The sequence below is a fragment of the Ancylobacter sp. 3268 genome (genome assembly GCF_031456575.1).
Lineage (GTDB): Bacteria > Pseudomonadota > Alphaproteobacteria > Rhizobiales > Xanthobacteraceae > Ancylobacter.
Genome location: NZ_JAVDUX010000004.1, coordinates 281,387 through 336,332, shown reverse-complemented (window position 1 = coordinate 336,332; position 54,946 = coordinate 281,387). Strand labels below are relative to the sequence as shown.

Sequence of the window (54,946 nt, the reverse complement as noted above, 5' to 3'; positions counted from 1 at the left end):
GCCGGCGGCGCGGCCGGCGAGCGTCGACGCAACCGGTTCCGCGGCGCCGGCCGGCTGGAGCCTCAGCGGCACGGTGAACGCCACGCCGGCGGCGCTGGAGGCGACGAATCTGACGCTGGCGCTCGGCTCGGCCGAGCGGCCGGTGGAACTCGCCGGCAGTGGCCGGTTGTCGACCACCCCGGCCAGCCAGGGCAGCCCCGGCACATCGCGGCTGGAACTGAACCTCGCGGCGCGGCAGATCGATCTCAACGCCGCCACCGGCGGGGCGCCGCCGCTGGCGGCGCTGAACGAGGTGGCCCGTGCGGTCGCCCCGCTCGCCGAGGTGACCGGCGCCGGCACGCTGGATCTCGCCGCCGATACGGTGCTGCTCGCCGGGGCGGCGATGCGGGAGGTGAAGGCCGGACTCGACTGGTCCGGCGGCAGCTGGGCGGTGCGCACGCTGGAGGCGCGGCTGCCCGGCGGCGCGCGGGCGCAACTGGCCGGCAAGGTGGCGACTCCCGCGGCCGGCGCGGCCCCGGTGGCGAACGGGGTGGGCGACGCGGCGCTGTTCGCCGGAACGGTGGCGGCGAGCGCCGAGGACCTGCCGGCCTTCCTCGCCTGGGCGATGCCGCAGGCGGGCGGCTTTGCCGCCGGGCTTCCCGCCGGCGCCGCCAGGCTCGATGCCGGCATCGCGCTCGGCGCCGACAAGGTCGAGCTGTCGGCGATGACGCTGGCCGCCGGCGGGCTGACGCTCACCGGCTCGGGTTCCTATGCCTTCGCCGATGGCGACCGGCGCGGCCGGATCGATGCGGCGCTTGCCGGGCGCGGGGTCGATCTCGACCCGCTGATCGCGCCGGCGCGGCGGCTGATGGCGGCGGGCGGGGAAGCGCTCGATATCGGCCTCACCTTCTCCGGCCGGACGGTGCGGCTCGCCGGGGTGGATGCCGCCGGCATCGACCTGGCACTCACCGCCGGGACGCAGGGCATCGACATCGAGCGGCTGGCGCTCGGCAATTTCGGCGGCATCGACCTTCGGGGCGCGGGACGGGTGGCGGCCGCCGGCGAGCCGGATGGCGGGCTGCACGCGACCCTCACCGGCGCACGGGCGGACGGGCTGATGGCGCTGGCACGGCTTGCCGGCTTCGAGCAGGCGCGTGACATGCTGGCAAAGCTCGGCGCCGATCTCGCGCCGGTGAATGCCGAGGTGACGCTCGCCTCGGCCGGCGGGCGCATGGACCTCACCGTCACCGGGCGGCTTGGCGCCTATTCCGGCAAGGGCGCGCTGGGCCTTAGCGGCGGGCGGCCGGCGACCGGTTCGCTCGCCCTCAATATCGCCGATGGCAGCGCCTTCCTGACCCGGCTCGGGGTGCCGGGGCTGCGGCCCAAGCTCGGGCCGGCGCGGCTGGACCTGACGGCCGAGCCCGGCCTCGCCGCCAGCTTTGCGCTCGCCGGTGCCCGGCTTGCCGCCAAGGGCACGCTGGCGCGGGCGGACGATGGGACTCTGACGCCGGATCTGGCGCTGACGCTCGATGAGGCCGACCTCGCCCGGCTGCTGCCGGACCTCGCCATGGGCGGCGTGCGGACGCTGCCGGCCCAACTGGCCGCACGCCTGACGCGCGAGGGCGACGGCTACCGCCTCGCCGGACTGACCGGCAGCCTGGCCGGCACCCCGCTGGCGGGCAGCCTGGTTTACCGCCCGGGCACGCCGGAGCCGGTGGAGGCGGATCTTTCGCTGCCGGAATGGCGGCTGACCACTGCGCTGGCGCTGATCGCCGGCCGGAGCAGCGGCGAGGGGCGCTGGCCCACCACCGGCTTTTCGCCGCCGCCGCTGGCCAAGGCGGCCGGGCGGGTGCGGCTCGACATCGGCCGGCTGGATTTGCCGGGCGGGCTGACGCTCGACCGGACGACGCTGCGCGCCCGGCTTGGCGGTGGCCGGGTGATCGTCGAGGAATTCGCCGGCGGGCTGGCCGGCGGCGCGCTTGCCGGCCGGCTCGACCTCTCGCGCAACGGCGCCGCGGTGCGGGCGGATGGCAGCCTGACGCTGAAGGCAATGCCCTCGGCACCGCTGCTCGCCGCCGGCGGCGTGACGCGGCCGATGGCGCAGGGCGTCGTCGACCTCTCGCTCGATTTCACCGGCGCGGGCACTTCGCCGCGGGCGCTGGTCGGCAGCCTTGCCGGGCAGGGCAGCCTGGCGCTCGATGGCATCGAGATCGCCGCGACCTCACCGGCGGCGCTGCAATATGTGATGCTGGCCACCGAACGCGGTCTGCCGCCGGAGCCGCGCCGGGTCGCCGAACTGTTCGAGGAAGGGCTTGCCCGCGGGCCGCTGAAGCTTCCCCGTGCCGAGACCACGCTCAGCCTGGTCGCCGGCGTGGCGCGCAGCGGGGTGGCGCGGCTTGCCATCGGCGACCAGCGCTTCGCGCTGTCCGGCGGCCTCGACCTTGCCAGCCTCGGCATCGAGGCGCTGGTCGAGATCGAGGATGTCGGCAAGGTCGGCGGCGCGTCGGGTACCGCGGCGATGCCGGCCGCCGCCCTACGCTGGAGCGGGCCGCTGGCGGCGCCGGAACGGCGTACCGACGTCACCGCCCTGGTCGCCGCCGTCAACCTGCGGGCGCTGGAACGCGAGACCAAGCGGCTGGAGGCGGAATATGGCCGCACGCCGCTGACCAATGCCGGCCATGCCACCGACACGCCGCTCCAGCCGGCGCCGTCGCCACCGCCACCGCCGATCGCGTCGCCCCCGGCGCTGGTGCCGCAGTCCAGCCCGGGGCCGGCGCCCCGGCTGGTGCCGCAGGCGCCGCCGCTGCGGCAGGTTCAGCGCGATGTTCCGCCGAGTCAGTCGCCGCAACGTGAGGCGCCGCGGCGCGAGGAGATGCCGGCGGCACCGGTGTCGCCGCCGCCCTTCCAGATGGAGCCCGGCTCCCCGGCGCCGCCGCTCGCGCCGCCGGTCGACATTCCGCCGGATGCCTTGCTCAACCCGATCATGCAGCCGCCGCTGGCGCCCTAGAGCAATTCCGGTGAAATCAGGTTCACCGGAATTGCTCCAACTCTTTGATTTTTCGCAATTCTTCCGCAAAATCGCAGCGCGGTCTTGCGGGGAATTGCCCTAGGCACGGCTTCCTGTCTCGCGGGCCGGATGGCGCTTCGCCTGAAGGCGCCTCGGCGTTCCGGCGGCGCGGCTCAGCCGGTGACGAACGCGTCGCGCGCATAGCCCTGGAGATAGAGCAGCGCGGTGAGATCGGCATGGTCGATGCGGATCTGCGCCGCCGCCGCCACCGCCGGCTTGGCGTGATAGGCGATGCCGAGCCCGGCCGCCTCCAGCATGGCGAGATCGTTGGCGCCGTCGCCGACCGCCATCGTCTCGTGCGCGGCAAGGCCGAGCGACTCGCGGGTCTCGATCAGGGCCGCGAGCTTGGCCTCGCGGCCGAGGATTGGCTCGGCGACGGTGCCGGCGAAGCTTTCCGCCTCGACGATCAGCTCATTGGCGCGGTCGGCGTCGAAACCGATCGTCGCGGCGATGCGCCGGGTGAACAGGGTGAAGCCGCCGGACACCAGCAGCGTGCGGGCGCCGTGGGCGCGCATGGTGCGCACCAGCTCGATGCCGCCGGGGGTCAGCCGGATGCGCTCGGCGATCACCTCGTCGACGACGGCGACCGGCAGACCCTTCAGCAGCGCCACGCGCTCGCGCAGCGCCGGCTCGAAGGCGATCTCGCCGCGCATCGCCCGCTCGGTGATGGCGGCGACATGCGCCTTCATGCCGGCATAGTCGGCGAGCTCGTCGATGCATTCCTGGCCGATCATGGTGGAATCCATGTCGGCGAGGAACAGCTTCTTGCGCCGCCCCTCGGCGGCCACCAGGGCGATATCGACCGGGGCTGGCGCCAGCGCCGTGCGCAATGCCTCGATATCGGCCGTGCCGGAAAAGCCGATCTCGACGGCGATGCCCTCGGCCAGCACGCGGGGCGGGTGCGCGCCCGGCAGCAGCGCCGCGGCGCGGGCGGTCAGCGCGGCATCGACGGCGGGTGCGGCGGGGTTGGCGACGAGGACGGCGTAATGGCTCGGCGAATGGCTCGACATGTTCGGCTCGATTATGGGGTTGCCGACGGGCCGGCGCCGGGCAACAAGGCGTTGCGCGGGTAGTGCGCGCGGGAGGGATGAAGCATGGAGACCGGCGGGCAAGAGCCCATCCGGCCGCGCGCGGTGCTTATCGCAGGGCCGACGGCGAGCGGCAAGTCGGCGCTGGGGCTCGCTCTCGCCGCGCGTCTCGACGGCGTGGTGATCAATGCCGATTCCATGCAGGTCTATGCCGATCTGCGCGTGCTTTCCGCGCGCCCGACCGCTGAGGAGGAGGCGCGGGCGCCGCATCGGCTCTATGGCCATGTCGACGGCGACGCCGATTATTCCGTCGCCCATTGGGTGGAGGATGCCCGCCGCGTCCTGGCCGAAGTCGAGGCCGAAGGCAGGCTGCCGTTCCTGATCGGCGGCACCGGGCTGTATTTCAAGGCGCTGACGCAGGGGCTGTCGCCCATGCCCACGGTGCCGGACGAGGTGAAGGCGCGGGTGCGGGGGCGCGGTGAGGCGGCCGAAGCGCTGCATGCGCGGCTTGCGCGTCTCGATCCGCGCACCGCCGCCCGGCTGCGGCCCAGCGATACCCAGCGGCTCACCCGCGCCATCGAGGTGTTCGAAGCCACCGGCCGGTCATTGGCGGACTGGCAGGAGGAAGCGACGAGCCCGGCGGTGCTGCGGCCGCAGGAGACGCTCGGCGTGTTCCTCGCCACCGACCGCACGGCGCTGCGGTTGCGCATCGCCGACCGCTTCCGCCAGATGATGGCGGACGGGGCGCTGGAGGAAGTGCGCCGGCTGGTCGGGCGGGGGCTGCCGGCCGACCGCACCCTCCTCAAGGCGCATGGCGTGCCGCATCTGGCGCGGCATCTGGCGGGAGAGCTGTCGCTCGAGGAGGCGATCGAGGCGGGGATCGCCGATACCCGCCGCTACGCCAAGCGACAGGACACCTGGTTCCGCCACCAGCTCGACGGCTTCGCCTGGATGACCCCGCCCGAGGCGGCGCGGGCGGTGGCCGCGGCTTTTGGCGCGGGCGCGTGAGCCGGCGGGCCGGAGCCGGCCGCCGTCCGCGCCTTTGCCGTGCCGGGATGCGGTTCAGAGATCGAGGTCGGACAGGCCGGGGTGATCGGCCGGGCGCGGGCCGGAGCGATCCCAGTGGAACTTGCGGTCGGCCTCGCGGATCGGCAGGTCGTTGATGCAGGCATAGCGCCGCACCATCAGTCCGTTCTCGTTGAACTCCCAATTCTCGTTGCCGTAGGAACGGAACCAGTTGCCGGAATCGTCGTGCCATTCATAGGCGAAGCGCACGGCGATGCGGTTATCGGTGAAGGCCCACAACTCCTTGATGAGCCGGTAGTCGAGTTCCTTCGCCCATTTGCGGGTGAGGAAGCCGACGATCTCCTCACGGCCGCTGACGAATTCGGCGCGGTTGCGCCATTTGCTGTCCGGCGAATAGACCAGCGAAACCCGGTGCGGGTCGCAGGAATTCCAGCCATCCTCGGCGCCGCGCACCTTCTGGATGGCGGTTTCGCGGGTGAAGGGCGGCAATGGCGGGCGCGTTTCGGTCATGGCGTGTTGCTCCTGTCGTCAGGCCTGCGGGCGGTCGTGCGGCCGCGATGCGGCGGCCGCGCCGCATCCATGCATGGGATCGGCACCGGCGTGTACCCGGTTCGCCCGACGCCGGCCGGAAGGCTTCAGGAGGTCGCGCCGGAGGCCCGCACGCGCCGTGCCGGCAGCGGGCGCAGCCTCAGCGCCACCTCGCTCGCCAGCGCCACCGCGACGCCGAGGCCGGCGACCCACCAGGCCGGGCGGATGGAATAGGCGAAGGCGAGATTGGCGGCCAGCACCCGCACCGGATCGATGCCGGTGGCGGCGAGATACCAGCCGGCCTCCACCAGCGCGGTGGCGAGGCCGGCGCCGAAGGCGAGCAGCACCAGCGGGGCGAGGCCGGTGCCGCGCCCGTAGCGCTGAAGCACCCGCCAGCCCATCAGCCACAGGAAGAATCCCGCCATCAGCGTCGGCTCGGTGACGTCGAGCTTCTGCTGCATGAAGAAGTGCAGAATGGCGAGCGCGGTGATCGGGTAGGCAAGTTGGTGCAGCCGGCTCCAGCGCTCGGCACCCAGGCGGGCGATGGCGCCATCCCAGGACGTGGCCGACAGAGTCGCGAGCCCGAGCAGCGCCACGAAGCCGATGGTGAGATAGATGCGCAGCACGATCTCGCGCGCCACCACCGACAGCGACCCCATATCGATGCAGTAGAGCCCGAAATGCACCGCCACCAGCGCCGCGGCACCGAGCCCGAGGGTGCGGCGGGCATTCAGCAGCTTCGGCCAGTTGAACAGCCGCCGCGCCGGGGTGACGGCGAGGGTGATCAGCAACAACCGCACCGCCCAATCGCCGAGGAAGCGCAGCGTCTCGACCAGCGGACGGGCGCCGAGGGCGGGGCCGCCGCCCAGCCCGCCGGCGGCACCGCCGCCGAGGCCGCCCGCCGCACCAGCACCCAAGCCGGCCCCCAACCCCGGGCCGCCCAATCCCGGTGCGCCGAGGCCGAGCGGATCGGTCGCAAGGTCGCCGCGCAGGATGCGGATGGCCAGCAGCGCAAAGGGAAGGAGCACCAGCAACAGGGCGGCGATCTTCTCGGGACTCCACCGGTAGGCGGAGCCCCTGGCAGCGGAGCGTTCGCGGAGAAAGGGCATTGGCGGCTCGTTGGCTGTCGGAGGGCGCACTCTACAGATACGCCGGCACCATCGCCTTCATTTCGGCACGGCGGCGCACGTCTTCGTGAGCGGCGCTGCTCATTCGCGGGGGGCGGGCAACGAGGCTCGCGAAGGCTCTCCGTCGCCTTGACCTGAGGGAAAAGGGTGGGCGGAGCGCTCCGGAGCCATGCAAGGGCGTTGCCCCGTGCCAAGCCGCTGCGCCGGTGGCGCTGGCGAGAGGTCAAGATACCGGCCGATGGCGGCACCCGAAGGGGCCTCCGGGCGTCAGTCCGCGAATACCCGTGTCACATGGCCCATCTTGCGGCCGGGCCGGGCTTCGGCCTTGCCGTAGAGGCTGAGCATGGCCCCCGGCTCCGCGAGCACGGCGGGCCAGGTTTCCGCCTCCTCGCCGATGAGGTTGGTCATCTCGACGCGGGCGCCGAGCCGCTCCGCCGCGCCGAGCGGCCAGCCGGCAATGGCGCGCACATGCTGCTCGAACTGGCTGGTACGGGCGCCGCCCAGCGTCCAATGGCCGGAATTGTGCACGCGCGGGGCGATCTCGTTGACCACGAGGCGCTCTTCCGCGCCCCTGCCGACCACGAACAGCTCCACCGCGAACACGCCGACATAATCGAGCGCGTCGCCGATGCGCCGGGCGATATCGGCGGCGGCGGCGACCGAGGCGGCGCCGAGCCGGGCAGGGACGGTCGACTTGTGCAGGATATGGTGGCGGTGCTCGTTCTCGGTCACCTCATAGGCAGCCACCGTGCCATCAAGCGCACGGGCGGCGACCACCGAGACCTCGCACTCGAAGGGCACGAAGCCCTCCAGCACCGCCGAGTGGCGGCCGATGGCTTTGAACGCAGCGGCGGCATCCTCGCCGGGGCGGATCATCACCTGGCCCTTGCCGTCATAGCCGAAGCGGCGGGTCTTCAGCACCGCCGGACGGCCGATGCGGGCCAGCGCCGCTTCCAGCGCGGCGTCGCCGTCGACGGCCGCGAAGGGAGCGACCTCGATGCCGAGTCCGTTGACGAAGTTCTTCTCGGCGAGGCGGTCCTGGGTGATGCCGAGCGCCTTGGCGCCGGGGTGCACCGGCACGAATCGGGCGAGGTGCCCGGCGGTGTCGACCGGCACGTTCTCGAATTCGTAGGTGACGACGTCGACGGCGCGGGCGAAGCGCTCCAGCGCCGCGGGATCGTCATAGGCGGCCTGGGTGTGGGCATCGGCCACCTGGAAGGCCGGGCTGCCGTCCTCCGGGGCGTAGATATGCGCCTTCAAGCCGAGCGGGGCGGCGGCGAGGGCGATCATGCGGGCGAGCTGGCCGCCGCCGAGGATGCCGATGGTCGAGCCGGGCTTCAGCATCAGGCGGGCTCGCCGGAGGTGGGCTCGAAGGCGACCGAGGCGGTGCGGGCGGCGCGCCAGGCGGCGAGGCGGATCGACAGCCCTTCGTCGGACAGTGCCAGCACGGCGACGGCAAGGAGGGCGGCATTCACCGCCCCGGGCTTGCCGATGGCGAGGGTGCCGACCGGGATGCCGGCCGGCATCTGCACGATGGAATACAGGCTGTCGAGGCCGGACAGCGCCTTGGATTCCACCGGCACGCCGAACACCGGCAGGGTGGTGAGCGAGGCGACCATGCCGGGCAGATGGGCGGCACCGCCGGCGCCGGCGATGATGGTCTTGTAGCCGGCCGCCTTGGCGCCCCTGGCGAAATCGAACATGCGCTCCGGGGTGCGGTGGGCGGAAACGATGCGGCAGTCATGGGCGACGCCGAGCTCGTCAAGCGTCTGGGCGGCGTGGCGCATGGTTTCCCAGTCGGACTGGCTGCCCATGATGATGGCGATCGGCCGCGCATCGGCGGTCGTGACGGCGGACATGTACGGCCCTTCCCCGGAAAAGAAGGCGCGGATTATAGGAATCCGCCCCCCTGCGGCAAGGGAAAACCGCGAGCCGGAGCCTCGTGTGCAGGAGGGAAAGGCAAAGGCGGGGACAGGCATGGCGCGAGGCGCTCATGCTTAACACCGCCTTTACCGCCCCCCGGCAGAGTATCGCCCACAGACCTGTTTCGCTCGCCCCCGGATGTTGCGTCGAAGCGACGGCTTCGGCGCATTGATCTTTTTGTCGGCTTTGTGAGTTGAACGGTTGAGGTATTGAGCGAGAACAGGGGCCGGATCTCGCCCCTGTTCGGGTTGACGGCGAGGAGCGGAGAGCATGATGTCCGGGCGTATGAATGGCGGCACCACGCTCCGTCTCGCGGCAATGGCGCGCACCTTGCTAGCGGGAACCGCGGTGTGGGCCGGGCTCTGTGTCCCCGGAGGAGTGGCGACCGGCACGGCCGGCGCGCGGGCGCAGGGCCTGTCGGAAGCCGGCATGCAGGGCGGCGCGGGTGCCGGGTTGACGGGCATCCCGACCTCGGCGGCGCGCGCCGGCAACGGCACCGCCGACAGCCTATACGCCTTCGATGCCGCCGCCGCCGGCATGCGCAGCGCCGGGCAGGGCGCGTCGCTGCTCGCCGCGCTCGGCGGCGAGCCGGCGCCGTTCGACATTAACGGCGCGCGCAGCCAGCCGCATCCGGCGGAGCCAGGGCCGGGCGCCGAACCCGCTGCCGCACCGGCAGCCCAGGAGGCCGCGCCCGCGCCGGCAATCGGTGCCGGGGCCCCGGCTCCGGGTGCCGCCACGCCGGGCGCCACGCAGCCGGCCACCGCCACCCCCGCGACGGCCATCGGCGTCTCGGCGACCGAGCCCGGCGCGGCCGCGGCGGTGGCGGCGCGCATCGGCGAGCTGATCGCCGACCAGCTGCCGCGCTTCGCCGCCCGCGCCAACGAGCAGCAGGCGCTCGCCGCCTTCTATGCCGAGCGCCAGTACCAGCCATTGTTCACCGCCGGGACCGCGTGGTCGCCGCTCGGCACGGCGGTGCAGCAGCAATTCGCCGCCTCCTGGCAGGATGGATTGCAGCCGGCCGATTATGAGGTGCCGGCGCTCGCCGCGCATCCGAGCGACGCCGAACTCGCTGCCGCCGAGCTTAAGCTGGCCTCGACGCTGATGCTCTATGCCCGCCATGTGCAGAGCGGGCGATTCGATCCCAAGCGCATCTCGGCCAATATCGATCCTTCGCCGACGGTGCCAGATCCGCGCGTCGTGCTCGCCGAGGTGGCCGGCGCAGCCGATGCGCGGGCGGTGCTCGCCGGCTACGCCCCGCAATATGACGAATACCGCCTGCTGAAGGCCCAGCTCGCCAGCCTGCAGGGCGAGCGGCGCGGGGCGCCGCCGCCGCACGTGCCGGCCGGCCCGACCCTGCGGCCCGGCGACGACGATCCTCGCGTGCCGGCGCTGCGCGCCCGGCTCGGCGTGCCCGGCGCGCCGACCGACACCTATTATTCGCCGGAACTGGTGGAGGCGGTGCGCGCCTTCCAGAGCTCCGTCGGCGAGCGTGCCGACGGCGCGGTCGGCCCGATGACGCTGGCGGCGCTGAACGATGCCGGCGAGGACCGCACCGCCGACATCATCGCCAATATGGAGCGCTGGCGCTGGCTGCCGCATGCGGTGGCGCCGACCTATGTGATCGTCAACATCCCCGAATACATGGTGCGCATCGTCGTCAACGAGCAGACGATCCATGAGACGCGGGTCATCGTCGGCAAGCCGGAGAACCAGACGCCGGTGATGACCGAGAACATGCAGTACACGGTGTTCAACCCGTCCTGGAACGTGCCGCCCGGCATCATGCGCAACGAGATGCTGCCGAAGCTGCGCTCCGACCCCTATGCGCTGGCCCGCCAGGGCATCGACGTGGTGCGCAACGGCCGCACCGTCGACCCCGGCACGGTGGACTGGAGCCGCGGCTCGCAGGGCTATTCCTTCCGCCAGCCGCCGGGCGAGCGCAACGCGCTGGGCAACATGAAGTTCATGTTCCCGAACAAGCACTCGGTCTATCTGCACGATACCCCGAACCGCTCGCTGTTCGCGCGCGACCAGCGCGCCCTCAGCCATGGCTGCGTGCGCGTGCACGAGCCGATGAAGTTTGCCGAGGTGCTGTTCTCGCTCGGCCTGCCGGGCGAGGGCTGGAACCAGCAGCGCATCTCCAAGCTGATCGGCGGCAAGGAGAAGTACCTCAACCTGAAGCAGCGCTTCCCGGTTCACCTCGTCTATTTCACCACCTATGTCGATGGCGACGGCCGGCTGGTGACCCGTCCAGACCTCTACGGCACCAATGCCGCCACCAAGACGATTCTCGGCATTGGCGGCGCGGCGCAGGTCGCCGACCGCGGCAACGCCCCGCAGCGCCGCTGATCGGCCGGGGCGACGGTAATACTGTGGTCTTGTCGACACGGCGGGCAGAAAAGTGGCCCGCCAGCGACCGATCTGACGCAATTTTGTTGATGCGGCACTCTTTCGCCACAGTCGCTTTTTAGCCAGAGTGCCAATGAGTGCGGGGGTTGGGCCGTAAACGTGCCCTTAACCAAACCTGACAAGACTATGTTCACCATGTCCGGGCTGGCGACGATGCCGGTTCGTCTCAAGGAAACGTTCGCTTATCGGGTTTGGGGTTCGTGCGCATCCATCAACGCTTCAATCACATCCGATCATCGCGTCTTCTGTCGCACCGCGTCGTCAAGGCGGCCGTTCTGGCTGCGCTGGTGACCGTCTGCGGCACCGACATGCTGCAGGACGCGGTCGCCAATGGCGATACCCGCACGCTGACGCTGCATCACGTCCATTCGGGCGAAAGCGCCACCGTCACCTTCAAGCGCAATGGCCGCTACGACCCGGCGGCGCTGAAGCAGCTCAACGTGCTGTTGCAGGATTGGCGGCGCAAGCAGCCGACCAATATGGACCCGCAACTGTTCGACATCGTGTGGGAGGTCTATCGCGAGACCGGCGCCACCCAGCCGATCGAGGTGATCGGCGGCTTCCGCTCGCCCGAGACCAACGCCATGCTCCGCGCCCGCTCGCGCGGCGTCGCCCAGACCAGCCTGCACATGCAGGGCAAGGCGATGGATTTCTACATTCCCGGCGTGCCGCTCTCCAAGATCCGCGAGGCGGGGCTGCGGCTCCAGCGCGGCGGCGTCGGCTTCTACCCGACCTCCGGCTCGCCCTTCGTGCATCTCGACACCGGCGGCGTGCGGCACTGGCCGCGCATGACCCGGCCCGAGCTCGCCCGCGTCTTCCCCAATGGCAAGACCGTGCATGTGCCCACCGATGGCAAGCCGATGTCCGGCTATGCCCTGGCGCTGGCCGAGGTCGAGGCGCGCGGCAAGGAGCCCGGCGGCGCCGGCGGCGCCTTCGCCGGCCTTGGCAGCGGCAACAATCCCAAGCCGAAGAACCTGTTCGCCGCGCTGTTCGGCAAGGGCGATTCCGAGGACGACGAGGAGAGCGCGGCGCCGGCCAGGGTTGCCGCTGCCCCGGCGCGTCCGGCCCCGGCCGCCGCGCCCGAGGCTCCGGCCCAGGCCCAGGCCCAGGCCCCGGCTGCGGCCGCCCCGGTGGCGGTGGCTGCCGCCGTTCCGCTGCCCAAGCCGGCGCCGCAGGCGCGCAATGCGCCGCTCGTGCCGGCCGAGGCGCCGGCGAACATCCCCTTCGCGGTGGCGTCCGCCACCCCGGCCGCCACCCCGGCGCCTGCCGCCTCGGCGGCGCTGGTGCCGCTGCCGACCGCTCGCCCAGGCGATGCGCCGAAAGCCGGTGCCGTCGTCGCCTCGCTGGCGCCAGTGGCGGTGCCGCTGCCGACCGCCCGGCCGTCCGAAGCGGGACGGCTGCCTGAACTCTTCGTCGCCAACGGCGCCAATGGGCAGGGCCCGGCGCTGGCCTATGCCTCGGCGACCGCCGGCGTGTTCCCCACCAACCGGCTGCAGCCGGGTCGCGCGGCGCAGCCGGCGCAGGTGCCGGGGGTGAATGCGCCGCTGGCGACGGGCCCGGCGCCGCATGCGCCGGCACGCGCCGCCGCCGGGTCGCCGAAAGCGACCGGCCCCTATACGCCGGAGATGCAGGCGGAGATTCGCGGGCTGTTCCTGAGCCCGACGGTGGCGACGCATGTGGTGATGCGGACGCCGGAACTGCGCCGCTTCGCCGCCTTCGTCGCGCCGCCGCGCCAGGTGGTGGCGGCGGGCTTCGGCAAGGATGGGTCCAACGGCCTGTCGACCAGCCGCTTCAGCGGTGCGGCGGTGGTCGCGGTGCCGGTGATCGCGGTGATCGACGGCCCGGCGCCGCTCGCCCGCAAGCTCTGACGGCCGGCTCAAGTACGGGGGCGGGCCTCCGGCCGGCGTCAATCCACGCGGCGTCTGACAGGCTCTTCAAGGAAAACGGCCCCGGCTGTGCAAGCCGGGGCCGTTTTCCATTGTTCCGGTCAGGCCCGCCGATCACAGCCGGTGCGGCGGTCGGCGGAGCGGCCCTGCCCTTGGCTCAGCTGCCGACCATGCCCAGCGCCTGCAGATAGAGGTCGACGATCGCCTCGTGCTCGGCGCGCTGGTCGGCGTCCTGCTTGCGGATCTTCAGGATCTCGCGTAGCGCCTTGACGTCGAAGCCGGTGCCCTTGGCTTCGGCGAACACGTCCTTGATGTCCTCGGAAATGGTCTTCTTCTCTTCCTCGAGGCGCTCGATGCGCTCGATGAAGGATTTCAGCTGTTCCTTGGCAAAGCCGGCGGCGGCATCGGACAGCGGCTGGTCGTTCGGAATGTCGGACATGGTTTCTCCCGCCGGAGCGATCCGGCTCGTCGGGTGATGAAAACGGGCGGCGATCAGGAGCGGAAGCGCTCGCCGGCGTCAAGTTCGCCAGGGGGAAGTGCGGGCGGCTGCGCCCGCTATCCACCGCCATGCACAGCTTCGACCGCGTCGGGCGGGCTCAGTGACCCGGACCCTTGAAGGCGGCCTGCTGCTCAGGCGTCGCCTCGGCCTGGTGCCTGGCCTTCCATTCCTCATAGGGCATGCCGTAGACGATCTCGCGGCTCTCGTCCTTGGTGAGCGGCAGGCCGCGCTCCCTGGCGGCGTCGAGATACCAGTTGGCAAGGCAGTTGCGGCAGAAGCCCGCGAGGTTCATCAGATCGATGTTCTGTACGTCGGTACGTCCGCGCAGATGCTCGACGAGGCGGCGGAAGGCGGCGGCTTCCAATTCGGTGCGGCTGGTCTCGCCGGGAGCGGTGATGTCGTCGGCCATGGAATCCTCCGGTCGGTTGCCCGCCGCGCTCAGGCGGCGGTCAGTTCGGCGATGTCGAGCGGCGCCACCGGCCCGGTGCGCGAGCCGAACAGCCGCCGCTCATGCAGTTCCGCGCCGGCCAGGATGCCGGGCAGCAGCTTTGCCAGCCGGTCGGCCCAGGCGATCTGGCCGTCGAGGTCGGCGATGAGATCCTGGCGGATCTCGATCAGCACATGGGCGAGGCCGGTGACGGTGCCGTGGCGATACAGGCAGTCATTCTTCAGCGCGCCGTCATAGGGCTCGTTGTCGCCGACGATGAGGTCGCCCTGCGCCTCCAGCCCCTCGATCAGCGGGCGGGCGAAGCGGGGGTCGAGGTCCCAGAGCAGGGCGACATGCCAGGGCCGCGGCGACCCGCGCCATACCGGGGTGAACGAGTGCACCGAGAAGATCGCCGGCACCACGCCGGTCGCCGTCATGCGGGCGATCTCGGCGGTGACGGCGCGATGATAGGGGCGGTGGAAATGATCGAGCCGGTAGGCGATCTCCGCCTCATCCACATGGCGGTTCGCGGGCACGATGGCGCCGTCGGACAGCCGCATCACCAGCGTCGGGTCGTCCTCGCCGCGATTGGGATCGATCAGCAACCGCGAGAAGTGCGACAGCACCGCCGGGCAGCCCAGCGCGCTCGCCAGCGCCCGCGTCACGCCGGCGGCGCCGATGTCGTAGCCGATGTGGCGCTCCAGTTCGGCGGGCGGCAGGCCGAGCGTGCCGTAGCGCGCCGGCAGGGCGTTCGAGGCGTGATCGCAGATGAGGAGAAGGCCGGCCGCAGCCTCGCCGTCGATGCGCTCGAACGGATGAAAGGCATCGTCGGCCGCGTCGAGCTCGGCGGGCGAGGGTTCATCGGAAAGATCGGGCCGGCGCATAATGTCCCATGCTACGAAAGTGGCGGCGGAGATAGTGACGAGCGGGCTCTGGTGCCATAGGAATACGCCCGTTTCGCGTCGCGCGGGAACCGGATTCGACCGATCCGCGCGCAAGAATGAAAGCTCGGCAGGGCAAGGTCAGGGGTTGCAATGACGGACGGATCGGCGCGCGCGTTTCTCGACAGGCTGTTCTCTGCGGCGGTGGCGGCTGCCCATCCTTCCACCTGTCTTCCCCCCGCGCTGCCCCCGCCGCCGGCTAACGGCCGGCTGATCCTGCTCGCCGCCGGCAAGGCGGCCGGCTCGATGCTGGAAGTCGCCGAATCCTATTATCTCGACCAGCACGGCTTCGATCCCGCGCGGCTCAAGGGCATCGGCGTCGCCCGCCATGGCTATGGCCGGCCAACCCGGCAGCTGGAGATGGTGGAGGCCGGCCATCCCGTGCCGGACGCCGCCGGGCTTGCCGGCGCGCAGAAGGCGCTCGACCTCGCCGCTTCGGCGACCGAGGAGGACCTGGTGCTGGTGCTGCTCTCCGGCGGCGCCTCGGCCAACTGGATCGCCCCGGCCTATGGCGTCGAGCTCGACGACAAGCGGGCGCTGACCAAGGCGCTGCTGCGTTCCGGCGCCAACATCACCGAGATCAACACGGTACGCAAGCACCTCTCACGCATCAAGGGCGGCCGGCTGGCGACGCTGGCGCAGCCGGCGCATGTGGTGACGCTGTCGATCTCCGACGTGCCGGGCGACGACCCGGCGGTGATCGGCTCCGGCCCGACCGTGCCCGATCCCTCGACGCTGGCCGAGGCGCGCGACGTGCTCGCCCGCTACCGCATCGATCCGCCGCCCTCGATCGCGGTGGCGCTGCGCGATGCGGCCAATGAATCGCCCAAGCCCGGCGATGCCGCCTTCGCCAATGCCGAGTATTATTTGGTCTCCCGGCCGTCCGACAGCTTCGTCGCCACCGATAAACTGGTGCGCGAGGCCGGCTACGAGCCGGTGCTGCTCGGCGACAATCTCGAGGGCGAGGCCCGCGAGGTGGCGGCGGCGCAGGCGGCGCAGGCGAAGGAACTCAAGGCCGCCGGCCGCAAGGCGGTGCTGATGTCCGGCGGCGAGCTCACCGTCACCATGCGCGGCAATGGCCGCGGCGGACCGAACCAGGAGTTCGCGCTGGCGCTGGCGGTGGCGCTGGACGGCGCGAGCCAGATCTATGCGGTCGCCGGCGACACCGACGGCACCGATGGCGGCGGCGGCGATGCCTCCGATCCTGCCGGCGCCTATGTCACGCCCGACACGCTGGCGCGCGCGGCGGCGGCCGGTCTCGATCCTGCCGCCTTTCTCGCCAATAACGATTCGACGGGCTTCTTCGAGGCGATCGGCGATCTGCTGACGCCGGGTCCTACCTGCACCAACGTAAATGATTTCCGTGCCGTTCTTGTCGATCCCTGACCTGCCCAAGCCGGGACAGCCGCGCCGGTGCGCGCGGCTGATGCTTGCCGCGCTCGTTGCCCTGCCGCTCCTGGCGACGCTTGCTCCCGTGCCGGCGGCGGCGGATTTCCGTCTGTGCAACCGCTCGAACAGCCGGGTCGGCATTGCCTTGGGCTACAAGGACGGCGAGGCGTGGGCGACCGAGGGCTGGTGGAACCTCGGTGCGCGCAGCTGCGAGACGCTGCTGCGCGGCGATCTGGTGGCGCGGTTCTATTACGTCTATGCGATGGATTACGACCAGGGCGGGGAATGGGCCGGCAAGGCCTTCATGTGCACCCGCGACAAGGAATTCACCATTCGCGGCATCGAGAACTGCCTGGCGCGCGGCTTCGACCGCACCGGCTTCTTCGAGGTGGATACGCAGGAACAGAAGAGCTGGACGGTGCAGCTGACCGAGGGGGGCCAGAAGCCCACCGCGCAGGCCGGGGGCGCCGCCGCGCCGCTGCCGCCGGCGAAGGCGCCGTAGACGCGCTGCACGGGCGTTTCGATGGGGCTTCTTTTGGCGGCTCCAGCATGGAGTTCGACGGCTGTCGTCGGATTGCCGGCGTCGAGGATGATCTCGCTCGTCGTGGCGAGACGCCTGGCGGAACCGCGGCGACGCATAACGCCGGGCGAATCATAACGCTGGGCCAAGCATCGATCGTTGCAGGGATGTTCCGCCGTTCGGCTGAATGCCGGGCCAGGCCGGATTTCTGCGCCTGTCCGTATGCCCTTGCTCTGGTGGAGCCCGGTTCTTGCCGGCTGGTGACGCGAGGCGCCGGAGCCGGGGGTGGCCGGCTTCGGCGAGGCGGCTGACCGGGCCGTGGACCGAAGGGCTCGGCCTTCCCCGGCAGCGGGCCGGCGGCTTCCCGGAGGACGCCGTCGGCGCGCGATAGGCCTCAATCCACCGGCAGCGCGGTGAAGCGCACCTGGCCGCCGGCGTCGCTGATCATCAGCAGCGCCGAGCGCCGGCCGTCCTTCTTCAGCGTGGCGATGCGGTTCTCCACGTCCTTCGGCGTGGCGGTCGCCTCCTGGTTCACCTCCAGGATGAGGTTGCCGGCGACGAGGCCGCGGTCGGCGGCGGGGGTGTTCGGCTGCACCGTCACGATCACCACGCCCTTGGCGTCGTCTTTCAGCTTGAACCGGCTGCGCAGCTCCGGCGTGAGCTCGGCGATCTCCAGCCCCATCAGCTTGGTGGTGGTCGCGGCGTCCGGCGCCGGCTTGTCGGGCGTCGCCGGGGCTTCGGTGTCGGCCGGCTTGTCGTTCTCGTCGAGGCGGCCGACGGCAAGCTTCAGGGTCTCTTCCTTGCCCTTGCGCACCACCACCACATCGACCTGCTTGTCGACCGGGGTATCGGCGACGATGATTGGCAGCGCGCGCATGTCCTTCACGTCCTTGCCGTCGAACTTGACGATGACGTCGCCGGCCTTGATGCCGCCCTTGGCGGCCGGGCCGTCGTCGGTCACCGAACCGACCAGGGCGCCGCGCGTCCTGCCGAGCGACAGGCTCTCGGCGATCTCGTCGGTCACCTGCTGGATGCGCACGCCGATCCAGCCGCGACGGGTCTCGCCGAACTCCTTCAGCTGGGCGATCACCGGCACCGCGGTATTGGCCGGCACCGCGAAGCCGATGCCGATCGAGCCGCCGGACGGCGAGATGATGGCGGTATTAATGCCTATGACGTTGCCATCCATGTCGAACAGCGGACCGCCGGAATTGCCGCGGTTGATGGCGGCGTCGGTCTGCAGGAAATTGTCGTAGGGGCCGGAATTGATGTCGCGGTTGCGCGCCGAGATGACGCCTACCGTCAGCGTGCCGCCGAGGCCGAACGGGTTGCCGATCGCCATCACCCAGTCGCCGACGCGCAAGACGTCGGAATCGCCGAACTTCACCGAGGTGAGCGTCTTGCCTTCCGGCGGCGTCACCTTGAGCAGCGCGAGATCGACCTTGGTATCGCGGCCGACCAGCTCGGCCTTGAGCCTGCTGCCGTCGGCGAAATTGGCATAAATCTCGTCGGCGTCGGCAATGACATGGTTGTTGGTGACGATGAAGCCGGCCGGGTCGATGACGAATCCCGAGCCGAGGGAGGAGACGCGCCGCGGCCGGCCGCCATTCTCCTCGCCCTGCTGCTGACGGCGCTTGAAGAATTCCTCGAAGAACTCCTCGAAAGGCGAGCCGGGCGGCAGTTCCGGGGTCGGCACGCTGCGCGAGGGTGCGACGGTCTGCGAGGTGGAGATGTTGACCACCGCGTCCATTACCCGCGCGGCGGTATCGGCGACGGTGTCCGGGCCCTTGGTGGCGGCGGCGAGCGCCGGGGCGGCAGCGCCGAACAGCAGGGACAGGCCGAGCATCGCGGCGAGCGACAGGTTGGAGAGAGCGGCGCCTCGATGGGGTGCGGACATGGTGCCTCCTTCGCGTCCCGACGGGATCGGCCCCTTCCGCTGCGGCGCGGAACAGGGCTTCATCGGCGAACGCTTAACCGGGGGCGGGCGCGATGCAAGCCAAAAGCGCGCGAGCCGCGCCGCGCGCCTTCGCGCGAGAGGCCGCCGGATGCGCAGGGCACCCGGCGGAAAGATCAGCCTCGAATGAGCCAGACCACCAGCAGGCCGACAAGGGCGCCGACGAGGCCGGCAATGCGCAGCGGCACGTCCGGCAGCTTCTCCATCGCCTCCATGGCGCGGCGCATCGCGCCGGGAGCGGCTGCCAGCATCAGGCCCTCGATGACCAGCACCAGACCGAGCGCGACGATGAGATCGGACATCGTCGCCCGAACTCAGTTCGCCGGCTGGGCGGGGGCTGCCGCGGCGCCGGGCGCCGGGGGGACAGCCGCCGGGTTGGGCGCGTTGAAGAAGCGGAAGAAGTCCGAGGTCGGCGAAACGACCATGCGGGTATCGGTGTTCTTCATCGCTTCCTCATAGGCCTGCATCGACCGGTAGAAGTCGAAGAAGCCCTTATCCTGCCCGTAAGCCTGCGCGAAAATCTCGTTGCGCTGGGCTTCGCCCTCGCCGCGCAGCTTGTCGCCGGCGGCGTTGGCCTCGGCGACGATGATCGTCGAGTCGCGGTCGGCGCGCGAGCGGATGGTCTGCGCCTGTTCGCCACCCTGGGCGCGGATCTCCGAGGCCTCCCGCTGACGCTCGGTCTGCATGCGCTGGAACACCGCCTGGCTGTTGGCCTCCGGCAGGTCGGCGCGCCGAATGCGCACATCGATGACGTTGATGCCGAAATTCGCGGCCTCGCGGTTCACCTGGTCGCGGATGCGGGTCATCAGCGTCTCGCGCTCGTCGCGCACCACCTGGATGAAGGTGCTTTCGCCGAGGACACGGCGCAGCGACGAGTTCAGGATGGTGGCGAGGCGGGAATTGGCGCCCTCCACGGTGCCCACCGCCTGGTAGAAGCGCAGCGGGTTGGTGATGCGGTAGCGGGCGAAGGCATCGACCACCAGACGCTTCTGGTCGGCGGCGATCACTTCCTGAGAGGGATTCTCGAGGTCGAGGATGCGCTTGTCGATGAAGATCACACTGTCGACCAGCGGGATCTTGGCATTGAGGCCGGGCGTTTCGATGACGCGGATGGGCTCGCCGAAACGCAGCACCAGCGCCTGCTGGGTCTGGTACACGGAGAACAGCGCCGAGAACAGCACGATGGCGGCAAGCGCGACGACGACGGCAAGGACGAGACCGAAGCTGTTTCTCATTTCGCGGCTCCCTGCGCGGCGGGGGTCGTCGGGCGGGGTTCGAGGGCGCCGAGCGGCAGATAGGGCACGACGCCCTGGCCGCCGGTTCCGTTGGCCTGCGTATCGAGGATCACCTTGTCCATGCCGGCGAAGATGCGTTCCATGGTTTCGAGATAGAGGCGCTGACGGGTCACGTCCGGCGCCTTCTGATATTCGGCGAGCACGCTGAGGAAGCGCGAGGCTTGGCCTCGGGCCTCGATGATGGCGCGCTCCTTGTAGCCCTGCGCGCCCTGGGTGATGCGGGCGCTCTCGCCGCGCGCCTCGGGGACGACGCGGTTGGCATAGGCCTGCGCCTCGTTCTGCAGCCGTTCGGCGTCGGCGCGGGCGGCCTGCACGTCGCGGAAGGCGTCGATGACCTGCTGCGGCGGATCGACCTTCTGCAGCTGGACCTGGGTGACCAGCACGCCGGACAGGTATTCGTCCAGCGTCCGCTGCATCAGGTCGTGCACCGCGGTTTCGATGTTCTGGCGGGCGCCGGTGAGGATCGGCTGGATGTTGGTGCGGCCGACCACCTCGCGCATGGCGCTTTCCGCCACCGCCTTGATGGTGCCTTCCGGATTCTGGACGTTGAACAGGAAGTTCGCCGCGCCGATATCCTCGGTCGAGCCGGGGGCGGCGGGCTTCACCATCCAGAACACCGCGAAGTCGACATCGACGATGTTCTCGTCGCCGGTGAGCATCAGGCTCTCTTCCGGCACGTCGCGCATGGCGGCGCCGCGGCGCGGATCGTCACCCGAGCGGATGCCGATGTCGATGCGGTTGACGCGGGTCACCTGCGGGGTCAGCACCGTCTCGATCGGGTAGGGGAGGTGGTAGTTCAGGCCGGGATTGGACGTGGAGACGAACTTGCCGAAACGCAGCACCACGCCCTGCTCATCGGGCTCGACGCGGTAGAAGCCGGAGAGCAGCCAAACCACGACGGCGATCGCCACGATGGCGAGAATGCCTTTGCCGCTGCCGAAGCCGCCGGGCACGACGGTGCGCAATTTTTCCTGGCCGCGACGGATCAGATCTTCGAGATCGGGAGAGTTCGGACCCGGCGATTGCGGGCCACTGCCCCAGGGACCACGCGGACCACCACCCCATGGTCCGCCGCTCTGGTTCTTCCACGGCATACGCGCCAACTCCCGTTTGCGTGCCCGATGGGTCCAGGCTCGCAAACGCAGAACCGTCAGACGCTATCGTGCTGAAAAGGCCACGCGCCCCTGACATGAGAAGACGCGACGACGGCGGTTATAGGTGACGCTGCACCCGGATACAACGCGCCGTCGCGTACGCTGATATGGTATGGCGGGATTGTTACGCAACGTTAGGGCGGGAAGCCGCGTTGCGCTCGGTGGCTTCCGATGTTTCGCGGCGCGCCGGCGTCGCACGATAATGGGCGAGCACATAGAGGCGGATCGCGGATGACAGGTTGCCCTGGTTGCGTCCGGAATCGATCGACGCGACGATATCCGACAACGTGCTGCGCTTCTCGGACGCAATCTCCTTCAGCGCATCCCAGAACTGATCCTCGAGGCTGACGCTCGTCTTGTGACCGGCAATGACGATCGACCGTTTAACCACGGGGCTCTTCATGTTTCGTCCTCTCGAATTCGCCTATGCCCATCCAAGGCCGCGTCGCGCTTCTGCTTCGCGGCGTCGTCGGCGTTCCTCTGCACCTTCGACACCCCGAACGCCAAACGCCGCTCTGCGGCGGTTAGTTCCGCGGCCTCGCGCGCTTTTTTCTTGCGGTAACGCCGCAGGTTGATCAGGTCGGCCACGTCGTCTCCCCCATCGGCCCTGCACGACCGCCCTGGACCGAAACGAGCGCCGATCCCGCCCTCGCTTCCAGTCTAGCGCCGCGCCGGTTCAAGCTGAGATGTAAAAACGCTTCTGTCACAGAATAAACCTAAGATAAACGTCGAAAGTTATTGCGAAAATAAAAGCGTTTTTCTTTATACCGCATGGCTGTGGCGGCATTCTGTTCATTTCCTTCCCTTCCCTCGGTAAGGCCAAGGGCGCGGCGCGCGGGCGGAGGTATCCGGCCGCTGTTCACGTCTTCGTGAAGCATCGACGTCGGTGGCGGGCAGCGGAAGCGGCCGATGGCCGGGCCTCGTCCGAGGTCGCATTTGCGGGCTGGCGCGCCCATGCTAAACCGGCGCCGCGCCGCGCTACGCCGCCCCTTCGGGCGATGTGCCGGCCAATGCCTGTAGCGCCCGATCCGAAAGGCTTCCCATGACGACGACCCGTATCGAAACCGATACTTTCGGCCCCATCGAGGTTGAGAGCGACAAGTATTGGGGCGCGCAGGCGCAGCGTTCGCTCGGCAATTTCAAGATCGGCTGGGAAAAGCAGCCGCTGCCGGTTGTCCGCGCGCTCGGCATCGTCAAGCGGGCGGCGGCGGAGACCAATCTCGAACTCGGCCGGCTCGACCCGGCGCTGGCCAAGGCGATCATCGCCGCGGCGCAGGAGGTGATCGAAGGCAAGCTCGACGCGCATTTCCCACTCGCCGTATGGCAGACGGGATCCGGCACCCAGTCCAACATGAACGCCAATGAGGTGATCTCGAACCGCGCGATCGAGATGCTGGGCGGCGTGCAGGGCTCCAAGAAGCCGGTGCACCCGAACGACCACGTCAATATGAGCCAGTCGTCGAACGACACCTATCCCACCGCGATGCACATCGCCTGCGCGGAGGAGATCGTTCACCGGCTGCTCCCCGCACTCTCGCAGCTGCGCAACGCCTTGAACGACAAGGCGCGCCAGTGGGCTGGCATCATCAAGATCGGCAGGACGCACACGCAAGATGCCACCCCCCTCACTATGGGGCAGGAGTTCTCCGGTTACACGCAGCAGGTCGAGAACGGCATCTCGCGGATCGAACAGACCCTGCCGGCGCTGATGCAGCTCGCGCAGGGCGGCACCGCGGTCGGTACCGGGCTCAACGCACCGGTGGGCTTCGCCGAGAAGGTGGCCGAGCACATCGCCGCCATCACCGGCCTGCCCTTCACCTCCGCGCCTAACAAGTTCGAGGCGCTGGCCGCCCATGACGCCATGGTGTTCTCGCACGGGGCGATCAACACGGTGGCGGCCTCGCTGTTCAAGATCGCCAACGACATCCGCCTGCTCGGCTCCGGCCCGCGCTCCGGCCTCGGCGAGCTCTCCCTGCCGGAGAACGAGCCGGGCTCCTCGATCATGCCGGGCAAGGTGAACCCGACCCAGTGCGAGGCGATGACCCAGGTCTGCGTGCAGATCTTCGGCAACAATGCGGCGCTCACCTTCGCCGGCAGTCAGGGGCATTTCGAGCTGAACGTCTACAACCCGGTGATGGCCTACAACTTCCTGCAGTCGGTGCGGCTGATGGCGGATGCGGCGGTCAGCTTCACCGAGAACTGCGTCGTCGGCATCGAGGCGCGCGAGGACAACATCAAGGCGGCGCTGGAGCGCTCGCTGATGCTGGTCACCGCGCTCGCCCCGAAGATCGGCTACGACAACGCCGCCAAGATCGCCAAGACCGCGCACAAGAACGGCACCACGCTGCGCGAGGAGGCGGTCGGCGGCGGCTATGTCAGCAACGAAGAGTTCGATGCGGTGGTACGGCCGGAGAAGATGATTTCTCCGGGCTGATCCATTCATCTGCCATTCATCTGGCTGAATGAGCTGTTCATATAAGTAAACAAATAGTCTTCGTTTCACATTACCGAAGTTTCATTTGAGGCTTCGGGCAATCCGCGCCAATATCGGCCTCATCGAAATGGAGATGAGGCCGATGAAACGCACCGTTCTCGCCGCTACTGCCGCCGTGCTGCTTGCCGGCGTCAGCTTTGGCATCGCCGCGCCCAATGGTCCGGCCGGAGGCCCGGGGCGCCCCGCTCCCGAGCAGATGCAGCAGAATGCCGCCGCCATGACCGACGCCCGCATCGCGGCGCTCAAGGCGGGGCTGAAACTCACCGCGGATCAGGAAAAGCTGTGGCTGCCGCTGGAGGCGGCGCTGCGCGACTATGGCCAGCAGCGCTTCGAATGGCGGCAGGAGATGCGCGAGCGCCGCGAGGCGATGCGTGCCGAGCGTGGCGCGCGCCCGGGCGGTCCCGGCCCGCAGGCCGATGCCGGCGCACCTCCGCCGCCTCCCGGCGCCGGGGCCCCGCCTCCGCCTCCGCCCGGCGGCCCCGCTCCGCAGGCGGGTGCCGGAGCGCCGCCCCCACCGCCTCCTGGTGCCGGACCCGAAGGTCCGCGCGGATTTGGTCCCGAGCGCGACGTCGTCGCCCGGCTGGGCGAGCGGGCGAACCGCCTCCTTGCGGAGGGCACGTCGCTGAAGGAACTCGCGGACGCGGCGGCGCCGCTCTATGCCAGCCTCGACGACGGCCAGAAGCACCGCTTCGCCGTGCTGTTCCGCGAGGCACGGGGTGACCGCCAAGCCGAATGGCGCCGCGACCGGCACCACGGGCCGCAGCGCGGTCATGGCTGGGAGCGCGCCGACCGCCGCGAGTTCGGCCGCCCGCCGCATGGCGGTCCCGGCATGCCGCCTCCGGACGGGCCGGATGCCGGCCCGCAGCGGCTGTAGCGCTGCCGCGATCCGGTCAATCTGACCGGGCTGGATTCCCCGACCGTTTCACTCGCCGCCGGCCGCGTGCCGGCGGCTTTTTCAGTTTTCCGGGGGCTCGGCCGCGCCGGCGAGTTCTCGCAGCGCGGGGCCGGAAAGGGAGTGCAGCATCCACGCCGATTTCGGCCGGGCGCCCAGCGCGCGATAGACGCGGAGCGCCGGCTCGTTCCAGTCAAGCACCGACCATTCGAAGCGGCCGAGCCCTTCCTCGACGCAGCGGCGGGCCAGACGGCGCATCAGCGCCTTGGCGATACCCCGGCCGCGAAAGGCCGGCCGCACGAACAGATCTTCGAGATAGATGCCGTGCCGGCCGGCGAAGCTGGAGAAATTGTAGAACCACAGCGCGACACCGGCCGGAGCGCCCTCCCATTCGGCGATGTCGCAGAACGCCTTCGGCGCGGCGCCGAACAGGGCCTCGGCAATGTCGGCCTCGCTCGCCTCGACCTCGTGCAGCAAATGCTCATATTCGGCCAGCTCGCGGATGAACGAATAGATCAGCGCGGCGTCTTCCGGCCGCGCCGGGCGAAGGGTGAGGCTCATTCTGGGCGGCTCCCGCGGCGAAAGCCTCAGATCGCCACCGGCGCCTTGATGGCCGGATGCGGATCATAGCCTTCCACGGCGATGTCCTCGAAGCGGAAGGCGAACAGATCGGTGACCGACGGATTCAGTTTCAGCGTCGGCAACGGGCGCGGCGCGCGCGACAATTGCTGGTGCGCCTGCTCGACATGGTTGGAATAGAGGTGGAGGTCGCCGAAGGAATGCACGAAGTCGCCCGGCTTCAGCCCGGTCACCTGCGCAACCATGTGGGTCAGCAGCGCGTAGCTGGCGATGTTGAAGGGGACGCCGAGAAAGGCGTCGGCCGATCGCTGATACAGTTGGCAGGACAGCTTGCCGTCAAGCACGTAGAACTGGAACAGGCAATGGCAGGGCGGCAGCGCCATCTGCGGCACATCGGCCGGATTCCAGGCCGAGACGATCAGCCGGCGCGAATCCGGATTGCGGCGGATGTCGGCGACCACCTGGGCGATCTGGTCGATCACCCCGCCATGGCCGTCCGGCCACGAGCGCCACTGGTGGCCGTAGACCGGCCCGAGGTCGCCGTTGGCGTCGGCCCATTCATCCCAGATCGAGACGCCGTTTGCCTTCAGATAGGCGATGTTGGTGTCGCCGGCGAGGAACCACAGCAGCTCATGGACGATCGATTTCAGGTGCAGCTTCTTGGTGGTGACGAGCGGAAAGCCCTCGGCGAGGTCGAAACGCATCTGATGGCCGAACACCGAGAGGGTGCCGGTGCCGGTACGGTCGTCCTTGCGGATTCCCTCGGCGAGGAGGCGTTCCAGAAGCTCGTGATATTGCCGCATGTCGCGCCACCATAGGCTATCGGGATAGAGTGCCTACTAGATATAGCGCATGAAAGCGGGCGGCGCATGTGCCGCCCGCGGTCGCGGTGTGGAAAGCTGTGCGTTGCGCCGGTGCGCGCGGCCTTAGCGGCAATAGGTGTAGCTGCGCAGCAGGCCGACATTATTGGTCTTTTCGACCGTGTAGCAGGGCTGGCCGTTGAAGCCGCTGCGCGTGAGGCTCGGCATCACCCGCAGCGGCTGGTTGCCGTAGCCATGCACGATTTCGGCCCCGTAGGGATCGGCCGGCTCGACGGCGACATAGCGCTGGGAGGTGGTCACGTAGCGCGGATCGGTCCGCACGATCACCCGTTCACCCGAGGTGACATAGCCGGGCTGGTAATAGGTCGGGCCCGGCAGCGGATCATAGGCAGAGCCATAATTGCGAATATAGGTCTGCGCGGCGGCAGGGCCGGCGAGAGCGGCGATGCCGATCGACGTTGCGAGGGCGCCGGCGGCGAGGTGGGTGAATTTCATCGTATCGCTCCTTTTCTGCCCCCAACCATGTCCCCAGGACTGCGAAACAAACGGGCGAGCGCGCCGGTCGTTCCCTCGGGTGGCGGTTTTCCCGTCCCGCCCGGCGTCGGCGCCATCGCCGAGATGCGGCTGCGGCGGTATTCCGGGGAACCGCGAGCCCTCGCGGCGGTTGTTGTGCAAAGCGCGCCCGCGGCGCCGGCCCATCGACGGCCGCCGCGACATGAGGGGAGAAAGCCGATGACCATCCACAGCCCGGAAGATCTGAAGATCGCGCTTTATCGGGCGCGCGTGCATCTGAGCCTGCTCGAGGCCGATCCGACGCATCCGCTCGATCTGTCGGTGGTCGGCGGCCGCTCGACGCCGATGCTGATCCTGCGCGGCGATGAGGAATTGCGTAGCGCCCATTCCGACGCAACGCTCAGCTACGATCTGATGCGCGACCTGATGATGGCCGCATTGCAGGCGCGTATCGACGAGCTGGCGGAGAAGCTCGGAGTCGGCGTGGGCGATATCCCGCTCGACAAGCTGCAATATGGCGACCAGACCGAAGCATGATCCGGGGATGACGGCGCCTTGGCGGCGGCAATGCGCGCATGACCCCTTTCAACCGGACGCGCGCCCGCCTATATTCAACGTGCCGGCGCAAGCCGGATATGGCGATAAACGGCCATCGGAATAAACCCTTCGGACCCGGGGGCAGTACCCGGCGCCTCCACCCGAGCCCAGATGCGCGCATCGCCTGCGCGGCGCTGGGCTCCGGCGGGGGCGAAACAGGATCGACGAGGGCGTAAAGGGTGGGCTTTCGCTCGGCATGGTACCGCCGTCATCGGACCGAACATATAGTTGCCAACGACAACTATGCTCCGGTTGCTCAGGCCGCGTGAGCGGTTTGATCTCTGGGAAATAAGTCCTTGCGGGTAGCACTGTAAGGCGGGGTTCGGAGGCACCTGGCAACAGAAGCCTCCACTTAACCTCTCGTCCATCAAATTTATCGCCTCCATGGCGGCACAGGCTGGCAACGACGGCCGGAATCGGGTTCATTGCCCTCATGAGCGTCGACCTTATCCGCTACGATCTCCTGGTTCAGGAAGCCCTGCGCGCCGTGGTGCGCCGCGTGCTGACCGATGTCGCGCGCGACGGGCTGCCGGGCGATCATCATCTCTACGTTTCCTTCGATACCTGCGCTCCCGGCGTGCGGCTCTCCGCGCGCCTGAAGGAGAAGTATCCGGAGGAGATGACCATCGTCCTCCAGCACCAGTTCTGGGACCTGGTTGTTACCGAGCTCTTCTTCGAGGTCGGCCTGTCCTTCAACGGCATTCCCGAGCGCCTGCACGTCCCCTTCGACGCGCTCAAGGGCTTCTTCGATCCGTCGGTGAAGTTCGGGCTGCAATTCGAGCCGCCGCCGTCCGCGGAGGACGATGCCGAGGCCGGGACGCCCGCCGCCACCATGGGGGGCGCCGAGGTGGCGAGCCTGGCCGATGCGCGTCCGGCGGCGCGGGAGCCGTCAAAGGCCCCGGCGGCACCGCAGCCGCGGCCGGCCGCGGCGGGCGCGGCGGCCAAGGCCGAGACGGCGAAGGACAAGCCGGCTGCCGTGCCGGCTCCCAAAGCGGTGACCGGCTCCGGCGTTCCCAAGGCCGGGGCTGCCAGGCCCGATCCGGCCAAATCGGGCGACGGCAAGAGCGGTGATGCGAAAGCCGGCACCACGCCGGAGCCCGGCAAGTCGGATTCTGGCAAGCCGGGCGACAGCAAGCCTGACGACGTCAAGGAAGGCGGCGCGCAGGTGGTCCGGCTCGACGCATTCCGCAAAAAGTGACGGACGGCGGCCTGCCGGCGGCGCTTCCGCCGCGTTTCACCCGGCCGGGAGCGGCGGTTTCATGAGCGAACAGTACGACGTCGTGGTGGTCGGCGCCGGTGCCGCCGGCCTGGCGGCCGGTGCACGGCTGCACCGGGCCGGGATCAAGGTGCGGGTGATCGAGGCGGCGGGCCGCACCGGGGGACGCGCCTTCACCGATACCGCCAGCTTCGGCTTCGCCTGGGATCGTGGCTGCCACTGGCTGCATTCGGCCTCCGTCAATCCGCTGCGCGCGGCTGCCGACGAACTCGGTTTCGGCTATCTGGCGCGCGGCACGCGGCAGGCGCGGGTAACCCATCTCGGCGACCGCTGGGCCGACGAGGCCGAGCGTCACGCCATCTGGGCTGCGATCGATGGCACCTTCTCTGCCGTGCACGCGGCCGGCGAGGCGGGGCGCGACATCGCCGCCAGCGAGTGCCTCGATCTCTCAAGCCCCTGGCTGCGGCTATCCCGCCATTGGCTGACCTTGATGACCGCGGCCGAGGCCGAACAGGTCTCCACGCTCGATTACGCCGCCTATTCCGATACGGCGGAGAATTACCCGGTCGAGCGCGGCTATGGCGCGCTGGTGCAGGCGGTGGCGGCGCGGTCCGCCCCCGCGCTCGATATCGTCACCTCCTGCCCGGTGGAGGCGGTGGACTGGTCCGGATCCGGGGTGGCGCTGGCGACGCCGCGCGGCACGCTGAAGGCCCGCTACGCCATTGTCGCGGTGCCGACCAGCGTGATGGCGAAGGGAGCGATCCGCTTCAATCCCGGCCTGCCGGTAGTGCTGGAGGAGGCGTTCGCGGCGCTGCCGCTCGGCGCGGCGGAGAAGGTGGCACTGCTGTTCGACCGCGACGTGTTCGGCCAGCCGCCCACCACCTATGTCGATACGCTCGATCTGCGCGCTCCGACCCGCAAGCCGATCAATTTCACGCTGAATCCGTTCGGCGCGCCGATGGCGATCGGCCAGCTTGGCGGCGCCAACGCTGCCGGGCTCGTCGCCGCCGGTGCCGAGGCGATGGTGGATTTCGCCCTGGCGGCGCTGGTCGATGCCTTCGGCGCCGATATACGTGCGCGGGTGAAAGGCACGGCGACCACCGGCTGGGTCGCCGACCCGCTGATCGGCGGTGCCTATAGCTGCGCGCTGCCGGGTCTTGCGCCGCTGCGGGCGCGGCTGTCGCCGGCTTCCGTGGCGCAGGCCATGGGTGGGCGGGTGCTGTTCGCCGGCGAGGCGGTCTCCGCCCATGCCTATTCGACGGCGCATGGCGCGCATCTCACCGGGCTGGCCGCCGCCGATGCGGTGATGGCCGCGTTGCAGGGAGCGGCGGCGTGAGCGTCGCGCTGGTGCTGGTCGCCGCCGTGGCCGCCAATGGAGTGATCGGGCGCGGCCCGGACCTGCCCTGGCGCATCTCCGGCGATCTGAAGCGTTTCCGCGTCATCACGTGGGGCAAGCCGATCCTGATGGGCCGGCGCACCTTTGATTCCATCGGCAGGCCGCTGCCCGGCCGGACCAGCATCGTCATCAGCCGCGACGCCGCCTTCCAGCCGGCCGCGGACATGGTGCGGGTGGTGCCGTCGCTGGAAGCGGCGCTCGACATCGGCGCGCGCGAGGCGGAACGGCTGGGCGTCGACGAGATGGCGGTGGTCGGCGGTGCGCAGATCTATGCGCAGGCGCTGCCGCTCGCTGCAAGGCTGCGGCTCACCGAGGTGCATGGCGAACCGGAGGGCGACGTGTTCTTCCCGGATTTCGACCGCGCGGCGTGGCGGGAGACCGACCGCGAGGGGCCTTTCCAGACCGGGAAGGACGAATACGCCTTCAGCTTCGTGGATTACACGCGGGCCTGAGGCGCCGCTCCTGATCGGCCGAATCCGCTCCCTGAAAGAGCGGACCGGCAAGGATCAGTTCGGCAAAAGTCAGATGGGCCTGCCCTCGACCGAGAGGGAGAGCGTCTCCTCCATGTTCTCGGCCTGCTCGAACTGCGGATAGATGTCGCGCGCCTTGCGCACCGCCTCCAGCGCGTGCTTTTCGTCGCCGAGGTCCTTGGCGATCAGCGCGATGCCCATCCAGGCCGCGTAATGGCGAGGCTCGCGGGCGATCACCTGCCGGAGGTCAGCGAGCGCATCGGCATAGTCCTGCTGGAGATAGAACACCGTCGCGCGCCGATTCCAGGCGTCGAGATGGTTGGGGTCGATCACCAGGATGCCATCGAGCAGCTGGAGGGCGAGGTCGTAATCCTTGGCCTGGGTGGCGATCGCCGCCCGGCTCATCAGCAGATCCACCGTCTCGCTGCCGGAAGGGGTCAGGGCGATGTCGATGCGGTCGGCAATGCTCTTCGCCGATTCCGGCGTCGGCGCCACCTTGAGGGCGGCGAACAGCGCATCGAGGCGTTTGGCGCGGTCGGGCTCGCCGGCGCCTGCGGCGTCGGGAGATTTGGACTGAGGCGAGTCGGCCTGAGGCGAGGCGGCCTGCGGATCGGCCGCCTGCGGCGCCGGTTCCGCCTTGGCGGCCGGCGGCGTCTCGGCCGGTGGCGCGGTCTGCGCCAGGGCGGCGAGCGGGGAGACGGTCAGAAACAGGACAGCAAAAAAGGCGCGCATGCCCCGAGTTTCGGGAAACATGGCGCCTTCGTCAATTGCCGGAAATGCCGCGCCGCGAAAACGTGATCGCGCCGCACGGGGAGCGTCTGGCTGCGGCCGGTGATCGCGCCGGCCGGGAGACGCTCGCGCGGAAAGCCTCAGCCCTGGCGGGCCTTGAAGCGCTTCTGGGTCTTGTTGATGATGTAGACGCGGCCCTTGCGGCGCACCAGACGGTTGTCGCGGTGACGGCCGAGCAGCGACTTGAGCGAGTTGCGGATCTTCATAATACTTCACCTTCGGATCGAGTGCGCCTGCGCATGAGACGGCGCCTCCATGGCCGCGCCCCGTCCGCCAGCTTGAATTCGAGGCCCGGCTGATAGCGGAGCCATAGGGCCTTTGTCAATCGGGCGAACGCTTTTGATCCCCATGCCGCTGCGCTTTGCCGATCCGGCCGAGATGGGTCAGCCCGAAACCGCCCGGATATTTCAGCCCGTAGCCCAGGGCGCGGTCGAGGCCGATATGGGCGATCCAGATCAGCGCCACCGCCGCCGCTCCTTGCCGGCCGAGCGCCAGGCCGATGCCGGCGAGCAGCGCCGGCAGAAGGTAGGAATGCGCGGCATTGTACAGGGTGGCGCCGAGGCCCGGCCCGGCGAGATAGGAAAGCAGGCTGAGATCCGGCGCGAGGATGAGCAGGGCGAAGGTGCCCCAGCCGGCATCGAGATGGCGGTAGGCGAGGATCGCCGCCACGGCGACGGCGAAGCCTTCGAGCCGCAGCAGGGTGCGGGGCATGCCGGCGACGGCTCCGTCAGGATCGATATCGGGTACTGGCATGGGCGTGATCCGCTGCTCAGCTGCGCCCCGCCTTATAGGGCGCCATGCCGGCGCGGGCCAGTTCGTCGGCACGCTCGTTCATCACGTCGCCGGCATGGCCCTTCACCCAGTGCCAACGAATGTCGTGGGTGGCGAGCGCGGCCTCCAGCCGCTCCCACAGGTCGACATTCTTCACCGGCTTCTTGTCGGCGGTGCGCCAGCCATTGCGCTTCCAGCCGGCGATCCATTTGGTGATGCCGTTGCGCATATATTCGCTGTCGGTGTGCAGGTCGACGGTGCAGGGGCGCTTGAGCGCTTCCAGCGCCGAGATCGCCGCCATCAGCTCCATGCGGTTGTTGGTGGTCGGCGATTCGCCGCCGGACAGCTCGCGCTCGTGATCGCCGTAGCGCAGGATCGCCCCCCAGCCGCCGGGGCCGGGATTGCCGGAGCAGGCGCCGTCGGTCCACACCGCGACGCTGCCGGGCGGCTTCGCGGCTTCCCTGGTCTCGTCATCGGCGAAGATGCGGGCGGTGCCGGGCGCGGTCTTCACGCGTCCACCCCATAGTCGCGCACGCTTTCCACCGAGCGGTGGAAGCGCAGCTTGCGCAGATATTCCTTGGGGTCGTGCGGGCGCACCAGCGCGCCGGGCGGCACGTTCAGCCAATCCACCAGCCGCGTCAGCAGGAAGCGCAGCGCCGCGCCGCGGCACAGCACCGGCAGCGCGGCGATCTCGGCCGGCGACAGGGGACGCACCGCCCGATAGGCGGCGAGCAGCGCCCGGCCCTTGGTCTGGTTGTAGGCGCCATCCGCCTCGAAACACCAGGCGTTGAGGCAGATGGCGACGTCATAGGCGAGAGTGTCGTTGCAGGCGAAGTAGAAGTCGATCAACCCCGAGAGGGCGTCGTCGGTGAAGAACACGTTGTCGGGAAACAGGTCGGCATGGATCACCCCGGCCGGCAGGCCCGCCGGCCACCCCGGCTCCAGCACCGAAAGCTCGTCGGCGATCAGCGCGGAGAGGCCGGGCGCCACGGTGTCGGCGCGCACCGCCGCCTGCTCGTAGAGCGGGCGCCAGCCGGCGACCGACAGCGCGTTGACGCGGGAGAAGGCGGTGAAGTCGGCTCCCGCCCGGTGCAGGCCGGCGAGCGCGGTGCCGAGCGCGGCACAGTTGGCGGCGCTGGGGCGCCGCACCGAGGTGCCGAGGAGGAAGGTGGCGATCAGCGCCGGGCGTCCCGCCAGCCGGCCGAGCGCCACGCCGTCGCGGTTCCTCACCGGCTGCGGGCAATCGATGCCGCGGCTGGCAAGATGCTGCATCAGCCCGATGAAGAACGGCAGGTCGTCCGGGTTCACCCGCTTCTCGTAGAGCGTGAGGATGAAGCTGCCGGCCTCGGTCTGCAGAAGGAAGTTGGAATTCTCCACCCCTTCGGCGATGCCCTTGAAGGCCCGCAGCCGGCCGAGCTCATAGGTGGAAAGGAAGGCTTCGAGCTCTTCCGGCGGGACATCGGTATAGACGGCCATGAACGGGCGGACCTTGGGGACGGAAGGGGGGAGGGAGGACCGGCGGCTATTCGGCGGCGGCGTCCGGTATATCGGGCCGCAACTGCCGGGGCAGCGGGAAGAACACGTCCTCCTCCACCGTGTGCACCGTCTCCACCTTGACGGCGAAACGCGCGGCGAAGGCGTCGATGATTTCCTCGACGAGGATTTCCGGCGCCGAGGCGCCGGCCGTGACCGCCAGCGAGGTGATGCCATCGAACAGGGCCCAGTCGATCTCGCTCGCCCGCTGCACCAGTACCGCGACGCGACAGCCGGCGCGTTCGCCGGCTTCGCGCAGGCGCTGCGAGTTCGATGAATTCGGCGCGCCGACCACGATCATCGCGTCGACATGCGGCGCCACCTTCTTCACCGCTTCCTGGCGGTTGGTGGTGGCGTAGCAGATGTCTTCCTTGTGCGGGGCGGTCATCGCCGGGAAGCGGGCGCGCAGAATGTCGACGATGGCGGCGGTATCGTCGATGGAAAGCGTGGTCTGAGTGGTATAGGCGAGATTGGTCGGATCGCGCGGGGTGAAGCTCTGCGCCTGCTCGGCGGTCTCGATCAGCGTCACCGCGCCCTCGGGCAGCTGGCCCATGGTGCCGATGACTTCCGGATGGCCGGCATGGCCGATCAGCACCACCTCGCGCCCCTTTTTGTAGTGCACGGTGGCCTCGCGATGCACCTTGGTCACCAGCGGGCAGGTGGCGTCGATGGCGTAGAAATTGCGCGCCGCCGCCTCCAGCGGTACCGATTTCGCCACGCCATGGGCGGAGAAGATCACCGGGGCGGTGGTGTCGGCGGGGATTTCGTCGAGTTCCTCGACGAAGACGGCGCCCTTCGCCTTCAGCCCTTCGACGACATATTTGTTATGGACGATCTCGTGCCGCACATAGACGGGCGGCCCATGGAGCACCAGCGCGCGTTCCACCGCATCGATGGCCCGCACCACGCCGGCGCAGAAGCCGCGCGGGGCGCAGAGCAGGACGCGGAGGGCCGGCTTCTCGGCGGTGGTGTCGATGGCGCTCATCGCGGGTTCCGTCACGGAGCCATCGCGCCGGGGCGCGGCGGCGGCGAATGTCTGAACGGAGGCCGGAAAAATCCGGCTCCGCTTCCTCATGGGTGGAGCGACCCGCAGTGTCAAGCGCGCCGCCCCGGTAGGTGCCGGCACCATCGCCGGCGCGGCATGGCGGGATCGGACGGCGAAGACCGCCCGCGATCACGGCCCGTCCTCCTTTACTGCCGTCTTTGGATTTGCACGCGCGGGCCGGCGGGCCTATATTCGCGGCATCCCGGTCATCGCGAGACGGTCCGAGGCTCCGCCCCCGAGGGGGTGGCGGAGCGAGCGGACCCGCATATGCGACGTTTACTGGCCCAAAGTTTACTGGCCGAAAGCCATTTACAGGAGACGCGCCCCATGGCGAACGCCCCTCTTATGCCGAAAGCCACCGCCGTGTGGCTGGTGGAGAACACCGCGCTGACGTTCGATCAGATCGCCGATTTCTGCAAGCTGCACGTGCTTGAGGTGAAGGGCATCGCCGATGGCGAAGTGGCGCAGGGCATCAAGGGCCTCGACCCGGTCTCCTCCGGCCAGCTGTCGCGCGAGGAGATCGAGCGCGCCGAGAAGAACCCGAACTACCGGCTCAAGCTGCTCGAATCCAAGGTCCGCCTGCCGGAGCCCAAGCGCCGCCGCGGCCCGCGCTACACCCCGGTGTCGAAGCGCCAGGACCGGCCGAACGCCATTCTCTGGCTGCTGCGCAATCACCCGGAGTTGAAGGACAGCCAGGTGATGCGGCTGGTCGGCACCACCAAGACCACCATCGAGTCGATCAAGGAGCGCACCCACTGGAATGCGCAGAACCTGACGCCGATGGACCCGGTGACGCTCGGCCTGTGCTCGCAGATCGACCTCGACATCGAGGTGCAGCGCTCCTCCAAGGACCGCCCGGCGGTGGTTGCCGGCGACGGCGCCACGCTGCTGCCGGCCGAGGTCACCACCTCGCACGCGCCGCATGACGAAGGCTTCACCGCCCCGCGCAAGCCGAAGGAAGATTCGCTCGACCTCGAAACCGTGTTCGCCAAGCTCGGCGGCTCGCGCAAGAGCGAGAGCGGCGAGGAGGAGTGAGCGTCCCGCTCGCCCTTGCCTGACGGGCCGGCGTTCCCGCCGCCCGTCAGGCGTTCGGTCGTGCTTCCGGCCATGGACGCCGAAATCGCTTACGATGAAGCCGCCGCCTCCGGCGGCTTTTTCATTGCCGGGACAACAGGGTCATGATCATCGATGCGGCCGGCGCCCGGCTCAATCTCGTGCTCTACAGCGACCAGATCGTCCCCGCCAACGCTGCCGTCGATACGCGGTTGCTGGCGCTCCTGACCGCGCGCGCCGCCGGCCGGCGCATCGGCTATATCCCGTCCGGCCCGGAGCCCGACCGGCGCTTTTACATGCAGCGGCAAGCCCATTATGCCCGCCTCGGCCTTGATCTCGCGCTTTTCCACGATCCGCTCGCCGACGCGGCCGAGCGTGAGGCGCTGTTCGCCTGCGACGCCATTCATCTGTCGGGCGGGAATACCGGTGGTTTCCTGCGGCGGCTGCGCAAGGCCGGGCTGATCGATCCGCTGCGCGACTGGGCGCTCGCCGGCGGCATGCTGATCGGCACCAGCGCCGGCGCGCTGCTGATGACCCCGACCATCGCCGCCGACTCGCTGTTTTCCGGCGGCCGGCCGGAGGATGTCGCCGACGGCGCGGCGCTCGGCCTCGTGCCGTTCGAGTTCTTGCCGCATCTCGATGCGGATGCGCGCCATCTGCCGGCGCTGCTCCGCTATAGCCGGGCGACGCCGTACCCGATCTTCGCCTGCCGGGACGGCGATGGTCTGGTGGTGAGCGGCGAGAGGATCGCCTGCATCGGCGCATCCGTGTGGGTCGCCGGCGGCGAAATCGTCGCCGCCGGCCGGGTCACGCTGCCCGGATGGATAATCGAGCCGGCGTAGCTATCCGCCGACCTCACGCGGCGCTCGGCTTCACATGCCCGCGCTGCTTGAGCACCGCGGCGATCTCGTCCAGCACCGCCGGATCGTCGATAGTGGCCGGCATGTTCCAGGGCGCGGCGTCGGCGATCTTCTTCATGGTGCCGCGCAGGATCTTGCCGGAGCGGGTCTTGGGCAGCCGCGGCACGGTGATGGCGATGCGGAACGCCGCGACCGGGCCGATGCGCTCGCGCACCAGCGCGACGATCTCCGCCTCGATCTCGTTCGGCGCCCGCTCGACTCCCGATTTCAGCACCACGAAGCCGCAGGGCACCTCGCCCTTCAGCTCGTCATGCACGCCGATCACCGCGCATTCGGCGACGTCGGGATGGCCGGCCAGCACCTCCTCCATGCCGCCGGTGGACAGCCGGTGGCCGGCGACATTGATGATGTCGTCGGTGCGGCCCATGATGAACAGGTAGCCGTCGGCGTCCCGGAAGCCGGCATCGGCGGTCTTGTAGTAGCCGGGGAACTCCGCGAGGTAGCTCTCGACGAAGCGCTCGTCCTGCCGCCACAGCGTCGGCAGGCAGCCGGGGGGCAAGGGCAGCTTGATGGCGATCGAGCCCATCTTGCCGTCGGCGACCGGATGGCCGCCCTCGTCGAGGATGTCGATCCGGTAGCCGGGCATCGGCACGCCGGTGGAGCCCGGCTTCACCGGCATCAGGCCGAGGCCCATCGGATTGCCGGCGATCGCCCAGCCGGTCTCGGTCTGCCACCAGTGGTCGATCACCGGCACGCCGAGCTTCGCGGCCGCCCACGTCACCGTGTCCGGGTCGGCGCGCTCGCCGGCAAGGAACAGGGCGCGCAGGCTGGAGAGATCGTAGCTGCCGATCAGCCTGCCGTTCGGGTCTTCCTTCTTGATGGCGCGCAGCGCGGTCGGGGCGGTGAACAGCGCCGACACCTTGTAGTCCTCGATCACCCGCCAGAACGCGCCGGCATCGGGGGTGCCGACCGGTTTGCCCTCATAGAGCACGGTGGTGCAGCCGGTGATCAGCGGCGCATAGACGATGTAGGAATGGCCGACCACCCAGCCGATGTCGGAGGCCGACCAGAACACCTCGCCCGGCTTCACCCCGTAGAGGCCCTCCATCGACCAGCGCAGCGCCACCATGTAGCCGCCGGTGTCGCGCACCACGCCCTTCGGCTTGCCGGTGGTGCCGGAGGTATAGAGGATGTAGAGCGGGTCGGTGGCGCCCATCGGCACGCAATCGACGCCGCGCCCGCCGGCGGCCGCCTTTTCGCGCAGCTTCGCCCAGTCATGGTCGCGGCCGGGCCTGAGCGTCGCCTCCAGCTGCGGGCGCTGCAGGACGACGCAGGCCTGCGGCTGGTGCCGGGTCATGGTGAGCGCGAGGTCGAGCAGCGGCTTGTAGGGCACGAAGCGACTTGGCTCGACGCCGCAGGAGGCGGCGAGCACCACCTTGGGCCGGGCGTCGTCGATGCGGCCGGCCAGTTCCGCCGCCGCGAAACCGCCGAACACCACCGAATGCACGGCGCCGATGCGGGCGCAGGCCAGCATGGCGATCACCGCTTCCGGCACCATCGGCATGTAGATGACGACCCGGTCGCCCTTCTCGACGCCGAGGTCGCGCAGCATGGCGCCGAGCGTGCGGGTCTCGGCCAGCATCTCGGCATAGGTGACGCTGCGCTGGGTACCGGTGACCGGGCTGTCGTAGAAGATCGCCGGCTGCGGCCCGCGCCCGGCGTCGACATGGCGGTCGATGGCATTGTGGCAGACATTGGTGAGGCCGCCGACGAACCAGCGCCCATAGGCGCCGAGCCCGGGATCGAACACCTGACGCGGCGGGGCGATCCAGTCGATCGCCTTGGCCGCCTGGCTCCAGAACCGCTTGGGGTCGTTCAGTGCGGCGGCCTGGACGGCACCATAGCCGGCGGCCGCCGCGGCGGGGGCGGAGGTGGTCATGTTCGGCGTCTCCCTGAAACCGATGGTTTTTTTCTTCGAGGTATTTTCGTCAAGGAAACCGGTGGCGGGCCTCGCCTGCAAGAACGCTGAAATGCTTACGACCTTGGTCGACCTCACGGGCGGCCGACGTGAATGCCGCGAAACGCGAACCGCCGGCCCTGGGGCCGGCGGCGAAAGACGCTGTACCTTCCACGCATTGATCCACAGCGCTTGGCCTGAGATATGGGGCTGGCGGTTCACAAGCCCGCGATAGATCGGCCTGCCATGTTCGAACCCGCTAATGCACCGTCTTCAACCGGGTGATTTCGTCTTTGAGGTGCAGCTTGCGCCGCTTGAGTTCCGCTATTCTCGACTCGCTGGATGCCGGATGGGCCATTTCGGCCTTTAGTTCCCTGTCGAGCGCTTGGTGGCGCCTTTCGAGTTCCGCAACATGCGCCTGCATGGACATGGACTGTGATCTCCCTGTCTGGATTAGGAACGTCATCAGTCTGTCACCGAAGTCCGGCGCTGTCGACGAAACGATGCGCTGCGCCGCAGCATACCGGTGCGGTGCGGGAGGCGCGGCTCGTGCGGAGGATGGCCGTCGGTGGGTGTATTGCGGCAAGCGGCAACCACGGTGATAATCGCCCGGCGCGACATGGCGCGATAAAACGAATCGGGTTGCGGGTCGGCGTTTTGGCACAGATGACGGCGGATGAGGAACGCGAGCTGCAGGCGCTCCTCGAGCGCCTGCGACAGGAACATCGCGATCTCGACAGCGCGATCGAGGCGTTGCAGTCGATTCCCGGCTGCGACCAGCTGCAGCTTGCCCGGCTGAAGAAGCGCAAGCTGTCGCTCAAGGACCGCATCGGCTTCGTCGAGGACCAGATCCTGCCCGACATCATCGCCTGAGGCGGTTCCCCCGGCCGCGTTGCCGCCGGGGGAGGGCAGGTGCGGCGGGATCAGAACTGGGTCAGCAGCACGTCGGCATTGGTGGTGTCGGCCTTGCTCGGCACCGGCTCGACATTGAGGATCAGCACCTCGCCGTCATCGACCAGCATCGAGTAGCGCTTGGAGCGCAGGCCGAGCCCGGCGGCGGAAGCGTCGAAGTCGAGGCCCAGCGCCTTGGCGAACTCGCCATTGCCGTCGGAGAGGAACAGGATCTTGCCGGTGGAGCCGGAGGCCTTCTCCCAGGCCTCCATCACGAAGGGGTCGTTCACCGCGGTCACCGCGATGGTGCTGACGCCCTTGGCGAAGATCTCGTCGGCGCGGGCGATGAAGCTCGGCAGGTGGTTCTTGTGGCAGGTGGGGGTGAAGGCGCCCGGCACCGCGAACAGCACGACCTTCTTGTTCTTGAAGATTTCCTCGGTGGACTTCGGCACCGGGCCGTCCGCGGTGGCGACGCGGAAGGTGGCGCTCGGCAGGCTGTCGCCGACCTTGATCGTCATGGGGAGTTCCTTTCAACGGACGTCATATGACACAGCTGCGCCGCGCGAGGCGGTTCCGGCGGAGCGGATCTGGCGCGGCCCCGGCGCGGCGCCGGTAGCATAATCGGTTCCCATCGCACGGAAAGTGTTTTCAGGGGGCGGAAAGTCGCGCCGTCGTCTCCACCGCCCGCGCCGGGCCGGCACCCTTGCCGTCGACGAGGGTGAAGCGCAGCGGGCTGTCGGCGAGGCTGGTCCCCTTCGGCACGCCTTCGACCGGCAGCACGAAGACGGTGCGGCCATCGGCGCCCGGCTGGCGCTCGGGCAGCGGCAATGCCCAGTCCTCGTTGGGGCCCTCGACGAACAGATCGCCGGCGGCGGGATCGGCAAGGCGGGCGGTCACCCGGATGCGGGCCTTGTCGCCCGTGCCTTCCAGCCGGGCCTCCTCGATGGACGGCGCGCCGGAAGCGCCCATGCCGATCGGCCGCGGCACCTGCGCGGCGGCGTTCTCCAGCGCCGGCGAGGTCGGGGCGGCGCCGGCGGCGGGGATGTCGAGCGCGACGCTGGCGCTCGCCGGCTGGCAGATGGTCGAGCACACCGCGAAATCGAGCGCGAGATCGAGCCGTACCGGCTGGCCGGGGTCCTTCGGCACGACCCGCAGCGGCAGGATCACGTCGTGCTTGTAGCCGATCGAGGTGGCGCCGCCTTCATCGAAGCGGAGTGGCGCCGGCCAGTCGATCTCCACCCGTTCGACATTGTCGGAATCGCTCCAATTGAACTGCGGCGGGATGCCGGCATCGCCGGGATAGCGCCAATAGGTCTTCCAGCCCGACGCCAGCCGGATCTCGACGCCGGCGCGGTGAACCGCCCCTTCGCGGGCGCCGGCGACCAGCCGCACCGCGGTGCCTTCCGGCGCCGACCATGGCGATTCCTCCGCCGCCCGCGCCGAGGGCAGGCACAGCGCGACCACGAAGGGAGCGGCGAGAAGCGGGGCGGCGAGGCGGGAATGCATGAACATATCCAGCCGATAGCCCGTCGCGCGACCGACGGAAAGCCGGCGCTCCCGCAATTTCATGTGAGGCCCGGCGGACAGGTGCTGCCGGGTGCCGCAGCGGACTTGAAAAACCGCGGGTCGGGACTAGGCTTCCCTGCATGTGGATCGGCCAGAAGGACAAGGGCGGCGACGACCGTCCCACGGACACCAGCTTCCTCGATGGACAGCTGCTGGTGGCCATGCCCGGCATGCGCGACGAGCGCTTCGCTCGCGCGGTGATCTATATGTGCGCCCATTCGCCCGAGGGCGCGATGGGCATCATCGTCAACCAGCCGGCCAGCCATATCAGCTTCCGCGACCTCCTGGTGCAGCTCGACGTGGTGCCGGAGGAGGAGCGCATCCACCTGCCGCGCGCCGCCGGCGAAGTGACGGTGCTGAAGGGCGGGCCGGTGGAGACCGGGCGGGGCTTCGTGCTGCATTCCTCGGATTTCTTCATCCAGGATTCGACGCTGCCCATCGACAGCGGCATCTGCCTCACCGCCACCCTCGACATTCTGAAGGCGATCGCCGGCGGCGGCGGACCGCACAGCGCGGTGCTGGCGCTCGGCTATGCCGGCTGGGCGCCGGGGCAGCTGGAAAACGAGATCCAGCAGAACGGCTGGCTCAACTGCCCGGCGGACGCCTCGCTGGTGTTCGGCACCGATGCGGCCGGAAAATATGAGCGGGCGCTGCGCAAGCTCGGCATCGATCCCGGCATGCTCTCCACCGAGGCCGGCCACGCCTGAGGCGGCGAGCCCGCCTCGTTCCCTGCGCGGTCGAAAACCGACCTTGCGCCGGAAGTCGTCCCGACCGTGATGTCGTGGGCCGGAGCGGGACGGTCAGGACGCCTTGGCGGGCGCGTCGCCGGAAGAATCGGCCGGGCGGGCCGGAGCGGCGGGCGCTGCCGCCGGGCGGGCGGGCGCCGGGCGAGGCAGCGGTCCGGCAGCGGGCCGGCTGGCGGCGTCGCCATTGCCATTGCTGCTGCCATTGCCATTGGTCTGTCCGGCCGGTTTGGCATCCGGCTTGCCGCCGCGACGCAGCAGCCGGCCGCGCTCGAGCAACGAGGTCGGCGAGGCTTCGGGCTGCAGCAGCCGGCGCGCTTCTTCCGCCGACACGACCTCGCCGAACAGCGGCCCCTGGCCGTAACGGCAGCCGAGCTTGGCCAGCGCGGTGGCGGAGGCCTCCGACTCCACCCCCTCCGCGACGATCTCCATGCCGAGATCATGCGCCATGGTGACGATGGTGCGCAGGATGATCGGCCGCTGCGCCTTGTTGCCGTTGCGCCCCAGCGCTTTGATGAAGGTGCGGTCGACCTTGATGGTGTCGAAGGGGAAGCGCTGGAGATAGGCCAGCGAGGAATAGCCGGTGCCGAAATCGTCCAGCGTGAGCCCGGCGCCGAGTTCGCGCATGCGCAAAAGAATCTGCGCCGCATATTCCGGGTTTTCCATGGCGAGCGATTCGGAGAGCTCCAGCTTCAGCGTGCCGGGCGCCACCACGTTGCGGGCGAGGATGGCCTTGAGGTCCTGCAGAAGATCGTGCCGCAGCATCTGCCGCGACGAGATGTCGACGGTGACGAAGATCGGGTCGCCGCGCATCGCCCGCTGCCAGGCGCCGAGCTGCCGCGCCGCCGCGTCGAGCACGAACAGGCCGATATCGACGACCAGGCCGGAATCCTCGGCCAGCGTCATGAAGTCGTCGGGGGAGAGCGTGCCGAGCGTCGGGTGCTGCCAGCGCGTCGACACCTCGAAGCCGGCGATGGTCCGAGTCGCCAGGTCCATGATCGGCCGGTAGACCACACCGATCTCGCCCTTTTCCAGCGCCGAACGCAGGTCGCTCTCCAGCGTCATCCGGTCGAGCTTCTGGGTGCGCATCGAGGGACGGAACACCTCGATGCGGTCGCCGCCGACCCGCTTGGCGAAATACATCGCCAGCTCGGCATCCTTCAGCATCTCCTGCGGCGTGCGCTTCTGGCTGTCGGCGAGCAGCAGGCCGATGGAGGCGGTGATGAAAATCTCGCGGTCGCCGAAGGTGATCGGCGCGCGCAGCGTGCGGCGCAGCGTGTCGGCGAAGGCGGTGACCCGCTCGGGGTCGCGCTCGCTCATCAGGATCAGCGCGAAATGATCGCCGCCGAGCCGGGCGAGGGTGTCCTGCTGCTTGGCGAGCCGCATCAGCCGCCGCGCCACGGTGAGCAGGATGGAATCGCCGGCGGGCATGCCGAGGCTGGCATTCACCTGTTTGAAGCGGTCGAGATCGACCAGCATGATGGTCGGTTTCAGCGTCTCGTCCGAGCGCGCGAAGCCGATCGCCGAGGCGAGCCGGTCGAGGAACAATTCGCGGTTCGGCAATCCGGTGAGATTGTCATGCACCGCGTCGTGCAGCATGCGCTCCTCGGCGGTGCGGCTGTCGGTGACGTCGGAGAGCGTGCCGATGCAGCGCACCACCTCGCCGTCGGTGCCCACCACCGGCCGGGCGCGCAGGTTGAACCACAGATAGTGGCCGTCCTTCGAGCGCAGGCGGAAATCCTGGTCGATGCGCCCGCGCCGCTGGTCGAGCAGGCCATCGAGGGTGGCGCGGAAGCGGTCGCGGTCGCCGGGGTGGATGATCTCCAGCCAGCCGGTCGCCTCGGTGTCGAGGGCGCCGGCCTTCAGGCCGAGCAATTGCTCGGCTTCCGGGCTGACATGGATGCGGTCGGCATCGACGTCCCAGTCCCACACGATGTCGCCGGAGCCGGCCACCGCCAGCGCCCGGCGCTCCAGCTCCTGGGCGCTGCCGGCCACCGAGCCGATGCCGGCGAAGGCGTGCTGCATCACCGTGAAGCCGATGAGCATGACGATCAGCACCAGGCCGCCGAGCAGGGCCGGGGCGACGAGGTCGTTGCCGATGCGCCCGGAGACGGCCATGCCGGCGGTGATCACCCACACCATCAGCAGGAACAGCGTCGGGATGATCAGCACCGCGCGGTCGTAGCGGTGCAGCGACAGCCACATCACCACGGCGAAGCCCATCACCGAGACCACCAGCAGCGAGGGGCGGGCAATGCCGGCCGCCGCGGAGGGGTCGAGCAGCGCAAGGCCGACCAGCGCGACGAGGAACACCAGCCAGCCGGCGGTGATGTGCATGTAGCGCACATGCCAGCGGTTGAGATTGAGATAAGCGAACAGGAACACCACCAGCGTGGCGGCGAGGATCGCCTCGCCGGCGGCGCGCCAGAACTGCTGGGCGAGCGGCGAGATGCCGAACACCTTCGACCAGAAGCCGAAATCAAGGCCGATATAGCCGAGCACCGCCCAGGCCAGCAGCGCCGCGGCCGGGAACATCGCGCTGCCCTTCACCACGAACAGGATGGTGAGGAACAGCGCGAGCAGGCCGGCAATGCCGATCACGATGCCGTTATACAGGGTGAAGGAGTTGACCTTGTCCTTGAAGGTCTCGGGCTCCCACAGGTGCAGTTGCGGCAGGTTGCCGTCGGTGAGCTCGGCGACCAGCGTCACCGTGGTGCCGGGATCGAGGGTGACGAGATAGACGTCGGCGTCCGAGGCGCTCTGCAGTTCCGGGCGGAAGCCCTGGCTGGGGGTCAGGTTGAGGATGCGGCGATTGCCGAGGTCGGGCCAGAACACGCCGGAGCCGACCATGCGGTAATGCGGTGCGACGATCAGCCGGTCGACCTGCTCGTCGGTGTTGTTGGCGAGCGCGAACACCGCCCATTTGCTGCCATTGGGAGTCGGGGCGACGGCGCGCACCTCGAAGCGGCGCACGATGCCGTCGGCTCCCGGCACGGTGGAGACCGGGATGCTGTTGCCCTCGGTGTCGTGCCGCTCGATCGCCGGCGCGAGGTCGATCACCGGCGCGTCGAGCCGGATCGCCACCGCATCGAGCGCACGCGCCGCGCCCGGCGCCAGCGTCATCGCCGGCACCAGCGCCAGCAGGAACGCGACGAGCGAGTGGATGAGGGCGCGAGGCACCAGTCGACGGGCAATGGCCAAAAACGGGGTCTCCTGAGGCTGCGCGGCGCGCCTTGCGAGCGCGATGCGCCACGATGAGTAGCGGCGTGTGACGGCCGGGGCAAGGCAGCCGGCTGCGGCACGCAGGGGAAGCCGGGCCGGCGCCGCGGGCGGATCAGCCCGAGGTGCCGCCCGCCCATTTGCGCAGGATCGCCTCCGCCTTGCCCCGTTCCTCGGGCGTCAGCGTGGCGATCATCTTGTCGAGTTCGGCATCCTTGCCCCCGCCCTGCGACTGCGCGACCTTGTACCAGGCGGCGGCGAGCGGCTTGTCCTGATTGATGCCGCGCCCGGCCGAGAGCATGCGGGCATAGCGGTTCTGGGCGATGGCGTTGCCGGCCAGCGCCGCCTTGCGGAACAGCTCGGCGGCGCGCTCCTCGTCCTTGGGCATGCCGAAGCCGTTGAACACCGCAATGGCATATTCCGTGGTGGCGACGACATGGCCGATCTCGTCGGCGCGCTGCAGCAGCCGCGCCGATTCGATGGCGTCGCGCGGCACGCCGCGGCCCTCGCGATAGAGGATGGCGAGGGCATAGAGCGCATCCGGCTCGTCCTGGTCGGCCGCCTTGCGGAACCATTCGGCCGCCAGGCTCGGCTCCTTCGGCGCCGCCTCGCCCTCGAGATAGAGCAGGCCGAGATTGTAGCAGGCGAGCGGGTGGCCCTGCTCGGCAGCGGCCCGCAGCAGCGGCAGCGCCTCGCTCTTGGTCTGGGCGTTGTTGCCGGCTTCCTTGAGCTTCAGCGCGGCGAGGGCGAACTGGGCGTCGGCATTGCCCTTGGCGGCGGCGGCCTCGTACCACTGGCGGGCGGCGGCGCGGTCCTCGACCACGCCGTAGCCTTGCGACAGAATCTCCGCCGCCAGCACCATGGCGACCGGGTCCTGGGCGCTGTTCGCCCGCTCGACTGCCAGTTTCAGCGCCGCGGCATAGTCGCCGCGTTGGAAGGCGCCATAGGCGGCGTCGAGCGGCGCGCCCTTCCTGTTCGGCGGGCTCCCGGCCTGCGATACGACGGCCTGCGGTGGGGCGGCTTGCGAACCGGCGGTTTGCGGCGCGGCCTGCTGCGGTGGGGTCCCCGGCGATGCGGTCTCCGCAGAGGTCTGGCCGCGTGCGAAACCGCCCGCGGCGGCGAGAGCGAGGATCGCCGCGACGGCGCCGGTGACGTGGCGCGCCGGCATCAGCCGGCTCCCGCCGGCACGAGCCGGCTGGCGAGGCTGCGGGCGGCGTCGGCGGTATCGTCGAGAAGCAGGGTGTCCACGGCGATGAAGTCGGCGCCGGCGGCGACCAGCGCGTCGACTTCCTCCAGCGAGCGGGCATAGGCGACGCAGGGCGTCTCGAAGATCTCCGCCCACCACTGCACGCGCTCGCGCGTGCTGTCGAAGGGCGGGCGGCGTCCCTGGGCGTCGGCTTCGCCGAACATCACGTAATCGGCGCCGCTCTCGCCGGCGCTCATGGCGTCGTGCTTGTTCTTCAGATCGCCGACGCCGGCAATGCCGTCCGGCCGCACGGCGGCGAGGGCACCCTTCAGCGCCGCGAGACCGGTGGCGTGCACGCCGTCGGCGCCGGTGGCGGCGGCGAGCGCGGCGTTGCCGTCGATCAGGCAGGCGGCGCCCGCCTCCTGGCCGGCGGCGACGAGGCCGCGCAGCTCGCCGGCGCCGGCCTCGCCGGGACGGATCAGCACGGCGGCGAGATCGGTCGCCGCCGTCACGTCGCGCAGCACGGCCGTCAGGTGCTCCGCCCCGGTCTCGGCATGGCCGGCGAGGGGAGGCAGCAGCAGATAAAGGCGCGGGGCCAGCGGGACGGTTTTGTTTTCGGATCGGGCCATGATCGAGCCATGTCGCAGGATGGCGGCGAAAGCACGGCCGAAACGCGCGCGATCGGCCGGCGCCGAGTCCTAGAACAACTTCCGGGGAAATTGAAACGATTTCGCCGGAGGCGCGGTCCCGCCGGTCGCGCGCCCGTGCCCGGCCGTGCCGGCCATGCGCGGCGCGAGGGACAATTCACCAGCGCCGACACGGGTTTGTCATGTTGCGCTTTTCCGTCGCGGGCGTGCGCGGGCGATGCTAAGCAATGGCTGCCGCAGCTCGCCGCACGGTGCAGGCCCGCTTTTGGGAGCCCGTGGTCACGGCCCAATGACGGTGGAGGAAACATGCCCGCCCGTTCATCCCGTGCCTTTCGCGTCCGTCCGGCCGCGCTGCTGGCGCTTGCCGGCAGCCTCGCCGCGCTTTCGTCCGCCGCCTGGGCGCAGACCGCCCCCGCGGGCGCCCAGGCGCCGTCTCCCGCCACCGCCGCCGGGCTCTCCTGGCCGCGCAGCGTGACGATCGGCGACAAGGCGCTGGAGATCTACCAGCCGCTGGTCGAGAGCTGGAACGGCGACGCCATTTCCGGCCGCGCCGCGGTCGCCTTCGGCGCCGCCGCCGGCACGCCGACCTATGGCATCGCCTATTTCACTGCCCGCGTCGCCATCGACAAGCCGGCGCGGCTCGCCAAGCTCACCAGCATCGCCATCACCAAGGTGGACGTGCCGACCCAGCCGGGCCTCGACACCCAGGTGATGAGCGCGCTGCAGGCGCATATCCCGGCCGAGGGGCTGACGGTGGCGCTCGACCACCTGCTCACCAGCTATGCCGCCAACAAGCAGCTCACCAAGGACATGGAGCAGCCGGTCGAGAACACTCCGCCCAAGCTGTTGTTCGTCGATGCGCCGACCCTGCTGGTGCAGGTCGCCGGTTCGCCGGTGCTGCGGCCGGTCGCGGGTGCGCAGGGCTTCCAGCGCGTCATCAACACCCATCCGCTGCTGCTCGCCGACGGTTCCGGCAATTTCTATGCCCAGGCGGCGGATTACTGGTACCAGGCCAAGGCGATCGAGGGCCCGTGGGCCGTGCTGGCGCAGCCTTCCGATGCGCTGCAGGCCGCCGGCTCGATGGCCAATTACGCGCAGCAGGCCGAGACGCTGCTGCCGGCCGATGGCAAGAAGCCGCCGCAGGCGCCGGCGCTCATCGTCTCCACCGCACCGGCCGAGCTTGTGGTCACCGCCGGCGCCCCGACCATGGAGCCGGTGGGCGGCACCTCGCTGCTGCGCATGAGCAATGCCGACCATGCGGTGATCATGGACCCGGACAGCAACAATTATTACTTGCTGGTCTCCGGCCGCTGGTTCCGCGCCGCCGGCCTCAATGGCCCGTGGAGCTATGTGGCCGGCAATCAGCTGCCGGCGCAGTTCAAGAGCATCTCGACCACCGATCCGGTGGCCAACGCCCTGGTGGCGGTGCCCGGCACGCCGCAGGCCAAGGAAGCGGCGATCTCCACTCTGGTGCCGCAGACCGCGAGCGTGTCGCGCTCCACCCAGCTCACCATCCAGTATGATGGCGGCACCGCGAAGTTCGTGCCGATCCGCGGCACCCAGCTGAGCTATGCCGAGAACACCCGCACGCCGGTGATCGAGCTCGACGCCACCCGCTACTACGCGCTGTTCCAGGGCGCCTGGTTCATGGCGTCCGCGCCGTCCGGCCCGTGGGTGATCGCCGACGTGGTGCCGGCGGCGATCTACACCATCCCGACCTCCTCGCCGCTGCACTACGTCACCTATGTCTATGTCTACGCTTCGACCGCCGATGCGGTGACCGTCGGCTATACGCCCGGCTATCTCGGCGTGGTGGTCGGCCCGGGCGGCACGGTGCTCTACGGCACCGGCTACGGCTGCGTCGGCTATGTCGGCACCTACTGGTATGGTTGCCCGGATACCTATGGCTACAACGCCGCCTTCGGCTGGACCAGCGGCTTCGCCTTCGGCTTTGCCGCCGGCTATGCCTGGGGGGCGATGTCGCCCTGGTGGGGGCCGTATTGGGGCGTCGGGCCGTGGGGCGGGCCGTGGGCCGGCGTCAACGTCAACCAGACCAACATCTATGGCCGCTGGGGCGGCGCGGCGACCGTCGATCATGCCTGGGGCTATAATCCCTGGACCGGCAATGAATGGCGCGCCAATTCGTTCAATGGCGTCACCGCGCGCGGCACCGAATTCGCCGGCCGCTCCGGCGCCGCCTTCAACCCGTGGAACGGCAATTTCGCCGCCGGCCGCGAGGGTGGCTACTACAATCCGTCGACCGGCGCCTTTGGCGGCGCCCGCGCCGGCGCGGTGGGCAATGCCAATACCGGCAACTTTGCCGCCGGCCGCCAGTCGGCGGGCTACAACCCGACGACCGGCTTCGGCCATGCCTCCGAGACCGGGGTTACCCGCGACGACGGCCATGTCGATGTCGACAGCCGCGGCGTCGCCGGCAATGTCCATTCCGGCAATGCGGTCGGCTGGAACAACGGCAACATCTATACCGACCATGACGGCACCATCCACCAGTACACGCCGGACGGAAACTGGCAGCACCAGGCGTCTGATGGCGGCTGGCAGCGCGACAGCGACGCCGGCCAGATCGATCGCCTGAACACCCAGCGCCAGTTCCAGGGCTGGGGCGACCAGCGCGTCGATGACTTCGCCCGTTCCGGCAGCTGGGGCGGCGGTGGCGGCGGCTTCGATCGCGGCGGCTGGGGCGGCGGCGGTTTCGACCGCGGCGGTTTCGGTGGCGGCGGCTTTGGCGGCTTCCACGGCGGCGGCGGCTTCCGCCGTTGATGGGGCGGGCCGGAGCGCCCGTTGCCGACAGAGTGAGGCGCCGGTTGCCCGCCGGCGCCGATCCCCGGTCGAGGATCCCTGCGAAGAGGAGGCCGGGAGGTGAGGATCGGGCCGCTCGCCCGCGCGAAGCAATGGGCGCGGGCCCTGAAGCAGGACGTGCTCGCCCTGTGGATCGCGGCGCGCGATCCCCGGACGCCGTGGTACGCCAAGCTGGTCGCCGGTGCCGTGGCCGCCTATGCCCTCGGCCCCGTCGACCTCATTCCCGATTTCGTGCCGGTTCTCGGCTATCTCGATGATCTCGTCATCGTGCCGCTCGGCATCCTGCTGGTGGTCAGGCTGGTTCCGGCGCCGCTGATGGCCGAATACCGCGCCGCCGCGGCCGGGCGCGGCAGGCCGGTCAGCCGGGGCGGGCTGGTGGCGATCGTCGTGATCTGGGTCGCGGTCGCGGGGATCGGCCTGCGCTGGCTGCGGCAGCGCGGCGCGGCCTGAACGCCGGGCACTCCTTGCAAGGACGGGGGAACCCCACGACCCTGCCCGCCGAACCCGGTCGCCGACATGAAAACGCCGCCCCGAAGGGCGGCGTACTCGATTTGTTGTCGCGAGGGCAGGCCGGCTCACGCCGCCTTCTTCTCCTCGTCGGCGGCCCATTTACCCAGCGCGGCGAGGTAGTTCATCTTGGCGCGGTGGGTGAAGGCGGCCTGGCCGGCGGCCCAGTTCTCAGCCTTGCCGGCCCACGCCTTCTGCGGCGCCGCCTGCAGGGCGCGGCCATAGGAGAAGGTGAGGTTCCACGGCAGGTTGCCGATCTTGATCATCGCATCGAGATGGCCGGTCGCCGCCTCGTCCGACTGGCCGCCGGAGAGAAAGGCGATGCCCGGCACGGCGGAGGGCACGCAGTTCTTCAGGCAGCGAATGGTCTTCTCCGCCACTTCCTCATAGGAGACCTGCTTGGGCGACTTCATGCCCGGCACGATCATGTTCGGCTTCAGCACCATGCCCTCGAGCCGGATGCGGGCGTAGAACAGCTGCTGGAACACTTCCTTCAGCACCCATTCGGTGACGTCGTAGCAGCGGTCGATGTCGTGGTCGCCGTCCATCAGCACTTCCGGCTCGACGATCGGCACGATGTTGGCCTCCTGGCACAGCGCCGCATAGCGGGCCAGCGCCTGGGCGTTGGCGAGGATCGAGGTGTAGCTCGGAATGTGCGGCCCGATGTCGATCACCGCGCGCCACTTCGCGAAGCGGGCGCCGAGGTCGTAATATTCCTTCAGCCGGCCGCCGAGGCCGTCGAGGCCTTCGGTGATGGTCTCGCCCGGGGCGCCCGGCTGCGGCTTGGCGCCGGCGTCGACCTTGATGCCGGGGATGGAGCCGGCCTTCTGGATCAGCTCGACCAGCGGCGTGCCGTCCTTGGCCTTCTGCCGGATGGTCTCGTCGAACAGAATGACGCCGGAGATGTACTTGGTCATCGCCTCGTCGGAGCGGAACAGCATCTCGCGATAGTCGCGGCGGTTGTCGAAGGTGGATTCGACCCCGATGGCGTCGAAACGCTTCTTGATGGTGCTGGAGCTTTCGTCCGCGGCCAGGATGCCCTTGCCGCCCGCACACATTTTATACGCTACCTCGTCGAGGCTGGTCGTCATTCGTCTGTCTCCCGCAAAACGAACCGATGAAATAGTCGCCGACCGAAACCCGCGCGGCCGATCGGCGATGGTTATAGCATCGGCATCCGGCCTGTCCGCGCCATGTCGCGCGCGACCGACTGCCGATGCGGCAGTTGGATCAGGTTCCGCAAGGGCGAACGCTCCCTGCGACGCGAACCCGCTCCAGCATTCTGAAACCAGGCCGCCTTCTTGTCGATGAACGGCATCGACGGGGCGGCTCTGGCCAAGCATCAGGCCGGATGATGCCACCCGGCCTGAAAAATACGTCTAGACAATGCGTTGGCACAGCCGCGCCAACCGAGGATCGCGCATCAGCGGCGCAACGCCTCGACGCCCGGCAGCGGCTTGCCTTCCAGCCATTCGAGGAAGGCGCCGCCGGCCGTCGAGACATAGGTGAATCCATCGGCCGCGCCGGCATGGTTGAGCGCCGCCACCGTGTCGCCGCCACCGGCGACCGAGAGCAGCTTGCCCTCGCCGGTCAGCTCCGCCGCCGCCTTGGCCACCGCGACCGTCGCGGCGTCGAAGGGCGGCAGCTCGAAGGCGCCGAACGGGCCGTTCCACACCACCGTCTTCGCCGTCTTCAGCTTGGCGACGACATGGTCGATCGAGGCCGGGCCGGCATCGAGGATCATCTCGTCGGCGCCAACGCCATCCACCGCGACGGCGCGGTTGTCGGCATGCGCCCGGAATTCCTTGGCCACCACCGCATCGACCGGCAGCACGATCTCACAGCCGGCGGCGGCCGCCTTCTCGACGATCTCGCGGGCGGTGCCGGCGAGATCGTGCTCGCACAGCGACTTGCCGACATCCTTGCCCTCGGCGGCAAGGAAGGTGTTGGCCATGCCGCCGCCGATCACCAGAAGGTCGACCTTGGCGACGAGATTGCCGAGCAGTTCCAGCTTGGACGACACCTTGGCGCCGCCGACCACCGCCATCACCGGGCGCTCCGGTGCTTCGAGGGCTTTCGCCAGCGCCTCGATCTCCACCTGCATGCAGCGGCCTGCATAGGCCGGCAGGTGATGGGCGAGGCCCTCGGTCGAGGCATGGGCGCGGTGCGCGGTGGCGAAGGCGTCGTTGACATAGATGTCGCCGAGCTTCGCCAGTTCCGTGACGAAGTCCGGGTCGTTCTTCTCCTCGCGCGGGTCGAAGCGGGTGTTCTCCAGCAGCAGCACCTCGCCGGGCTGAAGCTTGGCCACCGCTTCCTCGGCCACCGCGCCGATCGTGGCGGGGGCGAAGGCGACCGGCCTGCCGAGGCGGCTCGCCACCTCGCCGGCGATCGGCTCAAGCGACAGCTTGGGATCGACGCCCTTCGGCCGGCCGAAATGGGCGAGCAGGATCACCTTGCCGCCCTTGTCGCTGATCTCGCGGATGGTGGGCAGCACGGCCTGGATGCGGGTGTCGTCGGTGACGCGGCCGGCATCCGTCGGCACGTTCAGGTCGACGCGCACCAGCACGCGCTTGTTGGCGACATCGGCGTCGTCGAGGGTTCGGAAGGCGGAGGGAGCGGGGTTGGAAGCAGCGGTCATTGGCGTTCTGTCCGGCTCTGGCGCTTCGGCCTGGTTGCTGGCTCCCGGCGGAGCGCCGGGTTGTGGTGCCGCAAGGGCAATCGGGAGGCGCCCGCGCGCGCCCGCAAACGAAACGGCCGGGCGTCTCGCGAGGCCCGGCCGTTTGGGGTCAGATCAGCTTGCCGAGGGCGACCGCCGTGTCGGACATGCGGTTCGAGAAGCCCCACTCATTGTCGTACCAGCTCAGCACGCGCACGAAATTGCCTTCCAGCACCTTGGTCTGGTCGAGATGGAAGATCGAGGAGTGCGGGTCGTGGTTGAAGTCGGAGGAGACGTTGGGCTGGTCGGTAGTGCCGAGGATGCCCTTGAGCGGGCCGTCGGCGGCCGCCTTGATCGCCGCGTTGATCTCGTCCTTGGTCACCGTCTTCTTGGCGACGAACTTGAAGTCGACCACCGAGACGTTCGGCGTCGGCACGCGGATCGAGGTGCCGTCGAGCTTGCCGGCGAGGTCGGGCAGCACCAGGCCCACCGCCTTGGCGGCGCCGGTGGTGGTCGGGATCATCGACAGCGCCGCGGCGCGGGCGCGGTAGAGATCCTTGTGCATGGTATCCAGCGTCGGCTGGTCGCCGGTGTAGGAGTGGATGGTGGTCATGAAGCCGTGGTCGATGCCCACGGCGTCGTTGAGCACCTTGGCGACCGGCGCCAGGCAGTTGGTGGTGCAGGAGGCGTTGGAGATGACCAGGTGGTCCTTGGTCAGCTTGTCGTGGTTCACGCCATAGACCACCGTGAGGTCGGCGCCGTCGGAGGGGGCGGAGACCACCACGCGCTTGGCGCCGGCTTCCAGATGCGCGGCGGCCTTGTCGCGGGCGGTGAAGATGCCGGTGCATTCCAGCGCCACCTCTACGCCGAGCGCGGCGTGCGGCAGCTCGGCCGGGTTACGCACGGCGGTGACCTTGATCGGCCGGCGAGCCCCCACGGTGATGGTGTCGCCCTCGACCTTCACCTCGGCGGGGAAACGGCCATGGATGCTGTCGAAACGCAGAAGGTGAGCATTGGTCTCGACCGGGCCGAGATCGTTGATGGCGACGACCTCGATATCGGTGCGACCCGATTCGATGATGGCGCGCAGCACGTTGCGGCCGATCCGTCCGAAGCCGTTGATGGCAACCTTGAGCGTCATGCGTCTTCCCCCGAGTGATTACTTCCTGTCCGGTACAAGCACCAAGGCTCATAGCGCGCCCAACCTTACGACACCAGCCGCCTGTTTGGTCGATATGGCGTCAGCGCAGGGCTCGACGCCGCAGCATGCGTCAAAGTCATGACTTCACTCATGACTTTGACGTGCGGCGAATCGTCGATCCGAAAGTTCAGCTCTTCTTCAGTCGGCTTTTGGCGGCGGCCGCGACGTGCTCGGCGGTGATGCCGAAATGCGCGAACACCTTGCCGGCGGGGCCGGAGGCGCCGAAGCCGGTCATGCCGACAAAGGCGGCGTCGGAGCCGACCACGGCATCCCAGCCCTGGCGGATCGCCGCCTCGACCGCCACCTTCACCGGCGCGGTGCCCACCACCTGGCGGCGGCTTTCTTCCGGCTGGTTGGCGAACAGTTCGAAGCTCGGCACTGAGACCACGCGGGTCGGGATGCCCTCGGCCTCGAGGATGTCGCGGGCCGCGGCGCAGAGCGAGACCTCGGAGCCGGAGGCGAACAGCGACACCTGCGCGTCGTCGGAGGCCGGCACGATCTCATAGGCCCCCTTCGCGGTCAGGCAGCGGGTGTTGGGATCGGTGCGCATCAGCGGCAGGTTCTGCCGGGTCAGCGCCAGCACGCTGGGGCCGGTCTTGTGCTCGAGTGCGAGCTTCCAGGCTTCCGCCGTCTCCACCGTGTCGCAGGGGCGGAAGACGAGCAGGTTCGGGATGGCGCGCAGCGCGGCGATCTGCTCGACCGGCTGGTGGGTCGGGCCGTCCTCGCCGACGCCGATCGAATCGTGGGTGAACACGTAGACCACCCGCACCCCCATCAGCGCCGCGAGGCGGATCGAGGGTCGGCAATAGTCGGAGAAGACGAGGAAGGTGCCGCCATAGGGGATGAAGCCGCCATGCAGGGCGATGCCGTTCATCGCCGCCGCCATGCCGTGCTCGCGGATGCCGTAATTGATGTAGCGGCCGTCATATTTCGGCGGCTCGACATAGACCGAGGTGGCCTTGGTCTTGGTGTTGTTGGAGTGGGTGAGGTCGGCCGAGCCGCCCACCATCTCCGGCAGCGCGGCTGTCAGCGCTTCCAGTACGATCTCGCCGGACTTGCGGGTGGCGACCGGGTTCTTGTCGGCATGCGCCCTGGCGACGATGCCGGCATAGACCTCGGCGAACTTGGAGGGCAGCTCGCCGCGCACGCGGCGCTCGAACTCGCCGCGCAGCTCGTGGTCGGCGGCCTTCAGCCGCTCGCCCCACGCCTTGTGCGCCTGGCGCGAGCGCAGGCCGGCAAGGCGCCAGGCGTCGAGCACGTCGGTCGGCACCTCGAAGGCCGGGTAGTCCCAGCCCAGCGCCTTGCGGGCGGCGGCGAGCTCGTCGGCGCCGAGCGGCGCGCCATGCACGCCGTTGGTGCCCTGCTTGGTGGG

General features: G+C 69.5%; 53 protein-coding genes and 1 other RNA gene (2 of these 54 cut by a window edge). 19 read left to right on the top strand and 35 right to left on the bottom strand.

The window, feature by feature from the left end:
• Positions 1-2,986, top strand: the 3' portion of a protein-coding gene (locus tag J2X65_RS07860; protein WP_310199993.1) for an AsmA family protein. The gene continues 719 nt to the left of window position 1, outside the view; the window shows 2,986 of its 3,705 coding nt (coding positions 720-3,705); the start codon falls outside the window, past its left edge; the stop codon is at positions 2,984-2,986.
• 173 nt (positions 2,987-3,159) lie between these two features.
• Here J2X65_RS07860 and serB read toward each other — a convergent pair whose 3' ends face one another.
• On the bottom strand, positions 3,160-4,056 hold the full coding sequence (gene serB / locus J2X65_RS07855) for a phosphoserine phosphatase SerB (protein ID WP_310199991.1): 897 nt from the start codon (positions 4,054-4,056) through the stop codon (positions 3,160-3,162).
• 84 nt (positions 4,057-4,140) lie between these two features.
• Here serB and miaA point away from each other — a divergent pair, with 84 nt between their 5' ends.
• The gene (miaA, locus tag J2X65_RS07850; protein ID WP_310199989.1) at positions 4,141-5,082 is read left to right on the top strand and encodes a tRNA (adenosine(37)-N6)-dimethylallyltransferase MiaA; all 942 of its coding nucleotides are present in this window, start codon (positions 4,141-4,143) and stop codon (positions 5,080-5,082) included.
• 54 nt (positions 5,083-5,136) lie between these two features.
• Here miaA and J2X65_RS07845 read toward each other — a convergent pair whose 3' ends face one another.
• From J2X65_RS07845 to purE, 4 genes are all read right to left on the bottom strand, one after another.
• Complete coding sequence (locus J2X65_RS07845) at positions 5,137-5,610, bottom strand: nuclear transport factor 2 family protein (RefSeq protein ID WP_310199987.1); 474 nt, start codon at positions 5,608-5,610, stop codon at positions 5,137-5,139.
• Between the two features lie 125 nt (positions 5,611-5,735).
• On the bottom strand, positions 5,736-6,737 hold the full coding sequence (locus J2X65_RS07840; RefSeq protein ID WP_310199985.1) for a ferric reductase-like transmembrane domain-containing protein: 1,002 nt from the start codon (positions 6,735-6,737) through the stop codon (positions 5,736-5,738).
• 285 nt (positions 6,738-7,022) lie between these two features.
• Positions 7,023-8,099 (bottom strand): 5-(carboxyamino)imidazole ribonucleotide synthase, encoded by a 1,077-nt coding sequence (locus tag J2X65_RS07835; RefSeq protein ID WP_310199983.1) that lies wholly within the window; start codon positions 8,097-8,099, stop codon positions 7,023-7,025.
• Positions 8,099-8,614 (bottom strand): 5-(carboxyamino)imidazole ribonucleotide mutase, encoded by a 516-nt coding sequence (purE, locus tag J2X65_RS07830; RefSeq protein WP_310199981.1) that lies wholly within the window; start codon positions 8,612-8,614, stop codon positions 8,099-8,101. Before purE ends, J2X65_RS07835 begins: the two co-directional genes overlap by 1 nt.
• 334 nt (positions 8,615-8,948) lie before the next feature.
• On the opposite strand from purE, the gene J2X65_RS07825 reads away from it, so the two are divergent.
• Together J2X65_RS07825 and J2X65_RS07820 are read left to right on the top strand one after the other, a co-directional pair.
• Positions 8,949-11,027, top strand: coding sequence for a L,D-transpeptidase family protein (locus J2X65_RS07825; protein ID WP_310199979.1), 2,079 nt, complete (start codon positions 8,949-8,951; stop codon positions 11,025-11,027).
• A gap of 260 nt (positions 11,028-11,287) precedes the next feature.
• On the top strand, positions 11,288-12,955 hold the full coding sequence (locus J2X65_RS07820) for a DUF882 domain-containing protein (RefSeq protein WP_310199976.1): 1,668 nt from the start codon (positions 11,288-11,290) through the stop codon (positions 12,953-12,955).
• Between the two features lie 175 nt (positions 12,956-13,130).
• Here the strand turns inward: J2X65_RS07820 and J2X65_RS07815 are convergent, their stop codons facing one another.
• From J2X65_RS07815 to J2X65_RS07805, 3 genes are all read right to left on the bottom strand, one after another.
• Positions 13,131-13,412: a DUF2312 domain-containing protein gene (locus J2X65_RS07815; protein ID WP_213354340.1), complete on the bottom strand. Its 282-nt coding sequence runs from the start codon at positions 13,410-13,412 to the stop codon at positions 13,131-13,133.
• 157 nt (positions 13,413-13,569) lie between these two features.
• On the bottom strand, positions 13,570-13,881 hold the full coding sequence (locus tag J2X65_RS07810; protein WP_310199974.1) for a DUF1244 domain-containing protein: 312 nt from the start codon (positions 13,879-13,881) through the stop codon (positions 13,570-13,572).
• A 29-nt stretch (positions 13,882-13,910) separates the two neighbouring features.
• Entirely contained in the window at positions 13,911-14,783 is an 873-nt protein-coding gene (locus J2X65_RS07805) for an N-formylglutamate amidohydrolase (RefSeq protein WP_310199972.1), read from the bottom strand.
• Between the two features lie 150 nt (positions 14,784-14,933).
• Between J2X65_RS07805 and J2X65_RS07800 the strand changes: the two genes are divergently transcribed.
• Together J2X65_RS07800 and J2X65_RS07795 are read left to right on the top strand one after the other, a co-directional pair.
• Entirely contained in the window at positions 14,934-16,226 is a 1,293-nt protein-coding gene (locus J2X65_RS07800) for a glycerate kinase (protein WP_310199970.1), read from the top strand.
• Positions 16,227-16,266: 40 nt separating this feature from the next.
• Complete coding sequence (locus J2X65_RS07795; protein ID WP_310200085.1) at positions 16,267-16,731, top strand: DUF1036 domain-containing protein; 465 nt, start codon at positions 16,267-16,269, stop codon at positions 16,729-16,731.
• Between the two features lie 412 nt (positions 16,732-17,143).
• Here J2X65_RS07795 and J2X65_RS07790 read toward each other — a convergent pair whose 3' ends face one another.
• From J2X65_RS07790 to J2X65_RS07765, 6 genes are all read right to left on the bottom strand, one after another.
• Complete coding sequence (locus J2X65_RS07790) at positions 17,144-18,646, bottom strand: Do family serine endopeptidase (protein WP_404977679.1); 1,503 nt, start codon at positions 18,644-18,646, stop codon at positions 17,144-17,146.
• Positions 18,647-18,819: 173 nt separating this feature from the next.
• Positions 18,820-19,005 (bottom strand): DUF2065 domain-containing protein, encoded by a 186-nt coding sequence (locus J2X65_RS07785; protein ID WP_213362944.1) that lies wholly within the window; start codon positions 19,003-19,005, stop codon positions 18,820-18,822.
• Positions 19,006-19,017: 12 nt separating this feature from the next.
• On the bottom strand, positions 19,018-19,938 hold the full coding sequence (locus J2X65_RS07780; protein WP_310199966.1) for a protease modulator HflC: 921 nt from the start codon (positions 19,936-19,938) through the stop codon (positions 19,018-19,020).
• Positions 19,935-21,092, bottom strand: a complete 1,158-nt coding sequence (gene hflK / locus J2X65_RS07775) for an FtsH protease activity modulator HflK (RefSeq protein WP_310199964.1) — start codon at positions 21,090-21,092, stop codon at positions 19,935-19,937. The genes J2X65_RS07780 and hflK overlap by 4 nt, the downstream gene beginning before the upstream one ends.
• Positions 21,093-21,276: 184 nt before the next feature.
• Positions 21,277-21,555: a ribbon-helix-helix domain-containing protein gene (locus tag J2X65_RS07770; RefSeq protein WP_310199962.1), complete on the bottom strand. Its 279-nt coding sequence runs from the start codon at positions 21,553-21,555 to the stop codon at positions 21,277-21,279.
• Positions 21,552-21,740, bottom strand: a complete 189-nt coding sequence (locus J2X65_RS07765) for a DUF4169 family protein (RefSeq protein WP_310199960.1) — start codon at positions 21,738-21,740, stop codon at positions 21,552-21,554. The genes J2X65_RS07770 and J2X65_RS07765 overlap by 4 nt, the downstream gene beginning before the upstream one ends.
• 454 nt (positions 21,741-22,194) lie before the next feature.
• Between J2X65_RS07765 and fumC the strand changes: the two genes are divergently transcribed.
• Positions 22,195-23,586 carry a class II fumarate hydratase gene (gene fumC, locus J2X65_RS07760; protein WP_310199958.1) on the top strand — a complete coding sequence of 464 codons (1,392 nt, stop codon included), beginning with the start codon at positions 22,195-22,197 and terminating at the stop codon, positions 23,584-23,586.
• Between the two features lie 142 nt (positions 23,587-23,728).
• Positions 23,729-24,520 carry a hypothetical protein gene (locus J2X65_RS07755; protein ID WP_310199954.1) on the top strand — a complete coding sequence of 264 codons (792 nt, stop codon included), beginning with the start codon at positions 23,729-23,731 and terminating at the stop codon, positions 24,518-24,520.
• Between the two features lie 81 nt (positions 24,521-24,601).
• On the opposite strand, the gene J2X65_RS07750 is transcribed toward J2X65_RS07755, so the two are convergent.
• The 3 genes from J2X65_RS07750 to J2X65_RS07740 form a co-directional block, all read right to left on the bottom strand.
• The gene (locus tag J2X65_RS07750; protein ID WP_310199952.1) at positions 24,602-25,099 is read right to left on the bottom strand and encodes a GNAT family N-acetyltransferase; all 498 of its coding nucleotides are present in this window, start codon (positions 25,097-25,099) and stop codon (positions 24,602-24,604) included.
• Between the two features lie 26 nt (positions 25,100-25,125).
• On the bottom strand, positions 25,126-25,920 hold the full coding sequence (locus tag J2X65_RS07745; protein WP_310199950.1) for a thymidylate synthase: 795 nt from the start codon (positions 25,918-25,920) through the stop codon (positions 25,126-25,128).
• Positions 25,921-26,043: 123 nt separating this feature from the next.
• Positions 26,044-26,433, bottom strand: coding sequence for a hypothetical protein (locus J2X65_RS07740; RefSeq protein WP_310199948.1), 390 nt, complete (start codon positions 26,431-26,433; stop codon positions 26,044-26,046).
• A gap of 237 nt (positions 26,434-26,670) precedes the next feature.
• Here J2X65_RS07740 and J2X65_RS07735 point away from each other — a divergent pair, with 237 nt between their 5' ends.
• The 5 genes from J2X65_RS07735 (at position 26,671) to J2X65_RS07715 (ending at position 30,112) form a co-directional block, all read left to right on the top strand.
• Positions 26,671-26,988 (top strand): hypothetical protein, encoded by a 318-nt coding sequence (locus J2X65_RS07735; RefSeq protein ID WP_310199946.1) that lies wholly within the window; start codon positions 26,671-26,673, stop codon positions 26,986-26,988.
• Between the two features lie 42 nt (positions 26,989-27,030).
• Positions 27,031-27,401: a transfer-messenger RNA gene (ssrA, locus tag J2X65_RS07730) on the top strand.
• A gap of 80 nt (positions 27,402-27,481) precedes the next feature.
• Complete coding sequence (locus tag J2X65_RS07725) at positions 27,482-28,246, top strand: ClpXP protease specificity-enhancing factor SspB (RefSeq protein ID WP_310199944.1); 765 nt, start codon at positions 27,482-27,484, stop codon at positions 28,244-28,246.
• Positions 28,247-28,307: 61 nt separating this feature from the next.
• Complete coding sequence (locus J2X65_RS07720) at positions 28,308-29,600, top strand: NAD(P)/FAD-dependent oxidoreductase (RefSeq protein ID WP_310199942.1); 1,293 nt, start codon at positions 28,308-28,310, stop codon at positions 29,598-29,600.
• Positions 29,597-30,112 carry a dihydrofolate reductase gene (locus tag J2X65_RS07715; RefSeq protein ID WP_310199940.1) on the top strand — a complete coding sequence of 172 codons (516 nt, stop codon included), beginning with the start codon at positions 29,597-29,599 and terminating at the stop codon, positions 30,110-30,112. The genes J2X65_RS07720 and J2X65_RS07715 overlap by 4 nt, the downstream gene beginning before the upstream one ends.
• A 69-nt stretch (positions 30,113-30,181) precedes the next feature.
• On the opposite strand, the gene J2X65_RS07710 is transcribed toward J2X65_RS07715, so the two are convergent.
• The 6 genes from J2X65_RS07710 to ispH form a co-directional block, all read right to left on the bottom strand.
• A complete protein-coding gene (locus J2X65_RS07710) occupies positions 30,182-30,862 on the bottom strand; it encodes a tetratricopeptide repeat protein (protein ID WP_310199938.1) in 681 nt (226 codons plus the stop codon).
• A gap of 137 nt (positions 30,863-30,999) precedes the next feature.
• Entirely contained in the window at positions 31,000-31,125 is a 126-nt protein-coding gene (gene ykgO, locus J2X65_RS07705; RefSeq protein ID WP_013167868.1) for a type B 50S ribosomal protein L36, read from the bottom strand.
• A gap of 115 nt (positions 31,126-31,240) precedes the next feature.
• Positions 31,241-31,672 (bottom strand): DUF4260 domain-containing protein, encoded by a 432-nt coding sequence (locus tag J2X65_RS07700; RefSeq protein WP_310199932.1) that lies wholly within the window; start codon positions 31,670-31,672, stop codon positions 31,241-31,243.
• Between the two features lie 16 nt (positions 31,673-31,688).
• Entirely contained in the window at positions 31,689-32,201 is a 513-nt protein-coding gene (gene rnhA / locus J2X65_RS07695) for a ribonuclease HI (RefSeq protein ID WP_310199930.1), read from the bottom strand.
• Positions 32,198-33,166 carry a homoserine kinase gene (locus J2X65_RS07690; protein WP_310199928.1) on the bottom strand — a complete coding sequence of 323 codons (969 nt, stop codon included), beginning with the start codon at positions 33,164-33,166 and terminating at the stop codon, positions 32,198-32,200. The genes rnhA and J2X65_RS07690 overlap by 4 nt, the downstream gene beginning before the upstream one ends.
• Positions 33,167-33,212: 46 nt before the next feature.
• A complete protein-coding gene (ispH, locus tag J2X65_RS07685; RefSeq protein ID WP_310199926.1) occupies positions 33,213-34,208 on the bottom strand; it encodes a 4-hydroxy-3-methylbut-2-enyl diphosphate reductase in 996 nt (331 codons plus the stop codon).
• Between the two features lie 387 nt (positions 34,209-34,595).
• On the opposite strand from ispH, the gene J2X65_RS07680 reads away from it, so the two are divergent.
• Positions 34,596-35,303, top strand: coding sequence for a cell cycle transcriptional regulator TrcR (locus J2X65_RS07680; RefSeq protein WP_310199924.1), 708 nt, complete (start codon positions 34,596-34,598; stop codon positions 35,301-35,303).
• Positions 35,304-35,446: 143 nt separating this feature from the next.
• Complete coding sequence (locus tag J2X65_RS07675; RefSeq protein ID WP_310199922.1) at positions 35,447-36,163, top strand: Type 1 glutamine amidotransferase-like domain-containing protein; 717 nt, start codon at positions 35,447-35,449, stop codon at positions 36,161-36,163.
• Between the two features lie 13 nt (positions 36,164-36,176).
• On the opposite strand, the gene J2X65_RS07670 is transcribed toward J2X65_RS07675, so the two are convergent.
• The 3 genes from J2X65_RS07670 to J2X65_RS07660 form a co-directional block, all read right to left on the bottom strand.
• A complete protein-coding gene (locus tag J2X65_RS07670; RefSeq protein WP_310199920.1) occupies positions 36,177-38,120 on the bottom strand; it encodes a propionyl-CoA synthetase in 1,944 nt (647 codons plus the stop codon).
• Positions 38,121-38,397: 277 nt separating this feature from the next.
• Positions 38,398-38,568 carry a YdcH family protein gene (locus J2X65_RS07665; protein ID WP_213362922.1) on the bottom strand — a complete coding sequence of 57 codons (171 nt, stop codon included), beginning with the start codon at positions 38,566-38,568 and terminating at the stop codon, positions 38,398-38,400.
• Between the two features lie 35 nt (positions 38,569-38,603).
• A complete protein-coding gene (locus J2X65_RS07660; RefSeq protein WP_310200090.1) occupies positions 38,604-38,864 on the bottom strand; it encodes a hypothetical protein in 261 nt (86 codons plus the stop codon).
• Here J2X65_RS07660 and J2X65_RS07655 point away from each other — a divergent pair.
• Complete coding sequence (locus J2X65_RS07655; protein WP_310199918.1) at positions 38,805-39,011, top strand: DUF465 domain-containing protein; 207 nt, start codon at positions 38,805-38,807, stop codon at positions 39,009-39,011. The two genes, J2X65_RS07660 and J2X65_RS07655, sit on opposite strands and share 60 nt — an antisense overlap.
• Positions 39,012-39,061: 50 nt before the next feature.
• Here J2X65_RS07655 and J2X65_RS07650 read toward each other — a convergent pair whose 3' ends face one another.
• Together J2X65_RS07650 and J2X65_RS07645 are read right to left on the bottom strand one after the other, a co-directional pair.
• A complete protein-coding gene (locus J2X65_RS07650; protein WP_310199916.1) occupies positions 39,062-39,547 on the bottom strand; it encodes a peroxiredoxin in 486 nt (161 codons plus the stop codon).
• A gap of 130 nt (positions 39,548-39,677) precedes the next feature.
• Complete coding sequence (locus tag J2X65_RS07645) at positions 39,678-40,535, bottom strand: protein-disulfide reductase DsbD domain-containing protein (RefSeq protein ID WP_310199914.1); 858 nt, start codon at positions 40,533-40,535, stop codon at positions 39,678-39,680.
• 140 nt (positions 40,536-40,675) lie between these two features.
• Here J2X65_RS07645 and J2X65_RS07640 point away from each other — a divergent pair, with 140 nt between their 5' ends.
• The gene (locus J2X65_RS07640) at positions 40,676-41,302 is read left to right on the top strand and encodes a YqgE/AlgH family protein (RefSeq protein ID WP_310199912.1); all 627 of its coding nucleotides are present in this window, start codon (positions 40,676-40,678) and stop codon (positions 41,300-41,302) included.
• Between the two features lie 93 nt (positions 41,303-41,395).
• On the opposite strand, the gene J2X65_RS07635 is transcribed toward J2X65_RS07640, so the two are convergent.
• The 3 genes from J2X65_RS07635 to J2X65_RS07625 all read right to left on the bottom strand — a co-directional run bounded on the left by J2X65_RS07635 (position 41,396) and on the right by J2X65_RS07625 (position 46,372).
• Entirely contained in the window at positions 41,396-44,461 is a 3,066-nt protein-coding gene (locus J2X65_RS07635) for an EAL domain-containing protein (RefSeq protein WP_310200081.1), read from the bottom strand.
• Between the two features lie 211 nt (positions 44,462-44,672).
• Positions 44,673-45,725 carry a tetratricopeptide repeat protein gene (locus J2X65_RS07630; RefSeq protein WP_310199910.1) on the bottom strand — a complete coding sequence of 351 codons (1,053 nt, stop codon included), beginning with the start codon at positions 45,723-45,725 and terminating at the stop codon, positions 44,673-44,675.
• The gene (locus tag J2X65_RS07625) at positions 45,725-46,372 is read right to left on the bottom strand and encodes a thiamine phosphate synthase (protein WP_310199908.1); all 648 of its coding nucleotides are present in this window, start codon (positions 46,370-46,372) and stop codon (positions 45,725-45,727) included. Before J2X65_RS07625 ends, J2X65_RS07630 begins: the two co-directional genes overlap by 1 nt.
• A gap of 324 nt (positions 46,373-46,696) precedes the next feature.
• On the opposite strand from J2X65_RS07625, the gene J2X65_RS07620 reads away from it, so the two are divergent.
• Positions 46,697-49,171, top strand: coding sequence for a carbohydrate-binding family V/XII (locus J2X65_RS07620; RefSeq protein WP_310199906.1), 2,475 nt, complete (start codon positions 46,697-46,699; stop codon positions 49,169-49,171).
• Between the two features lie 105 nt (positions 49,172-49,276).
• Positions 49,277-49,660, top strand: a complete 384-nt coding sequence (locus tag J2X65_RS07615; RefSeq protein WP_310200079.1) for a YkvA family protein — start codon at positions 49,277-49,279, stop codon at positions 49,658-49,660.
• A gap of 125 nt (positions 49,661-49,785) precedes the next feature.
• Here the strand turns inward: J2X65_RS07615 and J2X65_RS07610 are convergent, their stop codons facing one another.
• From J2X65_RS07610 to tkt, 4 genes are all read right to left on the bottom strand, one after another.
• Positions 49,786-50,808, bottom strand: coding sequence for a class I fructose-bisphosphate aldolase (locus tag J2X65_RS07610; RefSeq protein WP_310199904.1), 1,023 nt, complete (start codon positions 50,806-50,808; stop codon positions 49,786-49,788).
• 332 nt (positions 50,809-51,140) lie between these two features.
• On the bottom strand, positions 51,141-52,355 hold the full coding sequence (locus tag J2X65_RS07605; protein WP_310199902.1) for a phosphoglycerate kinase: 1,215 nt from the start codon (positions 52,353-52,355) through the stop codon (positions 51,141-51,143).
• Positions 52,356-52,503: 148 nt separating this feature from the next.
• The gene (gene gap, locus J2X65_RS07600; protein WP_310199900.1) at positions 52,504-53,514 is read right to left on the bottom strand and encodes a type I glyceraldehyde-3-phosphate dehydrogenase; all 1,011 of its coding nucleotides are present in this window, start codon (positions 53,512-53,514) and stop codon (positions 52,504-52,506) included.
• Between the two features lie 187 nt (positions 53,515-53,701).
• Positions 53,702-54,946: the 3' portion of a transketolase gene (tkt, locus tag J2X65_RS07595; RefSeq protein ID WP_310199898.1), read on the bottom strand. It continues 750 nt past the right edge of the window; 1,245 of the gene's 1,995 nt are visible here — the last part of the coding sequence; its start codon lies beyond the right edge, outside the window; it ends in the stop codon at positions 53,702-53,704.

What these genes read in the sequence shown, in the direction of transcription:
- serB (WP_310199991.1), bottom strand. Translation starts at nt 4,056, where the DNA reads ATGTCGAGCCATTCGCCGAGCCATTACGCCGTCCTCGTCGCCAACCCC.
- miaA (WP_310199989.1), top strand. Translation starts at nt 4,141, where the DNA reads ATGGAGACCGGCGGGCAAGAGCCCATCCGGCCGCGCGCGGTGCTTATC.
- J2X65_RS07845 (WP_310199987.1), bottom strand. Translation starts at nt 5,610, where the DNA reads ATGACCGAAACGCGCCCGCCATTGCCGCCCTTCACCCGCGAAACCGCC.
- J2X65_RS07840 (WP_310199985.1), bottom strand. Translation starts at nt 6,737, where the DNA reads ATGCCCTTTCTCCGCGAACGCTCCGCTGCCAGGGGCTCCGCCTACCGG.
- J2X65_RS07835 (WP_310199983.1), bottom strand. Translation starts at nt 8,099, where the DNA reads ATGCTGAAGCCCGGCTCGACCATCGGCATCCTCGGCGGCGGCCAGCTC.
- purE (WP_310199981.1), bottom strand. Translation starts at nt 8,614, where the DNA reads ATGTCCGCCGTCACGACCGCCGATGCGCGGCCGATCGCCATCATCATG.
- J2X65_RS07825 (WP_310199979.1), top strand. Translation starts at nt 8,949, where the DNA reads ATGATGTCCGGGCGTATGAATGGCGGCACCACGCTCCGTCTCGCGGCA.
- J2X65_RS07815 (WP_213354340.1), bottom strand. Translation starts at nt 13,412, where the DNA reads ATGTCCGACATTCCGAACGACCAGCCGCTGTCCGATGCCGCCGCCGGC.
- J2X65_RS07810 (WP_310199974.1), bottom strand. Translation starts at nt 13,881, where the DNA reads ATGGCCGACGACATCACCGCTCCCGGCGAGACCAGCCGCACCGAATTG.
- J2X65_RS07805 (WP_310199972.1), bottom strand. Translation starts at nt 14,783, where the DNA reads ATGCGCCGGCCCGATCTTTCCGATGAACCCTCGCCCGCCGAGCTCGAC.
- J2X65_RS07800 (WP_310199970.1), top strand. Translation starts at nt 14,934, where the DNA reads ATGACGGACGGATCGGCGCGCGCGTTTCTCGACAGGCTGTTCTCTGCG.
- J2X65_RS07795 (WP_310200085.1), top strand. Translation starts at nt 16,267, where the DNA reads ATGCTTGCCGCGCTCGTTGCCCTGCCGCTCCTGGCGACGCTTGCTCCC.
- J2X65_RS07790 (WP_404977679.1), bottom strand. Translation starts at nt 18,646, where the DNA reads ATGTCCGCACCCCATCGAGGCGCCGCTCTCTCCAACCTGTCGCTCGCC.
- J2X65_RS07785 (WP_213362944.1), bottom strand. Translation starts at nt 19,005, where the DNA reads ATGTCCGATCTCATCGTCGCGCTCGGTCTGGTGCTGGTCATCGAGGGC.
- J2X65_RS07780 (WP_310199966.1), bottom strand. Translation starts at nt 19,938, where the DNA reads ATGAGAAACAGCTTCGGTCTCGTCCTTGCCGTCGTCGTCGCGCTTGCC.
- hflK (WP_310199964.1), bottom strand. Translation starts at nt 21,092, where the DNA reads ATGCCGTGGAAGAACCAGAGCGGCGGACCATGGGGTGGTGGTCCGCGT.
- J2X65_RS07770 (WP_310199962.1), bottom strand. Translation starts at nt 21,555, where the DNA reads ATGAAGAGCCCCGTGGTTAAACGGTCGATCGTCATTGCCGGTCACAAG.
- fumC (WP_310199958.1), top strand. Translation starts at nt 22,195, where the DNA reads ATGACGACGACCCGTATCGAAACCGATACTTTCGGCCCCATCGAGGTT.
- J2X65_RS07755 (WP_310199954.1), top strand. Translation starts at nt 23,729, where the DNA reads ATGAAACGCACCGTTCTCGCCGCTACTGCCGCCGTGCTGCTTGCCGGC.
- J2X65_RS07750 (WP_310199952.1), bottom strand. Translation starts at nt 25,099, where the DNA reads ATGAGCCTCACCCTTCGCCCGGCGCGGCCGGAAGACGCCGCGCTGATC.
- J2X65_RS07745 (WP_310199950.1), bottom strand. Translation starts at nt 25,920, where the DNA reads ATGCGGCAATATCACGAGCTTCTGGAACGCCTCCTCGCCGAGGGAATC.
- J2X65_RS07740 (WP_310199948.1), bottom strand. Translation starts at nt 26,433, where the DNA reads ATGAAATTCACCCACCTCGCCGCCGGCGCCCTCGCAACGTCGATCGGC.
- J2X65_RS07735 (WP_310199946.1), top strand. Translation starts at nt 26,671, where the DNA reads ATGACCATCCACAGCCCGGAAGATCTGAAGATCGCGCTTTATCGGGCG.
- J2X65_RS07725 (WP_310199944.1), top strand. Translation starts at nt 27,482, where the DNA reads ATGAGCGTCGACCTTATCCGCTACGATCTCCTGGTTCAGGAAGCCCTG.
- J2X65_RS07720 (WP_310199942.1), top strand. Translation starts at nt 28,308, where the DNA reads ATGAGCGAACAGTACGACGTCGTGGTGGTCGGCGCCGGTGCCGCCGGC.
- J2X65_RS07710 (WP_310199938.1), bottom strand. Translation starts at nt 30,862, where the DNA reads ATGCGCGCCTTTTTTGCTGTCCTGTTTCTGACCGTCTCCCCGCTCGCC.
- ykgO (WP_013167868.1), bottom strand. Translation starts at nt 31,125, where the DNA reads ATGAAGATCCGCAACTCGCTCAAGTCGCTGCTCGGCCGTCACCGCGAC.
- J2X65_RS07700 (WP_310199932.1), bottom strand. Translation starts at nt 31,672, where the DNA reads ATGCCAGTACCCGATATCGATCCTGACGGAGCCGTCGCCGGCATGCCC.
- J2X65_RS07690 (WP_310199928.1), bottom strand. Translation starts at nt 33,166, where the DNA reads ATGGCCGTCTATACCGATGTCCCGCCGGAAGAGCTCGAAGCCTTCCTT.
- ispH (WP_310199926.1), bottom strand. Translation starts at nt 34,208, where the DNA reads ATGAGCGCCATCGACACCACCGCCGAGAAGCCGGCCCTCCGCGTCCTG.
- J2X65_RS07680 (WP_310199924.1), top strand. Translation starts at nt 34,596, where the DNA reads ATGGCGAACGCCCCTCTTATGCCGAAAGCCACCGCCGTGTGGCTGGTG.
- J2X65_RS07675 (WP_310199922.1), top strand. Translation starts at nt 35,447, where the DNA reads ATGATCATCGATGCGGCCGGCGCCCGGCTCAATCTCGTGCTCTACAGC.
- J2X65_RS07670 (WP_310199920.1), bottom strand. Translation starts at nt 38,120, where the DNA reads ATGACCACCTCCGCCCCCGCCGCGGCGGCCGCCGGCTATGGTGCCGTC.
- J2X65_RS07665 (WP_213362922.1), bottom strand. Translation starts at nt 38,568, where the DNA reads ATGTCCATGCAGGCGCATGTTGCGGAACTCGAAAGGCGCCACCAAGCG.
- J2X65_RS07655 (WP_310199918.1), top strand. Translation starts at nt 38,805, where the DNA reads ATGACGGCGGATGAGGAACGCGAGCTGCAGGCGCTCCTCGAGCGCCTG.
- J2X65_RS07660 (WP_310200090.1), bottom strand. Translation starts at nt 38,864, where the DNA reads ATGTTCCTGTCGCAGGCGCTCGAGGAGCGCCTGCAGCTCGCGTTCCTC.
- J2X65_RS07650 (WP_310199916.1), bottom strand. Translation starts at nt 39,547, where the DNA reads ATGACGATCAAGGTCGGCGACAGCCTGCCGAGCGCCACCTTCCGCGTC.
- J2X65_RS07645 (WP_310199914.1), bottom strand. Translation starts at nt 40,535, where the DNA reads ATGCATTCCCGCCTCGCCGCCCCGCTTCTCGCCGCTCCCTTCGTGGTC.
- J2X65_RS07640 (WP_310199912.1), top strand. Translation starts at nt 40,676, where the DNA reads ATGTGGATCGGCCAGAAGGACAAGGGCGGCGACGACCGTCCCACGGAC.
- J2X65_RS07635 (WP_310200081.1), bottom strand. Translation starts at nt 44,461, where the DNA reads ATGACGCTGGCGCCGGGCGCGGCGCGTGCGCTCGATGCGGTGGCGATC.
- J2X65_RS07630 (WP_310199910.1), bottom strand. Translation starts at nt 45,725, where the DNA reads ATGCCGGCGCGCCACGTCACCGGCGCCGTCGCGGCGATCCTCGCTCTC.
- J2X65_RS07625 (WP_310199908.1), bottom strand. Translation starts at nt 46,372, where the DNA reads ATGGCCCGATCCGAAAACAAAACCGTCCCGCTGGCCCCGCGCCTTTAT.
- J2X65_RS07620 (WP_310199906.1), top strand. Translation starts at nt 46,697, where the DNA reads ATGCCCGCCCGTTCATCCCGTGCCTTTCGCGTCCGTCCGGCCGCGCTG.
- J2X65_RS07610 (WP_310199904.1), bottom strand. Translation starts at nt 50,808, where the DNA reads ATGACGACCAGCCTCGACGAGGTAGCGTATAAAATGTGTGCGGGCGGC.
- J2X65_RS07605 (WP_310199902.1), bottom strand. Translation starts at nt 52,355, where the DNA reads ATGACCGCTGCTTCCAACCCCGCTCCCTCCGCCTTCCGAACCCTCGAC.
- gap (WP_310199900.1), bottom strand. Translation starts at nt 53,514, where the DNA reads ATGACGCTCAAGGTTGCCATCAACGGCTTCGGACGGATCGGCCGCAAC.